The organism is Anaerovorax sp. IOR16 (genome assembly GCF_017168145.1).
In the GTDB taxonomy this organism is placed as follows: Bacteria; Bacillota; Clostridia; order Peptostreptococcales; family Anaerovoracaceae; genus IOR16.
This window is the reverse complement of record NZ_JADQTL010000011.1, coordinates 1-56,744: the sequence shown is the minus strand read 5'-3', so window position 1 is coordinate 56,744 and position 56,744 is coordinate 1. Positions and strand designations below refer to the sequence as shown.

General features: G+C 36.2%; 66 protein-coding genes, 1 tRNA gene, 2 pseudogenes and 2 riboswitches (1 of these 71 running past the window's edge). Of the genes and pseudogenes, 17 read left to right on the top strand and 52 right to left on the bottom strand.

Features of this window, described 5'->3' with window-relative positions:
• From I2490_RS14115 to I2490_RS14010, 23 genes are all read right to left on the bottom strand, one after another.
• Positions 1 to 171, bottom strand: partial view of a hypothetical protein gene (locus I2490_RS14115; RefSeq protein ID WP_206460415.1) — the 5' portion only. Its footprint begins 27 nt before the window's first position; the window shows 171 of its 198 coding nt (coding positions 1–171); its start codon is at positions 169 to 171; the stop codon falls past the left edge of the window.
• Between the two features lie 12 nt (positions 172 to 183).
• The gene (locus I2490_RS14110) at positions 184 to 1,560 is read right to left on the bottom strand and encodes a terminase large subunit domain-containing protein (protein WP_206460414.1); all 1,377 of its coding nucleotides are present in this window, start codon (positions 1,558 to 1,560) and stop codon (positions 184 to 186) included.
• A 2-nt stretch (positions 1,561 to 1,562) separates the two neighbouring features.
• A complete protein-coding gene (locus I2490_RS14105) occupies positions 1,563 to 2,051 on the bottom strand; it encodes a helix-turn-helix transcriptional regulator (protein ID WP_206460413.1) in 489 nt (162 codons plus the stop codon).
• Positions 2,052 to 2,230: 179 nt separating this feature from the next.
• Complete coding sequence (locus tag I2490_RS14100; RefSeq protein WP_206460412.1) at positions 2,231 to 2,533, bottom strand: hypothetical protein; 303 nt, start codon at positions 2,531 to 2,533, stop codon at positions 2,231 to 2,233.
• Positions 2,534 to 2,644: 111 nt separating this feature from the next.
• Positions 2,645 to 3,052: a hypothetical protein gene (locus I2490_RS14095; protein WP_206460411.1), complete on the bottom strand. Its 408-nt coding sequence runs from the start codon at positions 3,050 to 3,052 to the stop codon at positions 2,645 to 2,647.
• Between the two features lie 20 nt (positions 3,053 to 3,072).
• Positions 3,073 to 3,921: a rolling circle replication-associated protein gene (locus I2490_RS14090; protein WP_206460410.1), complete on the bottom strand. Its 849-nt coding sequence runs from the start codon at positions 3,919 to 3,921 to the stop codon at positions 3,073 to 3,075.
• A gap of 166 nt (positions 3,922 to 4,087) precedes the next feature.
• On the bottom strand, positions 4,088 to 4,312 hold the full coding sequence (locus I2490_RS14085) for a YdbC family protein (protein WP_206460409.1): 225 nt from the start codon (positions 4,310 to 4,312) through the stop codon (positions 4,088 to 4,090).
• Between the two features lie 11 nt (positions 4,313 to 4,323).
• Positions 4,324 to 4,536, bottom strand: coding sequence for a hypothetical protein (locus I2490_RS14080; protein ID WP_245157210.1), 213 nt, complete (start codon positions 4,534 to 4,536; stop codon positions 4,324 to 4,326).
• A complete protein-coding gene (locus I2490_RS14075) occupies positions 4,517 to 4,735 on the bottom strand; it encodes a hypothetical protein (RefSeq protein WP_206460408.1) in 219 nt (72 codons plus the stop codon). Before I2490_RS14075 ends, I2490_RS14080 begins: the two co-directional genes overlap by 20 nt.
• Positions 4,736 to 4,750: 15 nt before the next feature.
• Positions 4,751 to 4,891: a hypothetical protein gene (locus I2490_RS14070; RefSeq protein ID WP_206460407.1), complete on the bottom strand. Its 141-nt coding sequence runs from the start codon at positions 4,889 to 4,891 to the stop codon at positions 4,751 to 4,753.
• Complete coding sequence (locus I2490_RS14065) at positions 4,884 to 5,291, bottom strand: hypothetical protein (RefSeq protein ID WP_206460406.1); 408 nt, start codon at positions 5,289 to 5,291, stop codon at positions 4,884 to 4,886. Before I2490_RS14065 ends, I2490_RS14070 begins: the two co-directional genes overlap by 8 nt.
• A complete protein-coding gene (locus tag I2490_RS14060; protein WP_206460405.1) occupies positions 5,284 to 5,643 on the bottom strand; it encodes an HNH endonuclease in 360 nt (119 codons plus the stop codon). The genes I2490_RS14065 and I2490_RS14060 overlap by 8 nt, the downstream gene beginning before the upstream one ends.
• On the bottom strand, positions 5,636 to 6,094 hold the full coding sequence (locus I2490_RS14055; protein WP_206460404.1) for a hypothetical protein: 459 nt from the start codon (positions 6,092 to 6,094) through the stop codon (positions 5,636 to 5,638). The genes I2490_RS14060 and I2490_RS14055 overlap by 8 nt, the downstream gene beginning before the upstream one ends.
• 13 nt (positions 6,095 to 6,107) lie before the next feature.
• Entirely contained in the window at positions 6,108 to 6,995 is an 888-nt protein-coding gene (locus tag I2490_RS14050) for a radical SAM protein (protein ID WP_206460403.1), read from the bottom strand.
• A gap of 3 nt (positions 6,996 to 6,998) precedes the next feature.
• On the bottom strand, positions 6,999 to 7,748 hold the full coding sequence (locus tag I2490_RS14045) for a phosphoadenosine phosphosulfate reductase family protein (protein ID WP_206460402.1): 750 nt from the start codon (positions 7,746 to 7,748) through the stop codon (positions 6,999 to 7,001).
• A gap of 78 nt (positions 7,749 to 7,826) precedes the next feature.
• Positions 7,827 to 8,486 carry a hypothetical protein gene (locus tag I2490_RS17035; RefSeq protein WP_330634675.1) on the bottom strand — a complete coding sequence of 220 codons (660 nt, stop codon included), beginning with the start codon at positions 8,484 to 8,486 and terminating at the stop codon, positions 7,827 to 7,829.
• 59 nt (positions 8,487 to 8,545) lie between these two features.
• Positions 8,546 to 9,196: a DNA cytosine methyltransferase gene (locus I2490_RS17030; protein ID WP_330634674.1), complete on the bottom strand. Its 651-nt coding sequence runs from the start codon at positions 9,194 to 9,196 to the stop codon at positions 8,546 to 8,548.
• A 173-nt stretch (positions 9,197 to 9,369) separates the two neighbouring features.
• Positions 9,370 to 9,687: a DUF4406 domain-containing protein gene (locus tag I2490_RS14035; protein WP_206460401.1), complete on the bottom strand. Its 318-nt coding sequence runs from the start codon at positions 9,685 to 9,687 to the stop codon at positions 9,370 to 9,372.
• Positions 9,684 to 9,845: a hypothetical protein gene (locus I2490_RS14030; RefSeq protein ID WP_206460400.1), complete on the bottom strand. Its 162-nt coding sequence runs from the start codon at positions 9,843 to 9,845 to the stop codon at positions 9,684 to 9,686. The genes I2490_RS14035 and I2490_RS14030 overlap by 4 nt, the downstream gene beginning before the upstream one ends.
• The gene (locus I2490_RS14025) at positions 9,842 to 10,246 is read right to left on the bottom strand and encodes a hypothetical protein (protein ID WP_206460399.1); all 405 of its coding nucleotides are present in this window, start codon (positions 10,244 to 10,246) and stop codon (positions 9,842 to 9,844) included. Before I2490_RS14025 ends, I2490_RS14030 begins: the two co-directional genes overlap by 4 nt.
• A gap of 1 nt (position 10,247) precedes the next feature.
• The gene (locus I2490_RS14020; protein ID WP_206460398.1) at positions 10,248 to 10,619 is read right to left on the bottom strand and encodes a rolling circle replication-associated protein; all 372 of its coding nucleotides are present in this window, start codon (positions 10,617 to 10,619) and stop codon (positions 10,248 to 10,250) included.
• A 12-nt stretch (positions 10,620 to 10,631) separates the two neighbouring features.
• Complete coding sequence (locus I2490_RS14015; protein ID WP_206460397.1) at positions 10,632 to 11,012, bottom strand: hypothetical protein; 381 nt, start codon at positions 11,010 to 11,012, stop codon at positions 10,632 to 10,634.
• Positions 11,009 to 11,167, bottom strand: coding sequence for a DUF6906 family protein (locus I2490_RS14010; RefSeq protein ID WP_206460396.1), 159 nt, complete (start codon positions 11,165 to 11,167; stop codon positions 11,009 to 11,011). The genes I2490_RS14015 and I2490_RS14010 overlap by 4 nt, the downstream gene beginning before the upstream one ends.
• Before the next feature lie 85 nt (positions 11,168 to 11,252).
• Here I2490_RS14010 and I2490_RS14005 point away from each other — a divergent pair, with 85 nt between their 5' ends.
• On the top strand, positions 11,253 to 11,438 hold the full coding sequence (locus I2490_RS14005) for a hypothetical protein (protein WP_206460395.1): 186 nt from the start codon (positions 11,253 to 11,255) through the stop codon (positions 11,436 to 11,438).
• Positions 11,439 to 11,456: 18 nt separating this feature from the next.
• Here I2490_RS14005 and I2490_RS14000 read toward each other — a convergent pair whose 3' ends face one another.
• Genes I2490_RS14000 through I2490_RS13990 form a run of 3 tightly spaced genes read right to left on the bottom strand, consistent with a single transcriptional unit; the run spans position 11,457 to position 13,149 of the window.
• Positions 11,457 to 12,158, bottom strand: a complete 702-nt coding sequence (locus I2490_RS14000; protein WP_206460394.1) for a hypothetical protein — start codon at positions 12,156 to 12,158, stop codon at positions 11,457 to 11,459.
• Between the two features lie 19 nt (positions 12,159 to 12,177).
• Positions 12,178 to 12,417: a helix-turn-helix domain-containing protein gene (locus I2490_RS13995; protein WP_206460393.1), complete on the bottom strand. Its 240-nt coding sequence runs from the start codon at positions 12,415 to 12,417 to the stop codon at positions 12,178 to 12,180.
• Between the two features lie 12 nt (positions 12,418 to 12,429).
• Entirely contained in the window at positions 12,430 to 13,149 is a 720-nt protein-coding gene (locus tag I2490_RS13990; RefSeq protein ID WP_206460392.1) for an ORF6C domain-containing protein, read from the bottom strand.
• A 90-nt stretch (positions 13,150 to 13,239) separates the two neighbouring features.
• Here I2490_RS13990 and I2490_RS13985 point away from each other — a divergent pair, with 90 nt between their 5' ends.
• Positions 13,240 to 13,485, top strand: coding sequence for a hypothetical protein (locus tag I2490_RS13985; protein WP_206460391.1), 246 nt, complete (start codon positions 13,240 to 13,242; stop codon positions 13,483 to 13,485).
• Here the strand turns inward: I2490_RS13985 and I2490_RS13980 are convergent.
• Positions 13,463 to 13,636 carry a hypothetical protein gene (locus I2490_RS13980; protein WP_245157209.1) on the bottom strand — a complete coding sequence of 58 codons (174 nt, stop codon included), beginning with the start codon at positions 13,634 to 13,636 and terminating at the stop codon, positions 13,463 to 13,465. The genes I2490_RS13985 and I2490_RS13980 overlap by 23 nt on opposite strands.
• A gap of 16 nt (positions 13,637 to 13,652) precedes the next feature.
• On the bottom strand, positions 13,653 to 13,865 hold the full coding sequence (locus tag I2490_RS13975; RefSeq protein WP_206460389.1) for a helix-turn-helix domain-containing protein: 213 nt from the start codon (positions 13,863 to 13,865) through the stop codon (positions 13,653 to 13,655).
• A 230-nt stretch (positions 13,866 to 14,095) separates the two neighbouring features.
• Between I2490_RS13975 and I2490_RS13970 the strand changes: the two genes are divergently transcribed.
• The 5 genes and pseudogenes from I2490_RS13970 (at position 14,096) to I2490_RS16915 (ending at position 18,072) form a co-directional block, all read left to right on the top strand.
• Positions 14,096 to 14,512, top strand: a complete 417-nt coding sequence (locus I2490_RS13970; RefSeq protein WP_206460388.1) for a helix-turn-helix domain-containing protein — start codon at positions 14,096 to 14,098, stop codon at positions 14,510 to 14,512.
• 26 nt (positions 14,513 to 14,538) lie between these two features.
• A complete protein-coding gene (locus I2490_RS13965; protein ID WP_206460387.1) occupies positions 14,539 to 14,961 on the top strand; it encodes an ImmA/IrrE family metallo-endopeptidase in 423 nt (140 codons plus the stop codon).
• Between the two features lie 64 nt (positions 14,962 to 15,025).
• Complete coding sequence (locus tag I2490_RS13960) at positions 15,026 to 16,111, top strand: tyrosine-type recombinase/integrase (protein ID WP_206460386.1); 1,086 nt, start codon at positions 15,026 to 15,028, stop codon at positions 16,109 to 16,111.
• A 211-nt stretch (positions 16,112 to 16,322) separates the two neighbouring features.
• Positions 16,323 to 17,686: pseudogene (locus tag I2490_RS13955) on the top strand (IS1182 family transposase).
• A gap of 251 nt (positions 17,687 to 17,937) precedes the next feature.
• Positions 17,938 to 18,072 (top strand): hypothetical protein, encoded by a 135-nt coding sequence (locus I2490_RS16915; RefSeq protein WP_280634217.1) that lies wholly within the window; start codon positions 17,938 to 17,940, stop codon positions 18,070 to 18,072.
• Between the two features lie 611 nt (positions 18,073 to 18,683).
• Here the strand turns inward: I2490_RS16915 and I2490_RS13950 are convergent.
• Together I2490_RS13950 and I2490_RS13945 are read right to left on the bottom strand one after the other, a co-directional pair.
• Positions 18,684 to 18,869 carry a hypothetical protein gene (locus tag I2490_RS13950; RefSeq protein WP_206460385.1) on the bottom strand — a complete coding sequence of 62 codons (186 nt, stop codon included), beginning with the start codon at positions 18,867 to 18,869 and terminating at the stop codon, positions 18,684 to 18,686.
• A gap of 135 nt (positions 18,870 to 19,004) precedes the next feature.
• A complete protein-coding gene (locus I2490_RS13945; RefSeq protein WP_206460384.1) occupies positions 19,005 to 19,667 on the bottom strand; it encodes a hypothetical protein in 663 nt (220 codons plus the stop codon).
• A gap of 219 nt (positions 19,668 to 19,886) precedes the next feature.
• Here I2490_RS13945 and I2490_RS13940 point away from each other — a divergent pair, with 219 nt between their 5' ends.
• The 3 genes from I2490_RS13940 to uraA all read left to right on the top strand — a co-directional run bounded on the left by I2490_RS13940 (position 19,887) and on the right by uraA (position 22,848).
• On the top strand, positions 19,887 to 20,777 hold the full coding sequence (locus I2490_RS13940; protein WP_206460383.1) for a DUF5685 family protein: 891 nt from the start codon (positions 19,887 to 19,889) through the stop codon (positions 20,775 to 20,777).
• On the top strand, positions 20,761 to 21,303 hold the full coding sequence (locus I2490_RS13935; protein WP_245157208.1) for a J domain-containing protein: 543 nt from the start codon (positions 20,761 to 20,763) through the stop codon (positions 21,301 to 21,303). The genes I2490_RS13940 and I2490_RS13935 overlap by 17 nt, the downstream gene beginning before the upstream one ends.
• 216 nt (positions 21,304 to 21,519) lie before the next feature.
• The gene (gene uraA, locus I2490_RS13930) at positions 21,520 to 22,848 is read left to right on the top strand and encodes a uracil permease (RefSeq protein ID WP_206460382.1); all 1,329 of its coding nucleotides are present in this window, start codon (positions 21,520 to 21,522) and stop codon (positions 22,846 to 22,848) included.
• Between the two features lie 69 nt (positions 22,849 to 22,917).
• Here the strand turns inward: uraA and I2490_RS13925 are convergent, their stop codons facing one another.
• From I2490_RS13925 to dapA, 9 genes are all read right to left on the bottom strand, one after another.
• Positions 22,918 to 24,648 carry an ABC transporter ATP-binding protein gene (locus tag I2490_RS13925; RefSeq protein ID WP_206460381.1) on the bottom strand — a complete coding sequence of 577 codons (1,731 nt, stop codon included), beginning with the start codon at positions 24,646 to 24,648 and terminating at the stop codon, positions 22,918 to 22,920.
• Positions 24,641 to 26,425 (bottom strand): ABC transporter ATP-binding protein, encoded by a 1,785-nt coding sequence (locus tag I2490_RS13920; RefSeq protein WP_206460380.1) that lies wholly within the window; start codon positions 26,423 to 26,425, stop codon positions 24,641 to 24,643. Before I2490_RS13920 ends, I2490_RS13925 begins: the two co-directional genes overlap by 8 nt.
• Entirely contained in the window at positions 26,422 to 27,897 is a 1,476-nt protein-coding gene (locus I2490_RS13915) for an ABC transporter ATP-binding protein (RefSeq protein ID WP_206460379.1), read from the bottom strand. Before I2490_RS13915 ends, I2490_RS13920 begins: the two co-directional genes overlap by 4 nt.
• 7 nt (positions 27,898 to 27,904) lie before the next feature.
• Complete coding sequence (locus tag I2490_RS13910; RefSeq protein WP_206460378.1) at positions 27,905 to 28,642, bottom strand: energy-coupling factor transporter transmembrane component T; 738 nt, start codon at positions 28,640 to 28,642, stop codon at positions 27,905 to 27,907.
• Entirely contained in the window at positions 28,642 to 29,223 is a 582-nt protein-coding gene (locus I2490_RS13905) for an MptD family putative ECF transporter S component (RefSeq protein WP_245157207.1), read from the bottom strand. Before I2490_RS13905 ends, I2490_RS13910 begins: the two co-directional genes overlap by 1 nt.
• A 182-nt stretch (positions 29,224 to 29,405) precedes the next feature.
• A complete protein-coding gene (locus I2490_RS13900; RefSeq protein WP_206460376.1) occupies positions 29,406 to 30,026 on the bottom strand; it encodes a TetR/AcrR family transcriptional regulator in 621 nt (206 codons plus the stop codon).
• Positions 30,027 to 30,243: 217 nt separating this feature from the next.
• Positions 30,244 to 30,951, bottom strand: a complete 708-nt coding sequence (gene dapD / locus I2490_RS13895; protein ID WP_206460375.1) for a 2,3,4,5-tetrahydropyridine-2,6-dicarboxylate N-acetyltransferase — start codon at positions 30,949 to 30,951, stop codon at positions 30,244 to 30,246.
• Between the two features lie 3 nt (positions 30,952 to 30,954).
• On the bottom strand, positions 30,955 to 31,719 hold the full coding sequence (gene dapB, locus I2490_RS13890) for a 4-hydroxy-tetrahydrodipicolinate reductase (protein WP_206460374.1): 765 nt from the start codon (positions 31,717 to 31,719) through the stop codon (positions 30,955 to 30,957).
• Positions 31,716 to 32,609 carry a 4-hydroxy-tetrahydrodipicolinate synthase gene (dapA, locus tag I2490_RS13885; RefSeq protein ID WP_330634673.1) on the bottom strand — a complete coding sequence of 298 codons (894 nt, stop codon included), beginning with the start codon at positions 32,607 to 32,609 and terminating at the stop codon, positions 31,716 to 31,718. The genes dapB and dapA overlap by 4 nt, the downstream gene beginning before the upstream one ends.
• Before the next feature lie 144 nt (positions 32,610 to 32,753).
• A riboswitch (Lysine riboswitch) is annotated at positions 32,754 to 32,918 on the bottom strand.
• Positions 32,919 to 33,131: 213 nt separating this feature from the next.
• Between dapA and I2490_RS13880 the strand changes: the two genes are divergently transcribed.
• A complete protein-coding gene (locus I2490_RS13880) occupies positions 33,132 to 34,298 on the top strand; it encodes an aspartate aminotransferase family protein (RefSeq protein WP_206460373.1) in 1,167 nt (388 codons plus the stop codon).
• Between the two features lie 83 nt (positions 34,299 to 34,381).
• On the opposite strand, the gene thrC is transcribed toward I2490_RS13880, so the two are convergent.
• The gene (thrC, locus tag I2490_RS13875; protein WP_206460372.1) at positions 34,382 to 35,860 is read right to left on the bottom strand and encodes a threonine synthase; all 1,479 of its coding nucleotides are present in this window, start codon (positions 35,858 to 35,860) and stop codon (positions 34,382 to 34,384) included.
• 178 nt (positions 35,861 to 36,038) lie between these two features.
• Between thrC and I2490_RS13870 the strand changes: the two genes are divergently transcribed.
• From I2490_RS13870 to I2490_RS13860, 3 genes are all read left to right on the top strand, one after another.
• Positions 36,039 to 36,113 (top strand) — tRNA-Glu (locus tag I2490_RS13870).
• A 681-nt stretch (positions 36,114 to 36,794) separates the two neighbouring features.
• Positions 36,795 to 37,385: a copper amine oxidase N-terminal domain-containing protein gene (locus I2490_RS16745; RefSeq protein WP_245157206.1), complete on the top strand. Its 591-nt coding sequence runs from the start codon at positions 36,795 to 36,797 to the stop codon at positions 37,383 to 37,385.
• A 99-nt stretch (positions 37,386 to 37,484) separates the two neighbouring features.
• On the top strand, positions 37,485 to 38,096 hold the full coding sequence (locus I2490_RS13860) for a DUF4878 domain-containing protein (protein ID WP_206460371.1): 612 nt from the start codon (positions 37,485 to 37,487) through the stop codon (positions 38,094 to 38,096).
• Between the two features lie 171 nt (positions 38,097 to 38,267).
• Here I2490_RS13860 and I2490_RS13855 read toward each other — a convergent pair whose 3' ends face one another.
• Positions 38,268 to 39,203, bottom strand: a complete 936-nt coding sequence (locus tag I2490_RS13855; protein WP_206460370.1) for a cation diffusion facilitator family transporter — start codon at positions 39,201 to 39,203, stop codon at positions 38,268 to 38,270.
• 113 nt (positions 39,204 to 39,316) lie between these two features.
• A riboswitch (NiCo riboswitch) is annotated at positions 39,317 to 39,408 on the bottom strand.
• Positions 39,409 to 39,551: 143 nt separating this feature from the next.
• On the opposite strand from I2490_RS13855, the gene I2490_RS13850 reads away from it, so the two are divergent.
• Complete coding sequence (locus I2490_RS13850) at positions 39,552 to 39,716, top strand: hypothetical protein (protein WP_206460369.1); 165 nt, start codon at positions 39,552 to 39,554, stop codon at positions 39,714 to 39,716.
• 109 nt (positions 39,717 to 39,825) lie between these two features.
• Here the strand turns inward: I2490_RS13850 and I2490_RS13845 are convergent, their stop codons facing one another.
• The gene (locus I2490_RS13845) at positions 39,826 to 40,092 is read right to left on the bottom strand and encodes a hypothetical protein (protein ID WP_206460368.1); all 267 of its coding nucleotides are present in this window, start codon (positions 40,090 to 40,092) and stop codon (positions 39,826 to 39,828) included.
• A 307-nt stretch (positions 40,093 to 40,399) separates the two neighbouring features.
• Between I2490_RS13845 and gltX the strand changes: the two genes are divergently transcribed.
• Together gltX and I2490_RS13835 are read left to right on the top strand one after the other, a co-directional pair.
• A complete protein-coding gene (gltX, locus tag I2490_RS13840) occupies positions 40,400 to 42,049 on the top strand; it encodes a glutamate--tRNA ligase (protein ID WP_206460367.1) in 1,650 nt (549 codons plus the stop codon).
• 181 nt (positions 42,050 to 42,230) lie between these two features.
• A pseudogene (locus I2490_RS13835) lies at positions 42,231 to 43,594 on the top strand (IS1182 family transposase).
• 414 nt (positions 43,595 to 44,008) lie between these two features.
• Here the strand turns inward: I2490_RS13835 and I2490_RS13830 are convergent.
• From I2490_RS13830 to nifJ, 10 genes are all read right to left on the bottom strand, one after another.
• On the bottom strand, positions 44,009 to 45,259 hold the full coding sequence (locus I2490_RS13830) for an adenosylhomocysteinase (RefSeq protein ID WP_206460366.1): 1,251 nt from the start codon (positions 45,257 to 45,259) through the stop codon (positions 44,009 to 44,011).
• Between the two features lie 134 nt (positions 45,260 to 45,393).
• Complete coding sequence (locus tag I2490_RS13825; RefSeq protein ID WP_206460365.1) at positions 45,394 to 46,563, bottom strand: iron-containing alcohol dehydrogenase; 1,170 nt, start codon at positions 46,561 to 46,563, stop codon at positions 45,394 to 45,396.
• A gap of 109 nt (positions 46,564 to 46,672) precedes the next feature.
• Positions 46,673 to 47,734, bottom strand: a complete 1,062-nt coding sequence (locus I2490_RS13820) for an ADP-ribosylglycohydrolase family protein (protein ID WP_206460364.1) — start codon at positions 47,732 to 47,734, stop codon at positions 46,673 to 46,675.
• 77 nt (positions 47,735 to 47,811) lie between these two features.
• Positions 47,812 to 48,372, bottom strand: coding sequence for a GerMN domain-containing protein (locus I2490_RS13815; protein WP_206460363.1), 561 nt, complete (start codon positions 48,370 to 48,372; stop codon positions 47,812 to 47,814).
• Positions 48,373 to 48,424: 52 nt separating this feature from the next.
• Positions 48,425 to 49,744 (bottom strand): hypothetical protein, encoded by a 1,320-nt coding sequence (locus tag I2490_RS13810; RefSeq protein WP_206460362.1) that lies wholly within the window; start codon positions 49,742 to 49,744, stop codon positions 48,425 to 48,427.
• Positions 49,745 to 49,799: 55 nt separating this feature from the next.
• On the bottom strand, positions 49,800 to 50,972 hold the full coding sequence (locus I2490_RS13805) for a DHHW family protein (RefSeq protein ID WP_206460361.1): 1,173 nt from the start codon (positions 50,970 to 50,972) through the stop codon (positions 49,800 to 49,802).
• A gap of 30 nt (positions 50,973 to 51,002) precedes the next feature.
• Positions 51,003 to 52,445: an MBOAT family O-acyltransferase gene (locus I2490_RS13800; protein ID WP_206460360.1), complete on the bottom strand. Its 1,443-nt coding sequence runs from the start codon at positions 52,443 to 52,445 to the stop codon at positions 51,003 to 51,005.
• Between the two features lie 6 nt (positions 52,446 to 52,451).
• A complete protein-coding gene (locus I2490_RS13795) occupies positions 52,452 to 52,925 on the bottom strand; it encodes a DUF4358 domain-containing protein (RefSeq protein WP_206460359.1) in 474 nt (157 codons plus the stop codon).
• Positions 52,922 to 53,770 (bottom strand): GDSL-type esterase/lipase family protein, encoded by an 849-nt coding sequence (locus tag I2490_RS13790; protein WP_206460358.1) that lies wholly within the window; start codon positions 53,768 to 53,770, stop codon positions 52,922 to 52,924. Before I2490_RS13790 ends, I2490_RS13795 begins: the two co-directional genes overlap by 4 nt.
• A gap of 102 nt (positions 53,771 to 53,872) precedes the next feature.
• A partial coding sequence (gene nifJ, locus I2490_RS13785; protein WP_206460357.1) for a pyruvate:ferredoxin (flavodoxin) oxidoreductase occupies positions 53,873 to 56,744 on the bottom strand: 2,872 nt, incomplete at its 5' end.

Below are 56,744 nucleotides of genomic sequence, written 5' to 3'. Positions count from 1 at the left end.
GTCTATGTTGTAGTTCATAATATTTTCAATGGCTTTTCTTTTTCGTTCTCTTTCAATCTCTGCCGCTTTGTCGACTTTGGGTTTTACTTTTATTTTTCGGTAATAAAAAACCACCATCGTTACGATAGTGGCCAAAAGGATTAAATTGGTTATTATGAGTATAATAATCACTGTTTTACCTCCTTAAAATAATTTATTTGGGAGCTTCCCTCCGAGACTCTTTATCATCTTGTCTCGTTTTTGTTCGGATAAAGGCTTTTCTTTCTTTGTGTTTGGATATCTTAACTTCATGCTGCAAAAATACCTTAGCGCATCGTTAATATGTGTTACTTCATGAGGTTGTAACGCACAGTCATTCGGGTTCTTTTCGTCTCTTTGTATCTGCGGAAGATACTTTATGAGATAAGTGCAATTAGAAAATATTCTTAGCTTTGAAGTCTTGATTTCTTCCCCTGTAATTTCATCCTTAGAATCAATTACTTTAATCCAGTCTTTCACCGCATACCATCCATTCACACGATTATTTTTAGACTTTGTTAAACGCACCCCATTTTTATTAAAGGTATCCGACGCTCTTAACCCTGTGTCTTGTCTTCTTCCCCACAAGTCAGGTGGTGCATATGTATATTTGATTTCATCCTTTAGGTTTAATTGTTTGATTCTTTTTGCAGCGGATGCAATAATGTGATCCGGTTCATGGAGTTCTCTGTAAACATAAACATTTTCTTGTGGATCAACTGCAAACCAAAGGCAGGCCAGCATATCCAGTCCATAATCTATGGAGCGGTATTTTATCCAGTGTTTCGGTATGACAAAAGGTTCGACCACATGAATATCTCGTTTATACTCTCCGAAGTATTGGCCGGTGAATATATCCCAATCGCCATCGAGGAATGCTTTTCTTTCCGCTTCCGGTAGATTCTCTAGTCTTCTGACGTATTTTGGATCATTTTTCATCAATATGTCGTTATCGTAAACTTTTGCCGGAATGAATGCACGTTTATTTCCCGTTACCGGATCAGTTATAATCTTTTTTCCGTATCCTGTCGGCTCAATGTAGTCTTCTTTTACCCAAGTGTGACCAATTCCACCCGGATTACACGTGCCTCTGAATGTTGGCTTAAATCCTTTCGGAGAACGTAAGCAAGAAAGAAGTATCTGAATGCTGCGTTTTTCATGTTTTGTTAGCTCGTCAACTCCGATCCAATCCATAGAGCGCCCTTGGTATCCCTCTGCATCTTGAAAGTTTCTAATATACCGGAATTTCATAACGGTGCCGTTTTTTAGCGTTGCGGTATGTTTTCCCTCGTTGTACTTGTATAATTCTTTCGGGACCTTCTCTTTCCACTCTCTTATGATATTTGCCTCTAAATCGTCGTATGTCTCTCTAAAAAGATACATTTCGGCACCAGCATTTTCTAACCCGTACGCCAGCCCTTCCATAACTAAGCCGCAAGATTTTCCTCCGCCTTTTGCACCACCATAAACCGCTTCATCGGCGGAACATTTATGGAATTCACCCTGTCTTGCGTTTGGTGTGTACTTTATGTTAATTTCCATGACTATTCCTTTTCCGGCCTTGGAATTCCAAAGTTAACAGAAAGCGGCTCTCCGTCTTTTCCTCCCATTTCGACGTCTCTTTTATCTTTCCATATGTCCGGTTTTCTGTTTTTAAGCCAAAAGATAATTGATGTTGTATCCGCCGGAACATGAACCTCATCAAAACCTTCTTTTAGTTCCTCGATTTCTTCAACTTTTCGGCCGGTATTTTTATCAAAAATGGTTTTTTTACACTTGAACGTCTTTTTTATCGGCACATTGTACCCTTGTGTCTTTTTAAAAAGAGAGCTCTCCACCTTTGCGTCTGCTTGCTCCTTATTTGTTTTTAAGGCTGCCGAAAGTGCCGAATGCTTTTTAACGTATTCTCGGAATGTGGAATAGGCTATATTTAATTTGCTCGCAATGTCTTTATCTATCATTCCTTCTCTTGCCCATGATGATATTTCATCAATCTTTGGTTCTACTTGTGTTTCGTATTTTGTTTTCGCCACTTCGGTTCCTCCTTTCTTTTTTCCACAAGTCCCCGCCTCTGCCTCTCATTATGGATTATTTAACCCGTTGGCATCCACCAACCCTTTGTAAGTGATGAAACAACGATATAAAAAAACAGCAAGCCGTATTGCTTACTGTTTCTATGCTATTACTTTATCAAATTATTACTACCCCGTGGTCACCCTTTTTTATTTGGATGAATCAATTGGCTGTAATCCGTCCAGTTATCGTCACAGAATCGGCAATCAAGGATTCGTGGTTCAATTTCGTCATAATCCTTTTTATTGAAAAGTCCCTTTACCTTAACGACAACATGGTTATCCGTTGCGTTGACTATCAAAACATGGGTTTCACAGAAATGATAGTTTGGGATATGTTTTATTGTTTCTCCGAAAGCAATCATTCCGTTTGATACAGTTCTTTCCTCCATAATAGGCGCTGTCCTTATCGCTTCTTTTCCGATTAATTCCTTTGCATTCATTTATTTTTCTCCTTTCAATTTTGAGTATTAACTCCAAATACCACAATTTATATTAAATATCTTTACTTTAACCCGAATCACCAAATACCACAGGGAATGCGCAAACCTTTTTTATGCGTCTTTCTTTATATCTAACAGGCTAAAGAAATTGCGCCTTGCTTTATAGAATTTCTTTTTTCCCGCTGGCATCCTCATAATGTCTCTTAGGTAATAGTACCCAACGTCTTGTGTTACGTTTGTTATGAGGTATTGATAAATTTCTGCATCCGCTTCAATTGCTGTCTGTTCTATTATTTCACATTTCCTCTGCAATTCCGCTCTCCTAATCGCAATGTTACCAGTCGAGTCTGATTTCTTACCGCCTCTTGGCATTCCATCCATACTGCCGCCACGAAGAGCGTCAGTATTATATTTTAACTCGTCCCGCCATTCGGGGTATTGTCTGCAAAAATTATGCAGCTCTCTATAGCGGTATTTGCTTATGCTAAATTGCTCTAGCTTTAGATCCCATCTTCTCATTGTTTTTATCCTCCCCTCTTTTAGCAACACAAATAATCCGATTCGTTGATCGGTATCTCTATTTGTTTTTCTCTGTTCTTTCGCAACCAACCGTCGAAGCATATCCCTTGTTTAATCTTTTTGCCTCTGCCCCATTTCTTAATTCGCGGCTCTTCTTCCATCGACACCATCACATACTCCAAATAAGGTCTTCCCGTGAAAATTTGTTCCCCTCTGTAAATAGAGTCTTGGTCTATGTAATATCCTTTAAGCGGGCTTGGATCATTCCAAAGCATTCTTCCGGAAACTTCTTCCTTGTTCGTTATCGGACGTTCAATGCTCCGGCTGCAATTATATCTTCTCTTGCTTACTGCGTCTGTTTTTCTAAAAGTCTTAGACGTTTCTTTGATGAGATAGTTGGCTAGCTTACGATAGTCTCCCGTATCATCAAGATATGTTGGTCTAATAAACCCATACTTCCAAAGCTTAGCGATTTCAAAAATTTCCACGCCGCCGGTACATACCATGTGATGGTGAATTCTTTTATTTTCGTATTCTGTAGCCGTCACCCATTTTAAAATGATTCCGTATTTCTTGTATAGCTTGGCCAGGTCCCGCTTAAATTTCTCTAGGTGTTTTTTTGCATCTTCTTTTGATGGTTCTTTTCCGGCATATGTAAGGACGATATGTAAATCTCCGTTTTTAAAATTATGATTAATTATGATACCTAGCTTTTGAGCTGCATATTTTTCATTTAGCTTTTCCACTTCTTCCGTGGTTGGATTTTTCCTCTCACTTCTCGTTTCTCCTGGAGCTCTCTTTGCTCTTTTACCGGATACCTTTACGAAGATGGTATTTCCAGCCACTGTTAGATATCTCATTACACCCATTTTAAAAATCTCCTTACGCATTATTAATATCTCTACCAAGATTTAACTGCTCTCAATCGAGCTCGTCCACTTGCCATATATAATAGTAGATAAAATTTCTTTCCCGATAGGTATGCCTGCATGGTTTTTCATGCAGGCTTTTCCTTCTTATATATAATGTAGGGTTTTAATTTAAATTTATTTCATTTAGTGCTTTCTTAAGAGCAACAGCTTCTTCTTTTGTTAAGGTGATTCCCTTGCTCATTTTGGAGTGATCTTCCGACCATTCCCGGATATCAAGTTTTTGTTCTCCGTCGTTCCAGCTTACAAGGTTTAATTCCTTTTTCCATCCGGATTTTTCGTTTCGGCTTAATGTCCCGAATGAGTCGATTATTTTATATGTTACTGCCATTGTTGGCCTCCTTACTTAAATTCTCTTCCCGACTTTTTATCCTTTAGTTTGATCCTTCCGGCAAGCTCAAAACCAGCTAGGTTAATGATGTACTTTATGTTTTCGATTAGTTTATGCACTTTCTTTTCAACCGCAGCGTCGCTTTTAATCATTGGTTTTAATGCTTTATACGCTGTAAGATCTTTGCATCCGCTGGCGTTGAGTTTAACGTTTTCCATCTTCATATTCTCGCCCTTCCGCTTTCCCGTAAGCAACTCCTAATCTAGCGCACCTTTCTTTTGCATATTTTTCCATGGCTTGTCTTTGTTCTTCCGTTTTATAGAAAGAGCATTCCTTCCCCTTGCACACTTTAACTTTTTTATTATCTAGCGCTATACAAATATCGCCTTTGGCCGCAAAGCACGTTTTATCTAAATTTTTCATATGTAATCTTCCTTTCTATAAGATTTTCCATATTGCCTTTATTGTTGATCTGTACATTCTTGATAACCAATTTGCTTCTCTTTCGGCTATTATTTTTTCTAACCGGTCAATTCTTCGCTCTAGCTTCCGGATCTGTTTTGCTCTTCGTTCACTCATTTCGTTCACCCTCCTTTGGTTCGTGGTCGTATGCAATCCACCCTCGGCAATAATACATTGCGTTTAACCTTTCCCCCTCGAAGACAACGAATGGATAATCTACTGTTGGATTACATAACTTTAATACAAGCCATTCACTTGGTTTTTTAATCGAACATGAGCTCGAAAAATATACAACATACACCGGCTTGCCCTCACGTTCCCTTAGCTGCTCCAATGTTAATGCCTTCGGATTCTCTCGTTCTGATTTTTCTTGTAATGCTTCAATCGCCAAATCTAATGAATTAATATCATTTTCTAAAACATTTCTTTGTTCTTCTGTGGCCGCGGTTCCGAACCAACTTAAACTTACGCTAGATAACACTTTTAAAGCATCTATTGCTTTCTTAATATCATTCATTCTTCTCACACCTTTCAAAGTAAAACACCCCATCAAACGGTATCAATTTTACAATCCCAAAATCTAAACCGACCTTTGTGATATAATCCTTCGCTATCCGCTCATGCAAAGTTTTTATGTAGTCACGGAAACCCTCCAAATCAAGCGAACGTTTATAATGATTGCACCGCCTACAACTTGGATTCAAGTTGTCTAAATCATCTAAGTTTTTTCCTTCAATCAGTGCTTCCATGTATTCGCGCTGTGGTCTAATATGATCCACCTGCATATCTTCATATGCTATTTCTTTTCCGCAATAGGCACAATGACCGCCGTACTTCTCATAAACTAAGAGCCTGTCTTTTTTATTCATTCTCGCCCTCCTTCAACGCCGCTTCGGCAGCTTCGTACGAAAGGAATACGGTTTTGCCGAAATCAGATGCGTTACACCAAATGTCATATTGTCTTGTTGGCTCAGAAAAATAAAATTCTTCTCCCGTTCTTGTTATGGCGTATTGTAGCATTACACCCTCAACAATTAACGTCTCTCCGTTCATGAGCGTAATGATTTTATACACCGTATCCCCAACCTTACACGGCAGCAGAGGGCGAAGACCGCTGTCTACTTCTTGTTTGAGTTGCGATAACTCTTCCGGCGTTCCGATGCCCGTGTACCTTTTTAGTATTCGAAAGAATTTTAATATTTCTTTCATTTCGTCATACGCTTCCATGTTGATGTCTTTCGAACCATACTCTCTCATGTAATTCCATGCTTCTTCTTGATTCCTATATAACTTATCGTAGAATTTATTTAATCTTTCCATTACTCTATCCTCCTTAACCGATCCGATGGTCGTAATCCTCAAATCGGTCTATCGTCTTAAAAATGATTTTATTATTAACCCATCGTTGCAAGTACCTTGTACGCTTTGGCGCATGAGGTTTGTCATAGATCATTACATATGGATCAAAGCCTAAGTCTCTTAAGGTGTATATCCGGTGTAAATCTTGATCATGTGTACTGCCGAAATTAGCTAGGACATATACACCCTTTTTACGGCTATCTTTAATTTTCGAAAATTTATTAAATCTCTGAAAATCGTCTGTCAAATCATCTTTTGGATTATCCCACGCAAAATGCAGTATTTTGGTTTTGATTTTATTGAGTAGGCTCACATTATCCTTGGTTATGAGACGTATATCTAAGCCTTGTGTAAAATCTACCCATGCGCCACTTTTAGAGAGCTGCTTTAATAAGTTTTCGTGGTCTTGGCAAGCGAGTAAATTTGGATCAAGCAGTTTGATTTCTTTTTGGTTTGTCCAAAACTCTGATAAGTCAGCAAGTTTTATCGAGCGTAACCCCTCTTTTTTACCTACGATACAAAACTTACACCCTCTAGGGCATCCCCTTGTTAAAAATCCATATGCCGTATCTGTAATGCCATATAAAGAGTAATCCGGATATATATTCTCTATCTCATCCGGTAAGTGATTGTTCAAACCGTATCCGGTGCCGCCCCTTATAATCTGATCCGCATTTATACAAAACTCATTATCTTTGGTATATGTACTATCAAATACTTTGCTTTGGTAAACAACGTCGTAGTGTTTTAAGCCGTTCCACCACTCTACATGGTCGCCTTTTGCTTTGTGATATGCTGATATTTTCATAAGTGCGAGATTCGGGAAGTTATGACTATCAACATCAATCAATGCTATATTCATTGGTTACCTCCCTAACCACCAATTCATTACTTCTTCCGGTGTTTTCCAATCTGTTTTTAAGCCTGCTTCCATTCTTATTTTCAGCATTCTATCGAACGCTCTTAAATAGGCTTGTTTAAATTTAGGGTACCTTTCTAGCTCTTCCGCTGCTTTGGCACTCATAGGGCAACCAATACAGCCTAGCCTTGTGTATCCTTGGTCGTAAAGTTCGCAGTACGGAAGATGGTATGTATAGATAAATTCCCAAACGTCTTCATCTTCCCAGTCAATGATTGGATTCAATATGTGTTTGCCCTTCGTTGGACAAACGTGTGCCATTTCTTCATGTGCCGGGTTATCCGGATCATCTATTATTCTGTTGCCTCTACCTTTATAGGCGTTAAGTTCAAGACCAGCTCTGTCATTTTTTCTTCTTACACTTTCCGCCCATCTTACGCCAGTGACTACAAATCTACCGTTTCCGCCACCCTCTTTTAATGATTCACAGCAATATCTTACAATCCTCGTTGGTGGCATTTTCTTTTTTGGTATTAAGTTCCACATTGTAATCTGTGTACCGTCTTTATGCCTTGCTTTTTCGAATACAACGTCTTTATGATGCACTCGGATGAAGTTTATTAATTCCGGCGGATCGACCGTAGTTACATTGTAATGAGCGTCATATTTAGCGCCCGCCATATCTGCTAATGCTTTTATTACAATGCTGTCTTTCCCACCGCTAAAGGCGAGGTAATACCCCCCCCTCGGGCTCAAACGTTCGAAGTCTATCTATTGCGACTTCTACTTTGTTTTTGCCATATATGTTTAATTGGTTTAACATTGGTTGCCTCCCTAAATTGCTATATCACTCTGCAGATCGCTCATTTTCTTGTATTCCTTTCCACAGAGTTCCGGTTGGTTTGCTTTTACAAGTGCCTCTGACATTATAGGGGAGACGCTATTACCTATTTTCGCAACCTGCTCTTTTACCGGATATTTTTTCATCTCCGAATCATGATCGATAATGTAACTCTTAGAAAAACCTTGCGCAAGTTTTAATTCCTCAGGCTTTAACATCCGCATCCAAATATCGACAATCCTATACGGTTCTCCTGCAATCATCACAGTAATCAGTCCAAATCTATCTTTTGTAACAATCGTTCCGAGAGGTTTGTTCACTTCCTGTCCAGTTCCGGCTCCATAATATTTTATAAGAAACGCTGATACTAACCCGAAATGTCCAGGACTTGTTGTAATCGTGTGCAACGGTTCATTGACCAGTTGTCCGGTTCCACTTTTATAAAATTTTGTAATGAACGCTGTTACAAGACCGTACCTATTGCTTGTATCGAGTGTTTTAATTGGCTCGTCCACTGTCTGTCCTCTAACTTCATGTTTTTGCCTTTCGCTATGATATTGAATTAAGAATGGTGCTGCAATTGTATCATCAAGGAAAAATGGTTTAGGATTCCGAATGATAAATTTTTCAATTCCTCTTGCAATCCGATTCATGGTGTTCTCTACCAAAGGTTTCTTTCTTCTAAAAATTGATTTTCCCAAATCACTCCAATCTAAGACACTCGAAACCGGAACCCATTCTCTAACCCATTTTTACCATCCCGATCATGTGTAATCTTTGGCCATACAATTGGTTTTTTATCTGATCTAAAGATTGCATACCATCGTTTTCTAGTAGTTGGAGCTCCGTAATCTGCTGCAACAAGTTCCCTACTCTCAAACTGAAATCCAAGACTGCACATACTCCGAATAAATTTTCTATAATCTTCTCCCTGTCGTTCTTTGATTGGATACCCGTTCTTATCTAACGGACCCCAAGACTGTATTTCTTCCACATTTTCCATCATTAAAATTTCTGGCGGTTTTCCTGTAATATCAATAATCTGTTTGCAAAGTCTATATACAGCCCAAGGCAATATCCTTAGTCCTGATTTTCTAGGTTGACTACCTTTAGCCTTACTATGGCTTGTACAGTCCGGCGATGCCCACATAAATGCTACAGTATCATTTGATTTTAAGTATTTATGTAAATCAACCTTGAATATATCCTCAGTTAAATGCAATGTATTCGGATGATTGATCTTGTGCATTCGGATCGCTTGAGGATCATGGTTTATAGCAATATCTACTTTTTGTTTTAAAGCTTTCTCAATTCCTTCACTCGCTCCGCCACCTCCGGCAAAGCAATCTATAATGTATTTCATATTACCTCCGTCGTCACGAAGGCCCCTAGGGTTTAAAGCGCTACCTTTTATTTTTTACATTGACATTTGTAAAATTTTAGTGATATAATTTAAACGAGCTTTATAATAAGCTCCGAATTTAAGACATTGAGTTAGATTTTTTTCAACGAACCGCCTGTTGCAGCAGGCGGTTTTTACTTTTGTTTGGTGTAGTTTCCGTCTTTGTAAAAGTAAATGTCCTTATTGTTTTTAAAAGCATGTCCATATTCAACCTGTGCTCCTTTACTGCTTGTCCAGTTGTCCAGCATAACTACTGTGTCACATCTATTTACTGCTGATAGACATATTTCCATGTAATCTTCCCACGCGAAGCCCTCGGGTAAGCAAAGAGGGTTGAATGGTGTTGCTTGTTTTTCTTCTAGGTCCTTTTCAACTTCTCCAAACTTTTTAATAGCTTCGATTCTCGAAATCCCTGTTATCCGTCCTGCTATGTATACTTTTTTACCTTTCATTTGTCCTCCTTTTGTTGAAACTCGAAATATCCTCCGAGATATGTAAACGTTATCATTACAATTCCAGCTCCTAGGCTGTAGAGTGGTTTTTCTTCCGCAAAACAGAAGAAGAGAAAAGCTGCCATTCCGGCTATGTATCCATATATTTTTCTTTTCACAGCTTGTCCTCCTTTAACTTCTTTTTTAGTTCCATGACTTCTTTTGTTAGCTTGTCGCCTATTCGTTCCCTGCCCATTTTATAGGCACGTGTGGCTTGCATTTGCTTGTCTTGGATCAGAACGGCCAATGTGTGTTGCTGTGTTTCTTTGATTCTCTTATTGTCCGGTATTCTAACTTCTACCCTTGGAATCTCTTCTTTTTTTCTTTGTATAGCTTCAGCTCTACGTCTTTTTATTTCCGCTTCTTTTTCCTCTTCTCTTTTCTTCCACTCCGGAGAACCTACGTCACATGGAACGTTTTTATTACACTCTCCGGAACTTAAGTCTGTATGTACGCACCATATGTCTTTTTTGGCGCAATATATAGCTCCTTCCTTGCGCATTATTTCTTTTCTGTCCATGTCAAACCTCCGCTTCGTGTTTAAGCAAATAGTTTGCCATTCTGTTACTGCAATCTGCTCCGTCAATAATGGTCGTCATGGCAAATCCATTCTTCCAAAGTTTTTTGATTTCAAAATCTTCCGCCCCAACCGTACATAAAACATGATGATGAATTCTTTTATTTTCAAAACTATCTTTAGCAAGCCATTTCAAATTAATTTCTTTTGTTTTATACAGCTTTCTTAAATCTTTGATGAATTTTTCAATGTGTTTTTTCGCTTCTTCTCCGGAAGGTTCTTTTTCGTATGTTAGTGTGATATGAAGAATACCATTTTTAAAATTCTTCTCGATGGCGACTGCTAACCTTTCCGCTGCATTATGCTTGATTTTCAATTTCTTACCTCCTTACACGATTTCATCGGTATGGTTCTTACCGATCATTGATTTCCATATTTCCCGCGCTTGCTTTTTGCTTACTCCGGATTCTATTAGCTTTGCTTCGTATTCAAGCTGATACTTTAGTTGCCACTCTTTTTTTCGTTCAATCCATATCTGTTCCTTTTGTGCATGCCATCCTCCGTGGCAATTTTTGCAAAGATTTACTTGGAACCCCATATCTATAGATATCTGCCTACTTGATCCGCCGAACACCTCATGGCACTCTGCGTTATTTGTTTTGCAGTAATAACAATATCTATATGGTTTGTTTTTATATCCGTTCTGCTTCTTGTGCTTCTTTTTTGTTATTGGCTTTGGGATTCCGCAGCTCTTATAGTAGTCATTCACTTTACGCCCTCCGGAATAGTTCTTTTCCGTCCTGTGTGTCTATGTGAAATAGTCAGCTTGTCCGATTCATTTTTTAATACTAACCAATTCAAAGGATTAAGTTTCCACTTTGCAATAAGTTTCTTCTGTTTTAAGGTTGGTTTCTTTCCGTGCATCTAACTCTCCTTTCTCCTTGTTAGAGCCTAACAATTGTGCTAGTATTTCTTTGTAAAGGGGCTTGTACATAAAGGAGCAAATTTTATGGAAAAAATCAATAACCCTGATATAGTTGCCGCTCTGTTAGCCGCTAGTGTAACCAGTAAGGTGGATTACACAGCAGGCAAAAAGGACGACTCCGGAAATTGTGATCTTATCGCTCACAACTCAGTAGAAATATTTAAAAGTATCTTTAGGGAAATTAATAACCTTAACCATGATTTAAAATAATTTAAAGCCCCTTTACGTTTACGAATCTATATTTTTCAAAGTTGTCAAAACCCCAGCAAACATTTCTTTGAGATTTGACAGAGTGTGCAATGGCGCTTCGTCCAAGTTTTCGTGATTTTTAATTTTATTAAATTCTTTTTCCAATTCATCCATGATCTGAGCATTAATGCTTTTGTTATTTCCCATTGACGTTTCCCGACTATGAATTTCGTCCCATGCTTTTTTTCTCATTGATAAAAATTCAAGTTCTTCTAAATTAGCTTTTTGCCGCTCTGCTAGCCCCACTATAAGGGCGGCAATTTCGCTTGGATTTTCTGTAATTTTAATTTCCATTCTCTCTTTCGCCTTATCTTCAAAAACCATTTCGCCGTTAATAATTTCTGGAGCATGTTCTTCGCAATAGAAAGTAGTTCCAAACAGTTCTCCCTCGTTTTCAAAGAGTTCTTGCAAATCCGCTTGGATTTCTTTCCCACAAACAGGGCATTTCGTAAATACATTTTCGTCTGTAATGCTTATTACAATCTCAGAACCGTTATTTAATTTACGTCTGACGAAAAAATTAGAACCTTCATCTAAACATTCCTCGTAAGACAATGCCTGTCCGCAATGTTGACAGTGGTTTTGATATCTTTGGAGAAGTGTATTACCACAAGACGGGCAAACACTACTACTACAATCCACCGTTATAGATTTATTTCTTTCTTCTAAAACTTTTTTCATTGATATCCTCCTTTTTTAACTACACGACTGCGCTTTTTTCTTCGTCTGAAAACTTCAAAATCTGAAATAATCGTCTTAATTCTCTCCGGCTGAATTTATCGGGGTCAGCTAGCTTGTAATAAAATGTTCTCGGATTAATCCCTAATCTTTCGGCCACATCTGCTTTATTGTCATAACCTAAAACAGACATCTTTTCCGCAACCTTCCCTCGAAGCTGCTTGTCTTGCATGATTTCAGGATGTTCTTTTAGTTTTGGCATATACAGCCCCCCTTACATAGCCACCTGTTGGTTTAACTGTTCAACCCGTTGCATTAATACCAACGGCATCTTGTAATTTCTGATAATGTTTATGGCTACATCGGCTTGATTCCGTTTAATCGCCTTATAAGACGTTACATCGAACTCTCTTTTGAGTTGGTGGTAAATATCCGAATAAACTCTGCCACGAAGCGACTTGTCATTGTACGCACCGGATTTCTTACCACCCATGCAAGCAACACCTTTTGTCTTGACCGCATTCGTGATTCGGTCGCATTCGACCCCGAAAATCGGCATTTCTGTTTTAAACTTTTGAAGGTCCTCGTTGACAGCTTCGATTTTTTCATCTTGCTCTTCTAAGGCTCCCAAGAACAAAGCAACTTCTTCTCTTTTGGTCTGCGGGATTTTATACGAACCTTGTTTTCTAACAGATGGTAAAACTTCATCAAATACCCAACTTTCAAATTTTTCCGCGGTCGGTAACTTACTATTTACGATGAGCCGGTACAGGTCGCCCTCGGTGATAAAATTAACAGCTTGCTCTCTTCCAAGGCTATCTATGATACCCTGTTTTAGGGTAGCACCCTTGCAATGTGCGTTTACTGCATTGTGTGGCTTTGCATAACCTAATGCCTTAGCAACATCACTTCCACAAAATAACGGTTTCCCATCTTCTTCTAAAGTTCTAACTTGTCCAAATTCTTGGTTCTCGAAAATTTTTAAGTTATTCATATGTACTCCTTTCTTTTTATTTTCCAAATTGTGTTATAATCTCCTTAATCAGCTACGCCATGCTGAAATGTGATGAAAGGAGATATACAAATGATTAAAGTATATGCTTGTTTAATTGGTAAATGGGTTTGCTTGAATGACGATCCTGAATGTGTAGTAAGCGATAACCATCAAAAACCTTATTTTTGGTGGGAAGAAGGCGCTCCTATTTATTCTCCGACAATCCGTGATAAAGAACTCGAACATAGTTTTTATGGACTTGACTACGTCAATTTGCATTACAAAGGAAAAGACTACCGAATCAATCCTATGTTTATCCAAATTGTGACCGAATAAGTTCTTTTACTTTTTCTTTATCAGTGAGCTGGATATCATTTTCTAGCTCACGCTTTTTCATCTCAAAAGCTCTATCAACAGAGGTTTTTACTTTTACCCAATCTCTATAAGAAATCCCTTGCAATTTCTCAATTGCCTCATATGCATCCATAACTTTCACTCCCTCCTTATGTATTTGCGTTTTCTTCATCTGCATCTATACCGAGATAGTTGCATATTTTTTGCTTAGATTGTACGCTGTACATACGTCCAGAAAGAATATTCCTAACATATTGATAAGAAAGTCCTATAGCATTAGCTAGCTCTTTTTGGGTTATTCCTAATGAAATCATTTTCTTTCTAGAAGCTATAATCCAATCTGGAAATATTTTTTTTCTCACTTTTTCACCTCCACATCTGTATTTTACTTGACAATTGTAGAGTAGTTATATATTATGAAATTGTCGGAAATCAAAATATGTAAACACTCTACAATCGCTTTCTTTCAAGGTTAACATTTTAGCCGTGATTGGTTTTTTGTTGCCTTGAATAACTACATGATAACTCTACATTTGTAGATTGTCAATGCTTTTTCTAAACTTTTTGTAGAGTATTTAGAAAGGGTATAACTATGGGTGACTTAAATACTAGAATTTTCAACACTTTGGTGAATAAAAAATTAAAAGCTAAAGATATGGCAGCATTTATAGGAACAACGGAAGGTGTTGTAAGCGCTTGGAAAAAACGTGGCACGGATCCAAAGGCTATTTATGTAAAAAAAATAGCCGAATTTTTAGAGGTGTCAGAAGACTATTTATTAACTGGAAAAGAAAACACAAGAACAATTTCAGGAAAAGAAAAAATTGATATCGCAAAAGAAGTATCATTACTTTTAGATGGACTTAACGCGGACAATTCGCTTATGTTTGATGGAGAAGAAATTGATGATACAACAAGAGTTTTATTAGAGAAGTCGCTTCAAAGCACATTAGAAACTGCAAGAATCATTGCAAAAGAAAAATATACGCCGAAAAAATTTAAAAAATAGTTTTTTAACAGAATTGAGGGATCGAATTGGAATTACAAAAGGTAAAGTCTCTTGTAAAGGCTTATAAAACAGCTGACCCTTTCGAACTTTGCGATTATTTGAATATTAACGTGACATATCATGATCTTGGCAATATTAGAGGTTATTATACAAAGCAAAGACGAAGTAAATTTATTGTTTTAAATCTATCGTTAGAGGATTATTTGAAGAAAATAGTATGCGCTCACGAACTAGGGCATGCAGTTATGCACCCTGGTTTAAATACTCCATTTAATTTATCGAACACATTTTTTTCAAAGGATAAATACGAAGTGCAGGCAAATAAGTTTTCTGCTTATCTAATACTGGAGCAATTCGATAAAAATGAATTTAACAATGAAAGCTTATGCCATATTTCTTGCGTTACTGGTATACCAATTTATTATCTTGGTATTCTCCACTTAAATTAAATATAAAAAAACAAAACGCCCCGGCAGCCACCAGAGCGAATGTTCTAGAAAGGAGGTATTAAAAATGGCAAAAGCTAAAAAATTGCCGTCAGGCTCATGGCGCGTACAAGTATATAGCCATACCGAAAACGGTAAAAGAATATATGAATCATTTACTGCTGACGAAAAGAAAGAAGCGGAATATTTAGCTGCTGAGTTTGCACGAAATAAGCAACGTAGATCAAAACCTGCCGATTGGACCGTTGGTGAAGCGATTGATAAGTATATTGCTAGCATAGATGGAATTAGATCACCTACCACTATGCAAGGGTATAAAGCGATTAGAAAAAATAATCTACAAGAATTTATGAATGTTAAGTTAAAAGATGTAACTCAAGAGAAACTCCAAGAGCACATCAATCAAGAGTCTAAAAAAATATCACCAAGGACTAAAAAAAAATTATCCCCAAAAACAATATCAAATATCCACGGTCTTATCTCTGCGGCATTAACAATGTATCATCCTTCGTTGAACATTAAAACATCATTACCAGCAAAACAAAAGAAATTAATTGAACTTCCAACAGCGGAAGAAATGATTGATATAATTATAGGAACAAACATTGAATTGCCTTGTCTATTGGCTATGTGGATGAGTTATAGCATGTCAGAAATACGCGGAATCAAAACATCTGCTATATCTAAAGACGGAATGATATCGATAAAAGAAGTGATAGTCGATGTGAACGGTAAGGCAATTTCTAAAAACGAAACAAAAGCATATAACAGAACTAGAAAATCTCGGCTTCATAGATATTTATTTGATTTAATAAAAAAACAAGAATCGTACATTGCCTATCAAAATACAGGGATTGATGATTATTTAATAAAAATGAGCAGGCAACAAATATACGATCGGTTCATCTTACTGCAAGAGAAAGCCAGAATTAATCCGACAATTAGTTTCCATAAATTAAGACACTTAAATGCATCGGTTATGCTTATGCTTGGAGTGCCAGATAAATACGCTATGGAACGTGGCGGCTGGGCTACTGATTACACTATGAAAAATGTATATCAACATACTTTCTCAAAAGAAAGACAAGCTGTAGATAACAAAATAGATAACTATTTCAACGAAATAATGCAACGCAAAATGCAACACGAATAATTTATAACGTTTAAATTTCAATATATTTGTTATTTTTATTATGGGTTCGAGTCCCATGTCCTCCGCCAAAATGAGAACCGTTATTAATAACGGTTCCAGACTGTAGACAAGGATATCTCTATCTTTGCCTACAGTTTTTTTTACATAATGCAATACATTTTATTGTATTTATGGTAAAATATATGTATAAATACATGGAGGTATTTGCTTTATGATGGGTAAGAAAGATTTATTAGGTCGTGATCAATTTCAAATGGTAACCTTGAATTCTCTTGTTCCACAAGATCATATTATTCGTAAGATAGATACTGCGATTAATCTCTCTTTCATTTATGACCTTGTAAAAGATTTGTATTCTGATGTGGGAAAAGAAAGCATCGATCCTGTTGTCTTAATTAAAATTACCCTCATTCAATATACCTTTGGTATTCGATCCATGAGACAGACCATTAAAGAAATTCAAACGAATGTAGCTTATCGATGGTATCTTGGTTATAGTTTAGAGGAAGAAATTCCTCACTTTTCTACCTTTGGTAAAAACTACTCTCGTCGGTTTCAAAATACTGACTTATTCGAACAAATCTTTCAAAGAGTCATTGCTGAAATTATGGAATATGAATTCATTAATTCAGAAAGCATTTTCATTGACGGTACACATATTAAAGCAAGTGCAAATAACCATAACAGTGAAAAAGAAACCGTTTTGGAATCCGTTAAATACTATGAAAAAGAACTAATGAAAGAAATTAACGAAGATCGCATTGAACGAGGAAAACAAGCTTGTAAAAAAAAACGGAAGCCAAAGAAAAGACAAAAGTAATCAAGAAAAGTACCGTAGATCCGGATTGCGGCGTATTTCATAAAGGAAAGCATAAGGTAGTATTTGCTTATGCTGCAAATGTAGCTTGCGATCGAAACAATTACATACTTGCTTTTCATACAAATCCAGGAAATGTACATGACTCAGTTGCATTCCCAAAGATTTATGAAAAAGTAAAAAGATATAAAGGTGTAAAAAATATTGTAATGGATTCCGGATATAAAACACCTGCAATTGCTAGAGAAATACTCAAAGATAAACGAATTCCTATCCTACCATACAAACGACCTATGACAAAAAATGGTTATTTTAAAAAACACGAATATGCTTATGATGAATACTATGATTGCTTTGTATGCCCAGAAAACCAAGTGTTAAACTATACTACAACAAATAGAGAAGGGTATCGGGAATATAAGAGTAAAGGAGAAATTTGCAAGAGTTGCCCTTCCTTATCAGAATGCACAGCAAGTAAAGACCATGTAAAAGTAGTCACACGTCATATATGGGAAAACTACATAGAGCAATGTGAGGACATTCGTCATACTCCAAAGTATCGAGATCTTTACAAACTACGGAGTCAAACCATTGAGCGAGTCTTTGCAGATGCAAAAGAAAAACATAATATGCGTTATACACAATATCGAGGGATTCAGAAGATAGAAATGGAACTGAATCTTCTTTTTGCGTCCATGAATCTAAAAAAACTAGCAACATGGATTCATAAATCTGAAAGAAGGAATCAAATGGCATAGAGATATCCTTTTATTTTTTCTTTTTTTAAAAGCTTTATAGAAAAAATAGAAAATACCTTGCAGAAATTATAAGAATATAAATTTAGCAAGGTATTTTGTCTACAGTCTGGAACCGTTATTAATAACGGTTCTTTTTTATTAATCATTTTCTTTTCCTCTTTTTAATTCACACTAATATTAAATATTCTATCACTTGTGAAATAATTTCTTTTTTCTTGGTTATCCTAATTCTGAGGTGATAAAAAATGGATTTGAAAAACCGATCTATCTTGGATGGAGATATTGATAAACCCATTCCAGAGGACGTCTATCCGGTGATTGACACCGATCTTGCACGGGACAACATTGAAAATGATATTCCTGAATCTGATCTGCAAGACTTATGATTCCACGCCGCCTATTCAGGCGGCCTATTTCTTCATCTGTTCAAACACCCCTTCAAAGGTAATTGACAACATGGAGAATGCTCTACAACTCAAACAGGGAAAACTGTGTATCAATATACTTTTTCAAAATGAAAATAGATGTCAGAATGATGTCTATTTTATTTTTTGTTGATATAAGACAAGAACCAAGAATCTTCAAGCTCCTCGTAACATATTTCATAGTTTCTTAATACTATATAGGGACCAAAGGAGGTCTAATTATATGTGTTGTAATTCAAACAATAATGTCCTTGGAGTAACGAATAATGAATGCAGTAATAGTACTGTATTAGGAACTACCACTAATAACCTTTGTAGCAATAACAATAATGTATTAGGGACTACTACTAATAATAACCGCCGCTGCTGTAGATGTTGCTGCTGTTGTTGTTGCCGCTGCTGTTGCTGTAGATGCCGCTAAAACTAAATAATTATGCGTCTGCCTAAAAGGTAGGCGCTTTTTGTATGCTTATTAATTATTTTATTACTAAAATAAAAGCATCATTTTCTCCACAAAAAATAAAATAGACGCTGCAACAGCGTCTATTTATTTTTTATTATGCGGGGGACTATCACTGGTTAAATTCAATGTATTCTTGGAGCTTTCGAGCATGTTCTGCTTCCGTCAAAGCATATTGACGAAAGAATTCTTTCATTTCATTATTATTCATTTCATCTGAGAAATGCATAAAGTCACGTACCCTTTCCTGGGTATCCAATAAAGTTTTCTTTAAACGATCTTGAGTATTTATTTCCATCTGCTTACCTCCAATATAGAACTCTTACGCTTGTAAGTATTCCCAATTCGAGTTATTTCTATTCTGCACTCATAAAAGTATCCTATTCATTGATAATAAAACACAAAATAAACATGTTCATTTACTTAATATTAATTATGAGATAGTAATTATCTCTCCTTTGTAATCATTACCAAATGGAGGAATCAATAAATACACCTTTTTAGCAGAATATTTAATTGCTCTTAAATCATTTGCAAGTTCTTCTATTTTTTTAAAAGAATATTTTCTGAAAGTATGATTCTTTGATGTAAAAAGAACATCACAAAACTCAAAAGAAAAGACAATTGTAACATCTGTATAATTACTCTTACTTTTTTTAATGGCTGTAGTTACAATAATTTGTCTTATTTCTTCCCACTTCTGATTGATATCGCATACAATGGGTCTCGTATATTCGATATCGTCTAAATCCATAGTATCCTTTTTTTCCTTCTCCCCTTCCCTTGGGACAGAAATCTCAATTTTTTCAAGCCTTCCATTCGGAAATAAAACTTCTCCATTATATTTTATTTTTTGCGACTGCATCAATCTACCAACATAACGACATTTCACATCATGCCTGCTATATGCAATTTCTGCATAATGTAATAATGGAAGATATTCTTCAAATAATTCTTTATAAGCAAATCTCTTATCTTTTAATCTGGCTTCTTTTACAAATTTATCGTCATTTTCTATGAATTCATATATCATTTTATAAAAACAGTTCATTTCTTCAATGGTTCTGAATTTCTCTAATTCTTCTAATTCAAACATATAAAATCCTCTAAAATAGCACTTTTCATCTATTTGAAGCTTTCATAAGCAATATATCTTCCTCTTTTCAATGTTAAATCTAAATAAATTTAACATTAATCTTTTTAATTGTCTATTTTAAATGCTTATTTCTCTATCAGATTCTCACAATTTTATCACAAAATCCAGTAATTTTTATGGTATAATAAAATCTACTAATTTTTTATAAGGGAGAATCGGATGCAAGGCTATGTCGTTGCGGAAAAAGCAGAACTAAAAATGTACGAATATGAAATTTATAGTGCCTACTATTGTGGAATCTGTAAATCCATTGGACGACGTTACGGGCAGATTCCAAGGCTCGCTTTGGATTACGATGCAGTTTTTCTTGCCTTACTTCTATCCGCAATCATGGATGAAGAACTAACGATTCAAAAAGAACATTGTTTTGTTCACCCTATGAAAAAAAAGAATATTATGCGTAACAGCGCCGCTATTGACTATGCTGCTGATGCGATGCTGCTTTTGGCATATTATAAATTAAAGGATGATTATTCTGATGAAGGAAATCTCTTCGCCGGTTTCGGTCAAGTTATAGCAAAACCTATGCTTCATAATCTCTTTCAATCAGAATCAAAACGCTGCCAAAAAATTGAAACACTTTTAGCACTACTTTCCGACCTAGAAAAGCAAAATTGTGCTAATTACGATCAAGCAGCAGAACCATTTGCAAAGTTAATGGAGAATATTTTCTCTGAAAACAAGCTGGTTGCAAAAGAATCCGATCGTTTGGTTCTTAAGCAAATTGGGTATCATCTCGGAAAATGGATTTATCTCATTGATGCCTTAGATGACTTAGAAAAAGATGAAAAAAATGGTACCTATAATCCACTTTTTCTTCGGTTTTCTTTTGAAAAAGAGAATGAAAGTTTATTAGAATTTAAAAACCGTATTAGCAAACAAGTGGAGTTTAATTTGTTGCAATATTTATCAGAAATCAGTAAAGCCTTTGCACTTTTAGAAATCAAACAAAACAAAGGAATATTGGAAAATATTATATACTTGGGTTTGCTTCGTCAAACGGACAAAGTGTTGCAGAAAGGAAATAACAATCATGAAGAACCCCTATGAAGTACTGGGAGTACGTCAAAACGCCTCTCAAGATGAAATTAGAGCTGCTTACAAGGAACTCGTGAAAAAATATCATCCCGATCGATATCAAAACAATCCTTTAGCTGATTTAGCGCAAGAAAAGCTTCAAGAAATTAACGAAGCTTATGATACTTTAACAAAAAATGGAAATGGTAACTATAGCAATTTTAATAATAATGCTTCTTACCAAAGCACTGGAACTCATCAAAATGCTCCAACACAAGAGTTTATGGAGATTCGGCGATACCTTGATTTGGGAAATTTATCAGCAGCAGAACAAATGCTTGCACAAATTTCAAATCGAAATGCCGAGTGGTTTTTTTTAAGTGGTATCCTTTCTTATCGCAAAGGCTGGTATGACGATGCTTCGTCAAAAATTAAAACTGCTGTATCTATGGATCCGAGTAATTTTGAATACCAACGTGCGCTGAATTCAATAATGAATGCCGGACAGGCTTACCGAAATGTTTCTTATGGAAAAGGTTATAGCAGTAATGATGGATGATTTGCTTTGTAAATTATTTCAATGTTATGTATGTACCGACTGTCTCTGTCCTTGTTTTTAATAAATATTAAAATGAATAAAAGCAAACTTTTCTTTAAAGTTTGCTTTTTGTTTTACATTTTTTGATATTTTTTTGTATTTTCCCTCTTGCATTTTTATTTATCCGGTGGTATCATATTTCAAGTTTGAGTTAATGAGAGAAAAAAGGAGAAAACTATGAGCGAAGTAAGAAAAGTCATACAAGTTGAAGAGCGAGTGCCGTTAGCACAAGGTATTCCTCTAAGCATCCAGCATTTATTTGCAATGTTCAGTGCATCTGTATTAGTACCGGCAATATTTCAAATTAATCCCGCTATTGTATTATTGATGAATGGTATCGGTACTCTATTATTTATAACAATCACCCAAGGCAAAGCGCCCGCCTATTTAGGTTCCAGCTTTGCTTTTATTTCGCCAACTTTACTAATTATGGCAAACCCAGACCTCGGATTTAAATACGCATTAGGCGGTTTTATCATTTCCGGAGGCCTTTTTTGTATCGCTGCAATTATAATAAAATTCTTTGGAACAAAATGGATCAACATACTTTTGCCACCTGCTGCAATGGGTCCAGTCATTGCACTCATTGGCTTAGAGTTGGCTGGTACTGCTGCAGGTATGGGTGGTCTTATATTAGATCCTGCAAATGGTTATGCAGCAATTAACCCTAAATATGTAACCGTATTTATTATAACCTTAGCGACTGCTGTCTTTGGTTCTGTACTGTTTCGCAAATTCTTTGCAGCCATTCCTATTCTGATTGCCATTGTAGTTGGTTATATATCCTCCTACTTCCTCGGCATCATCGATTTTGCACCAATTAAAACTGCATCTATGTTTGCATTGCCTAATTTTCAGGCTCCGGCATTTAATTTGAGCGCAATTATGATTATTTTACCTGCGACCTTGGTTGTTGTTTCCGAACACATCGGTCACCAGCTTGTAACCGGTAAAATCGTTGGAAGAGACTTAATCAAAGAACCGGGTTTACACAGAACATTACTGGGAGACGGACTTTCTACTATGCTATCCGGCTTCTGTGGTTCGGTTCCAACAACCACTTACGGTGAAAACATTGGTGTTATGGCGATGACAAAGGTTTATAGTGTCTATGTGATTGGCGGAGCAGGCATTTTCTCTATTTGCTTAGCCTTTATTGGTAAGGTTGCCGGTGCGATACAAACGATACCAACCCCTGTTATGGGTGGTATCAGCTTCCTTCTTTACGGAATGATTGCAGCTTCCGGACTTCGTCTTTTGGTTGATGAAAGAGTCAACTATGACCGTTCCAGAAATCTGGCTCTATCTTCCGTTGTATTTGTTACCGGTCTTTCCGGTGCCTTCATCCAAATCGGAGAAGTACAGCTTAAAGGTATGGCATTGGCTACCATTGTTGGTATGGTACTCAGCTTAATCTTCTATGTCATTGACCGTTTGCACCTTGCAAATGATATGGAAGTACCGGATGGACAACCTCAAACCTTTGGTCCGGAAAATTTAAAATAAATATAGTATTTTATAAAATGAGGTGACTCGGATAGAGTCACCTCATTTACATAATGATATTAAAGGACTTCAAAATGTCCAGCATTGTGCTTTTGTTTGTAATTGTACCATTCTTTTATAAGTACCTTCCTGATTAACCAAATCCTCATGTGAACCCTGTTGTGCAACAAAACCATCTTTAAGTACAACAATTTTATCCGCACCTGAAACCGTTCTCATCCTATGTGCAATAACAATCACTGTTTTATTCTGAATTAATCTTGTAAGCGCTTCTTGTATCATCGTTTCGTTTTCCACATCCAAGGACGCTGTAGCTTCATCTAGCAATATTATTGGAGCATTTTTTAAAAATGCACGAGCAATGGAAATACGCTGCCGTTCACCTCCGGATAATTCAGATCCGTTTTCACCTATTTGTGTGTTCCAGCCATGTGGTAATTTTTCAGCAAATTCATCGCAATGCGCAAGACAAGCAGCCTCTAAAACTTCTTCGTCAGATGCATCTTTACGACCTATACGTATATTCTCCATAATTGTATTATTAAACAGTGTTACATCCTGAAAAACAATAGAATACAATGAAAGCAATGCTTCAGGATTAACTTTAGAAATATCCATTCCACCTACGGTTATCTTACCTTTATTAATATCCCAAAACCTAGCTGCCAAACGTGATACCGTTGTTTTACCACCTCCTGAAGGGCCTATAAGCGCTGTTACTTCACCCTGTTTTGCAGTAAATGATATGTCCTGTAAAACATGTTTTGAACGGTTATATGCAAAACCTACATGATCAAATTTAATGTCGCATCCTTTATTGTTTAGCTGCAATGCTCCATTTTGTACAGGATAATCAAGAATTTCGTTCATGCGTTCTATTTGTACTTTTGCAGCGATAATGGCAGCTAAATTTATTAAAGCCGCCTGCATAGGGTCATACATACGGGAAACAACGAGTAAAAACATAAAAAAGGTAAGAATATCAAGGTTCCCTTGTGACAATAAAACGCCTCCAGTCAACGCTACTGTTGCTATTCCAAGCTTTAAAATCATCTGTCCGGATACAACAAATACAGCCGTTCCCAGTTCAGAAATAATCGCTCTTTTCTCTACTGCTTTAATTTTCTTATCCAAACTATAAAGGTATTTTCCCTCTGCATTATTCGATTTTAAATCTCGCACCGATTCCAAGCATTCTTGTATTCCATCGGCACATGCCATTTTCACTGACATTTGTCTGCGTCCTAAAGCATTTTGTACCTTAGACGAAAAAAGAACAATACAAAAAGCAACGGGTAACACCCATAAAGCTGCAAATGCCATTTTCCAATGAAAGAAAAACAGACTGACAGATATAATTGCAGTCGAAATAATCGAACCTGCTAATTCAGGAATATAGTGGGAAAAAGCCTGCTCAAGCGATGTGCAATCTGTCATAATGGTACTGGTAAGATCCGACAAATCTTTTTTTCCAAAATAAGACAGAGGTAACTTTCTAAGCTTTTCCGCCAATGTAATTCTCCGAATTCCACTTTCAACATATGTAGCAAGAAAAGTAGCATTATACTGTAGCCACGTCGACATAAATATAAGTACTAAGCATACAACAACCCCCACGCAATAAAATAAAATTCTATTTTGAGAAACTCCTCCGTTCATGATGTCACTTACAAGGAAATACAGTAAGCTAACAGGAAGCATAAGAACAAGATAAGCAAACGTACACGCAAAGCAGGCCTTGATTAAATCTTTTGCGCCTTGATGAGAAAGCGCGTATTTATGTTGAAGTTTATTAAGCATATTTGCACACTCCTTTTTTTACCTTCCATTTTACTGAGTTTTGATATTCTCTCCACATAGAAGCATATATCCCCTTTTGTTGCAGCAGTTCCTCATGACTTCCGTTTTCACAAATACTACCATCTTTGAGAACAAATATTTCATCTGCATCAACTACGGTTGAAAGTCTATGTGCAATCATAAGAACCGTTTTTTCTTTGGACAATTCATTAAATGCAGCCTGAACTTTATGTTCATTGTCAGGATCAGCAAATGCGGTAGCTTCATCCAAAATCAAAATCGGTGCATTCTTAAGCATAACTCTGGCTATTGCAATTCTTTGCTGTTCTCCGCCAGAAAGATAAACCCCCTTTGTTCCAATAATAGTATCCATACCATTCGGAAGCTTGGATATAATATCACCACACTGTGCAGCTTCAAGTACAGCATTTACTTCCTCACGAGTTGCATTTGGTTTAGCCATACGCACATTTTCAAATACAGAGGTTTTTAAAAGCTTGCTGTCTTGGAATACAAAAGATACGGTGTTCATCAAATCCTCTTTTGATATATCTTTTACATTTATGCCTCCAATTTTAACTTCTCCGTTTATCACATCCCAAAAACGTGCAATAATACTGGCCAGTGTAGTTTTTCCGCTACCTGACGGGCCTATGAAAGCAATCTTTTTGCCTGCCTCAATATGAATAGAAACATTATGAAGCGCATCCGTTTGTGCCTTCTTATATCGAAAAGACGCATTGAGCAAGTCTATTGAGTTGTTCATAGGTAAAACAGGTTTCTTTGTTTCTTTCATAGATTCTAAAGTCATAATACTGTCAATACGACTTAATGCATCTTGAACAATCATCGTGTTCTCACTGGAGAACATAATTTTTGTTAATGTTACACTAATTATTGGTGTAAAAATAATATAAAAAAGTAAGTTAATTAAAAATGCGTTAGTTACCCCATCTTGGGTCATTATTAACGCCGCAGCAATCAATACAACAAAGACTGCATTAATTACTGTTGTATAAAATAACATAGGAATACGCAAATCCTTTGTATATGCAATTACCCATTTCGAGTAACTATCTATAGAGTTCTTAAATCTTTTAAAAGAATATACTGATTGCCCAAAGGTTTTTACTACCGGAATACCTCGTACATATTCTACTGCTTCATTTGACATTCGTTCAAGAGAATCCTGATACTCCTTCATTTTTCGTTTCATTCGTACACCTGTCATTGTCATCATAATTAAAAATGCCAAAGCTACAGGAATAAGACTGAGAAATCCAAGCCGCCAATCAAACACAAACAGCAAAACAATCATGCCAATTGGTGTAGCAATTGCTCCAGCACGATCTGGAAGCTGATGAGCCAGATAAGTTTCTGTTGCACCACTTGATTCGTTTACAATTTTTCGGAGTTTTCCGCTTCCGAAATCATCCATAAATCCCATAGGTAAAGTAACAATATGATGCATAGCACGGCTTCGGATATTGGAAGCGATACGAAATGCTCCGATATGTGAACACATAAGAGCTCCGACATAGATTAACATTGACAAAACTGAAAATCCAACTGCCATCCAGCCATAGTGAGCAAGATTATTGCCCTCCGTAAAATTAGGTGCAACATCCAACACTTCTTTTATTATCCTCCAGATATATATGTAAGGTAAAAGAGCTATAATTGCACTAATACACGAAAGTATCCATGACAGTATTGTCAGATACTTAAAATTTCCTGCATACTCAAATAAACGTGATAAATTTGATTGTTTTTTCATAAAATAGTGACCTCCTTTTTAATTTCATCAAAATATATTTCCAAACGTTGTTCTCCAATTTCATCAAATGGATATGATTCCTTCACACACCCATTTTCAAGATGGAGAATATGGGTACAGCATGAGCTGATCAAATCAGGATCATGTGTAACAATGAAAATGCTGCGTTTACCTTTTAAATTTAAAAGAAGCTCCGCAGTTTCTTTCATATGACGATAACCCAAGCCACTCGTCGGCTCATCAAATATCAATAGTTCCTTATCCGCTAACAAAGCACTTGCTATAGCAACCCTTTGCTTCTGTCCGCCAGACAACGACATTGGATGCCGCTCAGCAACTGCAGTTAAGTCCAACATGGTTAATACTTCTTCTACCTTATCTTTATTTTCTTCTGACATTCCTAGCCGAACTTCTTCCAAAACACTTTCACAAAACAACTGATGATTAACATCCTGCATGACCATATAACACTTTTTTAAAAGCTTCTGTTTTTTAATTTTTAGTCCATTCAGAGTAACACTACCATTAAACTTTCTTTCCAAACCGCAAAGACATTTGGAAAAGGTAGATTTACCAGCTCCATTATGTCCAATAACAGCAATAATGCCGTTACGTGGCAAAGAAAGATTGCTAATATTTAATGCATTATTTTTTTCTTTATAAGAATATCTAAAATTGTGAAAATCAATAGTGTCTTGTAATCTGGATGTCTTTTTAATGTACTGATGATAATTTAAAGTTAAAGGACGTAATCCCATTTTTTGAATCGTTTCAGGTTTCAATCGTGAAAATTCTTCCATAGGACAATCCATTTGAATTGCACCAGCTTGCATATAAATAACACGGTCACAAATATCTAATAGCCAGTGTATTCTATGCTCTGAAATAATTACTGTTTTGCCTTGCCTCTTCCATTCATGTACAATTTCACGAAGATTATAAATAGCATGAATATCGAGATTAGAAGTCGGCTCATCAAGAACCAGCACGGAAGGATACACAGCAGAAACAGAAGCGCAGGCAACCTTTTGCTTTTCACCTCCTGACAAATTAAAAATACTACGTTCCAGCAAATGATTTATGTTTTGCTCATTAGCGACTTTTTTAATCCGTTTTCTCACTTCATTTTCTGGTAATCCCATATTTTCGCACCCAAAAGCAATTCCACTAGTTGTATCAACACAGAAAAACTGACTTCGTGGATTCTGAAATACACTCCCTACCAACTTTGCTGTTTCATATAACTCTGATCTAGAAACATCTAAATTATTTACCGTCACTTCACCTACCATCGTTCCTTCATAATAGTGTGGGATTAGACCATTAATGAGACGAGTAACTGAAGTCTTCCCGCACCCGGATTCTCCGCAAATCAATACCACTTCTCCATCATAGATCTTGGTAGATATATCATTTAATACACTGCTTTCAGAGTTTTCATATCGAAAAGATATATTTTTAATCTCAATCATAAATACCTCACAGTATCCCACAGCGTGACAGAAGCATTAGTGCAAAAGGAACAAAGCACAAAAAAATAATAACCATATCCTGTAAATGAAACCCAATTTCACATACATTTGTCCGCTTTACATTGCCGCCAAGACCTCTTGTCAATGCCGCTGCAGACAGTTCCTCACCTATTTTTACAGAACAAGTCAAAAGAGGAACCAACCGATATTCCAGCATTTTTGTCACGTTTTTTCCTCCCAGACTTATCCCTCGCATGCGCATCGCAGCGTTGATGGATGAAAACTCATCTAAAACCGTGGGAAAAAAGCGGAACATAACTGACAATGGGATAATAATCTTTTCGCTCACATTGAGACGCAACATTGCGGCATTAAATTCGCTGACAGTAGTTGTGGATAATACATACATGCCTACCATTATACTTGGCATAAAACGTGTTACAATTCCCGCAGTACCTAATATCAAGAAATTAACTACCCCGTTTGTAATAGGTCTCAGCAAAATAAGCATCATTATGGCAGTTAGATATATAATCGCGTATAAAATGGTACTTTTAAACTTTTTTGATGTTAAAAGTAATACAAACGGGACTATACACAGACAAGGTGCGAGAAATTCCAATCCCTTGCCTCCTGCGCTGCTGAGCACAAACACCGACATAGTTACCAAAAGAAGAAGCTTTGTCCTTGGGTCTAAAACAAGACCTCGTTTTATCGATTCTGCCTGAAAAACATTATTATTCATCAAGCTATCCCTGCCTTTTTAAAGTGTTTTTTTAAGATTGCTTTACCAAGTAAGCCACCAAATATACCGCTTATAAATGCCGAACCCAAAAGTACCGGACACATCCATGCAGGCATTAAGCTGGTTAAAGCGCTGATATATTCTTGACCATAACCTTGTCTAGTTGAAAAATAGCCTTCAATATTCAAAAATAACGGTATGTAATTTCCCCAAACCCATATACTAAATACTCCTGATGTTATAACTGCTCTTGTCGCATTTTTATAACTTCCGCTTTTGAATATTAGTTCTGCAATAATACCGGATATTGCACCCACAACGATGGAATAGTAACCCATACCGGTGAGAAGCATTAGAATACCCATGATGATGCTCATAATAAAAATCATACCGCTCTTTTTAACTTTAGTAAGAAATAACATAAACGGTATTCCTCCTAAAACAGGAACAATGACACATAAAAGCGGCATAAATATTGGTATATAGCCAAGCATTGAAACAGCAAAAACAATTACAAAATATATGGCTGTAAAAATACCAACATTAATTAAATCTTTTCCTTTAAGTCTTTCATTCTTCATATACATTCTCCTTAATAAATGCTTTTACGTAATTTTAATAAAGGGAAATCAATAATTTAAATGGACTCCATTAGCAATTTTGTTCTTGCATCCATAACTTTTCCCATAATATTTTCCTCCTTTCGTTAGCCATTGCTAACTCCATTGTTTAAAGGTAGGCGGTTACATAACCGCCTTTAAATTTAAGAAGTTGCCGAAAAAATATCTTTCCACCCACACCGAAAGAATCGTTTAAGCTGGCAGATGTATTGATATGCATCCTTTTTACTCATATTATGCACTACTATTTCAAAAAAACCTGACCAATAAGAACTACATAGGATATGTAATAGCTCCGGCGTAAGACGTTTTGAAGTGATTGCATCATTCCCAATAGACTCAATATATTTAATCGTATATTCGACGTGAAATTCTACTATATTATGTATAAACTCTGAAAATATAGTCCCCTCTGCACAACAGACTAATAATTTGAATGAATCAAAATCATCATAAATTTTATCAATCATCTTAAACTGTTGATTATCCGTATATTCAAGCATTTCTTCCCAAGGCATTTGAGGCATTTTATCAAAAATGGCAATTTCCTCTCGAAATTTATTTTCAAACCCATCTGCCGTTGATTTTACAATCTCATTAAATAATCCTGCTTTATCTTTAAATCTTGTATAGATAGATCCTGTGCTTGTATTTGCATTTTCAGCAATTGTACGTAACGAAGCATCTTTATATCCTTTTTCTAAAAATTCTTTTTTTGCAAATAATAATAATCTATCTCCAACACCTTCAATTTGTTTAGCCAAATTTTCACCTCTTATTATTCATAACACTGTTTCATAACAACGTTATGAATATATCATCATAATTCTTTTTTGTCAATAGAATATATTATATAATTCTGAATTAAAAAATTTTTATTTTCCTAAATAAAAAACCGTAGAAAATAAAATTTCCTACGGAGAATCTTAAAAATTAAAACTATCCTTATAAAAGTCACCCGTTAACGCCCTTTCCTTATTATTATAGATTCCTTAAAGCATGAACAATCTCTGTCTTTTTAATAGATTTTTCATCCTTACTTTTTAGTATTTTACCAGGTACTCCTGCAACAATCATATTTTCAGGTACGTCTTCAATGACTACCGCACCTGCAGCCACAACGGCTCCCCTACCAATATGAACTCCCTCCAGCACAACTGCATTGGCACCAATTACAACATCATCCTCAATAACAACTGGAATTGCACTTGGTGGTTCAATCACACCAGCAATTACTGTACCCGCTCCAATATGACAATTTTTCCCGATAACAGCACGTCCACCAAGAACCGCATTCATATCAACCATAGTACCCGATCCAATGATTGTTCCAATGTTTATAACTGCCCCCATCATGATAACCGCATTGTCTCCAATCTCTACCTGATCACGGATAATTGCACCCGGTTCAATACGTGCGTTTATACTTCTTTTATCCAATAAAGGAATGGCTGAATTACGAGAATCATTTTCCACAATCATATCCTCAATCTGATCTTTGTTTTTTTCTATAATAAGGGAGATTTCTTCCCAGTCTCCAAAAATGATGCGATTCTCAAGTCCGAATACTTGACAACCAGGAAATGCGATTGCTTGACAACCCTCTCGTTTTTTTTCTTTTAAAAACACCTTAACTGGCGTTTTCTTTTTCGATTCTTGGATAAATTTAATGATTTCACGTGCTTCCATTTATCATTCATTCCTTTCAAATAAAACATCATTCATATCGTACAACCCTGACTGTTTTGATAAAATAAACCTTGCTGCTTTTAAAGCTCCTTTTGCAAAAATTGAATTAGAATGTGCTTGATGAGAAAATTCTAATATCTCATCCTCTCCTGCGTAAATAATATTATGTTGTCCGGCAATCGACCCGCCCCTTATCGAATGCACACCAATTTCATTACCCCGTCTTACGTTCCCACTTCTGCCATAAACCAATTTATACGTCTGGCTTTCATTTAATGTTTCTAAAAGCATTTTAGCAGTTCCACTCGGAGAATCCAGCTTTGTATTGTGATGCATTTCTACCAGCTCTATATCAAACTCTTCCTTCAGAATCGGAGTAATCTGCTTTAGTACCCTCTGCAAAACAGTAATTCCTAAAGAAAAATTGGATGTATAAACAATTGGGATCTTCTGTGCCCATTTTATAATCTTTTCCTTTTGTTCTTCACGATAGCCGGTCGTTCCTAAAACCAATGGAATACAACGAGGAGCTGCATACTCAATAATAGAATCGAGGCGATCTGGATGGCTAAAGTCTATAATAACAGATGGTGTTTCAGTAATTTCATCAAACGAATCAAAGCATTTTTCATTCTCTCTTTGCTTCGTTACAACTCCTATCAAAGTCATATCCTCAGCCTGTTCAATTTTCATACTGACCATTTTTCCTGTTTTCCCCGCACCAACCAATACCACTTTAATACGACTTTCATTATTTTTATTTTTCATGATGCCTCCTTACTGATATCTAAAACCGACATTGTTTTTTGTAACTTTTCTCTTGATTGTTCTTCCATACTACAAAGAGGTAGACGATATCCCCCGACGTTCATTCCAAAATAATTCATAGCTTCTTTAATCGGAATAGGATTTGTTTCAATAAACAAAGCATTAATAAAGTCAAGGTACTTTAATTGCATCTGTCTGGCTAATTCAACATTACCCTTTAAGTATTCATCCACAATCTGATGCGTCTCTGTCGGCAGAATATTTGCCAGCACCGAAATTACACCTGACCCTCCAAGGGATAAAATCGGAACAATCATGTCATCATTTCCTGAGTATACCGTAAAATCAGGATTAATTAATTTTGAAATACAGCTTACAAATCCAATATCGCCGCTCGCTTCTTTAATTCCTATAATGTTTTTATGTCTGCTTAATAGCTCTACTGCTTCTACTGTTAAAGAGCATCCGGTTCTCCCTGGTACATTATAAAGAATCATCGGAATCGAAACCGCATCTGCAATCTCCGTAAAATGCGATATCATGCCAGCTTTATTGGTTTTATTGTAATATGGTGTAATTACAAGAAGTCCATCTGCCCCCATCGCCTCATACTTGAGACTATCTTCTTTTGCTTGCAACGTGTTATTTGATCCACTTCCTGCAATAACTGGTATGCGATGGTCGGCTACTCCAATCACAGTTTTTAGAATTTTATCTTTTTCCCTTATGGTCAACGACGGCGATTCTGCCGTTGTCCCTAATACGACGATTCCATCCGTTTTCTTCGTAATATGCCATTCTACCAATTCAATCAATTTTGTGTAATTTACACTTCCATCCTCATAAAAAGGTGTAATTAAAGCAACCATTGATCCACGAAACATTCTCATAATCTCACTCCTAATCTTTATCGTTTCACCATTGTTATCCCCCTAAACCATAAATGTAAAAAAAAAATCAACAAGGTATCCCTTGTTGACGTAAAATTTTTTTGAATGAACCTTTAAAAATTAAAGTACATCAAAATTACGGTCATTAAGGATAGCACAACTACTTTCGTAGACAGTCTTATAGCTATTGACTATAAGCCCACCATAGATTTACGCCTAAATCTACAGTTCGGCGAAGGATACCTCCAACATAAATCATTGCCCGCCGGCGATTTACATCTTCTTTTACTCCGCACCTCTATCAACATTAATGTTGCTAGTTTACTTGGTATTAAGAAAAAAAGCAAGCATTTTTTTAATATTTTTAATTTTTCTTCTTTCTTTCATAAAATGATTTATTTTTTTATAATTTTATAAAAGAAATGATTGACGAATCGTTTTATCTGCTTTATAGTGTCTCTTAATATTTATCAATATATAGGAATCATTGAACGAAAAATTAATGGAAATGGAGGATATAATATGAAAAATGACTATTTAATTCCTTTTTATTCCAAATATGATTTGACCTTTAACTATGGTCAAGGTTCTTGGCTTTACGACGACAATGGCAATGCCTATCTGGATTTCATTTCCGGAATAGCTGTAAACGCTCTTGGCCATTGTCATCCATCTTTAGTTGAAACCATTCAAAAACAAAGTAACACTTTAATGAATATCTCAAATTATTTTTGGAATGATACTGTTTTAAATTTAGCAAAACGTCTTTGTGAACTTACTGACCTCTCAAAAGTATTTTTCTGTAATAGTGGTACAGAAGCAAATGAAGCGATAATTAAAATTGCTCGAAAATACGGAAGCAATATTTCACCAAATAAAAAGAAAATTATTTACATGAAAAACTCTTTTCATGGACGTACATTGGGTTCCCTTTCGATTACAGGTCAAGAAAAATATCAGAAGAAATTCCGTCCGCTCTTAGAAGATGTACAAGAGGCTATTTTCAACGATTTAAAAAGTGTAGAGGCACTCATGGATGATTCTGTGTCTGCTGTCATATTAGAACCAATCCAAGGAGAATGCGGTGTCATATCCGCAACCAAAGAATTTATAACCGGCATACGAAAGCTGTGCGATCATTATAATGCACTACTTATTCTTGACGAGGTACAAAGCGGAATGGGAAGAAGCGGGCACCTTTTTGCTTACCAATATTTTAATGTAAAGCCAGATCTGATTTCCATTGCAAAAGGACTCGGTGGCGGGTTCCCTATTGGTGCTGTTGTTGCGTCTGATAAAGCAGCAAATTGCATTGAACCGGGTGATCACGGGAGTACATTTGGAGGAAATCCCTTAGCCTGTGCATGCGGACTTACAATCTTAGAAGAGCTAATTGATAATCACATTCTTGCTCAAGTTAATAAAAAAAGCAACCAACTGGTTGCAAAATTAAAGGAATTGCAAGAATCATATCCCCTTATCCAAGAAGTTCGCGGAAAAGGATTACTTCTTGGGGTGCACATGAAACATTCCTCGAAAGAAATCATAAAAAAATGTATGGAGCAAAAGCTTCTGCTTGCCGGAAGCAGCAATGAAACGATTCGCATTCTTCCACCTTTAACCGTTTCCGAAGAGGAAATCAATTTAGCCATGAATCGTTTTGAAACTGTACTGAAACAATTTAAATAAAATGGCAAATAAAACAGGAGCAGAACAAACTGCAATACAGCAATTTGTCTACTCCTTTTTTGTCGCCTTCGCTATAGAGGGAATTACTTCAAAGATTCCCGTACAGCATCAGCAAGTGCATCCTTGTTTACAACGCCTGTATGTCGCACTTTTTTATTCTCTAGGCCTGCAAGTCCCTTTGGCACACGAACTCCTGTTTTTGCATTCAAAGCACTAATGTAAGCAAATCCATCTGCAAACTTTGGTAAGCCAATGGCATCTGCTACACTATCTGCAAACTTGTATGCACTCGCCGTCGATGCAATGACCGTTGGAGTCGTATCTCCGGTTTCCTGACGATAATCTTCATACACTTTATATGCCACTGCAGTATGGGTATCCATTAAATAATTATCTTTTGCATATAAATCACCAATGGCTTTTTTTGTTTCTTCTTCGGTAGCAAATCCCGCATAAAAATCAGCCAAGCCATTTTTTATAGTACTGCTTACCTCATATTTTTTATTCTTTTCCAAGTTTTCCATTAAATTCGCAATCTCAGCACCGTTTCCACCGGACAAATGATAAAGCAATCGTTCTAAATTACTGGAAATAAGGATGTCCATCGAAGGTGAATTTGTAATATGAAACTCTCTATGAATATCATAAATACCTGTATTGATAAAATCAGTAAGAACCTTGTTTTCATTGGATGCACATAGGAATTTATTGATTGGAATTCCCATCTGCTTTGCATAGTAAGCAGCCAAAATGTTTCCGAAGTTTCCGGTCGGTACAACCACGTTCATCTTTTCGCCTGCTTGCAGCACCCCCTGCTTAATTAACTGTGCATATGACCAAACATAATACGCTACCTGTGGTACTAATCTTCCAATATTTATGGAATTTGCAGAAGAGAATTTGCAACCCTTGTTGGCTAATTCTTCCGCAAACGCTTTATCGCTAAAAATTTTCTTTACACCTGTTTGTGCATCGTCAAAATTTCCATGGATAGCATATACATGAGTATTCTCTCCCTCTTGCGTCACCATCTGTCTTTCCTGCACCTGACTTACGCCTTCGCTCGGATAGAAAACGATGATTTCCGTACCGTCAACGTCTGCAAATCCCTCCAAAGCAGCTTTTCCCGTATCACCTGAAGTTGCAGTCAAGATAACAATTTTATTGTCTTCTTTTTCTTTTTTCATTGCAGTGGTTAAAAGATAAGGAAGAATCGATAATGCCATATCCTTAAAGGCTGCGGTTTTTCCATGATAAAGCTCAAGGAAATACGCATTTCCACCTTTCTTTAAAGGTACTACTTCTTCCGCTTCAAATTTATTGTCATAAGCAGAATTGATACAATGTCTCAATTCTTCTTCTGTATAATCATCTAAAAATTTAGATAGCACACGATAAGCGACTTCTCTATAGTCTAAAGAAACTAAATCCTCCGGTCTTTCCATAAGCTTAGGAAGAGTTTCCGGAACAAACAATCCTTTATCTTCTGCAATGCCTTTTATGATTGCCTGTGCTGCTGTTTTCATTTCCGCACTGCCTCTTGTACTTTTATAATGATTCATATATTTTATCTCCTTTATCAAGTAATTCCCCTGTCATTTCCGCCCGAAAAAAGTAAGTACGGAAAGGATGTTACTACACATTTTATCAAAAAACTTATCAGAATACCATAGACAAATAAAAGAAAAACGATTATAATAATTAAAGTCTGATAGAGCTATTAGATCTTAAAAAGAATATGTCCTGTTGGTCAAGTGGTCAAGACGCCACCCTCTCACGGTGGAATCAGGGGTTCGACTCCCCTACGGGATACCAAGTAGACAACCGCTAGTAATAGCGGTTTTTCTTTTGTCGAAGGAGTCGAACCCGAAAGGACACGAACCTACATAAAATACTACTGTGTAGTATTTTATAGTGAAGTGGTTCAAGTATGCTGTACGGGCATACGCAGAACGGAAGGCGTGTTCATGAACAACGACTTTGAACTCCCCTACGGGATACCAAGTAGACAACCGCTAGTAATAGCGGTTTTTCTTTTGTCAAGGGAGTCGAACCCGAAAGGGCACGAACGTACATAAAATACTACTGTGTAGTATTTTATAGTGAAGTGGTTCAAGTATGCTGTACGGGCATACACAGAACGGAAGGCGTGTTCATGAACAGCGACTTCGAACTCCTCTACGGGATACCAAGTAGACAACCGCTAGTAATAGCGGTTTTTCTTTTGTCTAGGGAGTCGATACCAAGTAGAAATAACGGATTGCTTTTATGTGATACGTTATTTTTTTTAATAAATTTACATATTTATTTCTTGATGTAAGACAATACAGACATTGAATTTGGGAACTCATGACAAATGAATTCATCGTAAAACGTTTTATTGACTTATGTATAATTTTGTCATAAAATCATATTGTAAATATTATTTTGTAAAAATTTTTAATTTTTTAATTTTTATGATTTAATTTATTTTTTAAAGGGATTGGGGAGGAAAAAATGAATAAAGACAAAATAAAGGGATTTTTGTCAGGAATGATTGTCACAACATTAGTATTAGGACTTTCATTAACATCATTCGCAGAAACCGGAACAAAAAATCTTTCTGTTGGCTATAGTAATATTAAAATCTACATTAATGAGAAACTCACAGCAATGAAAGACCCTAAGGGAAATACAGTAGAACCATTTATTTACAATGGAACTACTTATGTTCCACTGAGAGCCGTAAGCGAAGCTCTAGGACAAGAAGTATCTTGGAACAATTCTACAAAATCAATTTACATAGGAACTCAACCAGCAGATATATCAAATTCAAAAGAAGAATATGAGTTTGCTAACGGAAACTATACCTCTGGGATAGACTTCTCCGCTGGAACATATACCATAACAGCCATAAAAGGAGGAGGTAATGTTAGCTCTAGCAACTTACTTTCGGGGGGAATCAATGCAATCATGGGGACACCGGATAAAAACTCCGAAATTGGACTGGACAATTTTTATAAGCAAGAATATAAAAATATTTCTTTGCCTTCAGGAACCATTCTTAAAATTGATGGAGTGACAATTAAATTAACAAAAGTAAAATAAAAACAAACGACCCTGCTGAAGCAAGTCGTATGTTATAATTGACAACTTTGTAAAGCACAAAACGAACCAAAACTATTTATAAGTAAATCGGAGGAAAAAATGAAAAAAATAATTACAATTTTATTAGCAATAATTATGTGCTTATCTGTTGTTTCATGTCGTAATGAACCATCACCAAGTGATGTCGTCAATTCCTATATGAAAGCTCTAAAAGAAAATGATACAACAACGATATCTAAAATATACTCTGGAGATACGGAAGCTGCAAGTTTTTTAGATGTTGCTGGTGTCGACACAGAATCATACAGTGAAGAATTTGTTACCACATTGAAAGAAAAATTATTATCGTTTGAATATACATTGTCTAACGAAAAAGTTGACGGTGATACTGCAACGGTTGATGTAACAATAAAAACATATAATTTTGGGGAAACCTTTAAAGCAGCAGTAGCAGATTATTTTCAAAAAGCACTTTCCATGATTTTTTCAGATGTATCCGACGAAGAAATGGATGAGCTTATGGAAAGTACTGTTATTGAACATTTAAACAATGCAACTTTTGACTATGAAAAGACAGCTGTGATTAAATTAACCAAGACTGATGAAGGATGGAAAATTGATGATTTCGAAGATAACGCGGATATTATTAATGCATTAACCGGTGGTTTAATCGATTTTGTAACAGAAATGTCGGATGCATTTAATGAATAAGTATAAAATTATTTCTTAAGTAAAAAACCTTTATATAAAAAACATTCTATGGTAAAAAAATCTTTATTTTGCCATAGAATGTTTTACATTTACGTTAATTAACTATCACTTTCCCACATCCAAACTAAAACAGCACTGCACTTTTCAGACACTATTATCAGTTTCTATATGCTACTCTTCTCCAGACACTTTTTCTCTCTCTTCTTTATCCTTTTCCTTATTTTCAAAACAAACTGGATTTACATGTACCATGCAATGTTTTACCTTCGGAAAGTCATTTTCAATTGCATCATGTATTTTATGTGCAATTTCATGAGTATAATTTAATGTTTCATTCCCATTTGCTTGAATCTCAATATCTACATAAATTTTTTCCCCAAATAATCGGGTTTTTATTTGATCAATTCCCAACACCCCTTCTTGCTCCATTATTACAGCTTTAATTCCTTCAATAAATACGTCATCACAAGCTTTATCCATCATTTTTTCTATGGAATCAATAAAAATATCATATGCTGCTTTTATAATAAAAAGGCAAATAATGATACTTGCTACCGGATCAAGAATTGGCAGACCAAGTCTCGCCCCAAATATACCAGCAAAGCTTCCTACAGAAGAAAGTGCATCAGAACGATGATGCCAGGCATCTGCCATTAAAGCTCCCGATTGAATCTTTTTTGCTGCATATCTTGTATACCAAAACATGCCTTCTTTAATTATCATTGAACTCACAGCCGCAATCAATGCCAAAGGACCGGGAATGATTAAATTTTCTTCATGAGCTAAAATAATTTTCATCAATCCAGAATATCCTATACCCATTCCGACAAAACCAAGAGTAGCTGCTAGTAAGATGGCAGCAACACACTCGATTCGTTCATGTCCGTAAGGATGTTCCTTATCCGATTCTTTTGTTGCCATTCTCACTCCAATGATAACAACAAAGGTACTAAAGACATCTGAAGCCGAATGAACCGCATCGGATACCATTGCTCCAGATTTAGCAAGAATTCCAGCAAAAAGTTTAAATAATGATAATAATATGTTTACTAAAATGCTGATTAGGGAGACTTTCATTACAACTTTTCGGGTCATAGATTGTTCCATAAGAATTTCCTCCAAGGCATTAATCTTATCTTTTTCCTCTTAAAAGAAACGAATAATTTATTTTATGTTGCTTGAACTAATTATTTTGTTAAAAAAAAATCTATGGAACATTTTACTGTCCCACAGATGCATTTCATCTGCTGCCGCTCTTTTTCGCAGCCCGGAGTAAAAACTTATCGTTCATCCCCTGATCAGTTTCGCTTTAAATTTTTCTTTCTTTTTAAAGAATGAACTCGAATGCAAAAAGATTTAGATTATTATAATATATTACAATGAATTTATGAATGTGAAAGAAAATTCACTTTTTTTATTTGTTTTACATATTATATATAAACCCAGCGAAGGGAGGTGCGATTATGTGTTGCTCTCGTTACTGGTGTTGCTACACTCGTTGCTGCAGATGCGGTTGTAGATGCTGTTGCAGATGTTGCTGTAGATGCTGCTGTAGATGCTGCTGTAGATGCTGTTGTAGCTGCTGCAGATGCTGTTGCCGTAGATGTGAAGATTAAATAAATACACGCCTGCCGAAAGGCAGGCGTTTCTAATAAAAAAGGGAACAGGATTTCCTATAATATAAAAAAACGCCTCAACTGAGGCGAAATAAATTACATAAAAATTTAATTTAGCGTTCTCGAATTCCTTTACTACAAAAATCATGATAATTCATGAACCCATTTTTTTGACATCGTATGTCCCATAAAATACAGACAGGTCTTCTTTTGCATTCTCCACATCGAACAGGCTGTATACTTTCTTTGATTTCTTCAATTTCTATTGCTTGCTTTTCCAATGCTTCTGCTGCTTTGAAAGCAAAATATTTTGTGATCCACGATGGCGTTTCAAACTGAGCAATGATGCGCAGCCCTTTTGCTAGTTTTTGTGCCTTCATTTTTCCCTTCCTTTCCAACTCTCTCCTATTCTACCCAAAAAGTTTTTTCTTATTTGCGTATCATTAAATTAAACGCAATACTATTTCTACATAATTCGTTTTTTGTTGAAACACGAATACGCTCAGTATATAATAAGAATGGTATGTCCAAAATTTATATTAAAATTAAAGAAATGAATCTCTCTTTACGTTTTAAAGTATATTTTTTGTTTTCTTAAAATTACAAAGTGACATTATCCATCATAAAAAATGTCTATTTATGTGACTTATTTGCAAGCAGATTTAAAATATAGAATGGAGTGAAAAAATGGATTATAACAAATTAGCTAACTTACTATTTCCTCAAATTAAAAAAACACCGGAAGATTACGAGGCGATTTATCCTCCAAGAAATTTACCGGAAGGTGCAAAAGTGACCAGACTTGGTCCAAGCCCAACCGGTTTCATTCATCTTGGAAATCTATATGGAGCCTTTGCAGACGAACGTTTGGCACATCAAAGTAATGGTGTATTTTTTCTTCGTATCGAAGATACCGATGATAAACGTGAAGTACAAGGCGCTGTCCCTATGCTGATCAATGCACTGCATCACTTTGGTGTTCATTTTGACGAAGGAGCTACCATTGAAGGCGAAACTGGAAATTATGGCCCATATTATCAAAGCAAACGAGGAGATATTTATCAATGCTTTGCAAAACATCTCGTTTCCAAAGGCATGGCATACCCTTGTTTTCTAACAGAAGAAGAAATTGCAGAAATAAGAAATGAGCAAGAAAGTAAAAAATTAAATCCCGGAATCTACGGAACATGGGCAAACCATAGAGACCTTACCTTCGAAGAAGTTGTTGAGCGAATCTCTTCCGGTCAGCCATACGTGATTCGTTTCCGTTCCAATGGAAGCTTGGAAAATCACTTTACCGTAATTGACGGTATTCGCGGTGAATTAACGATGCCGGAAAACGATCAGGATGTTGTAATTTTGAAAAAGACAGGAATTCCGACTTACCATTTTGCACATGTGGTTGATGATCATCTAATGCGAACGACACACGTTATTCGCGGTGAAGAATGGCTCTCATCACTCCCAATTCATGTAGCTCTGTTTCATGCCTTAGAATGGCCTTTACCAACCTACTGTCATTCCACAGTTCTTATGAAAATGGATGGGGAAACAAAGAGAAAACTTTCTAAGAGAAAAGACCCTGAATTATCCTTAGAATATTACAAACAAGAAGGTTATCATCCTTATGCTGTACGTGAATATCTGCTTACGATATTAAACTCAAATTTTGAAGAGTTCCGACTTGCAAACCCAACTGCGTCCATTGATGAATTCGAATTTACTACTGATAAAATGAGTAACTCCGGAACACTTTTTGATTTAGATAAGTTGAATGACATAAGCAAAGAAGTACTGGCAAAATTAAGTGCAGAAGAAATCTTCTTCTTCTTACTGCAATGGGCTAAGGTATATCAACCGGGTCTTGCAGAATTAATGGCTGGAAAAGAAGAGCAAATGCTTCGAATTCTTTCGATAGACAGAGGAGGCAATAAGCCACGTAAAGATTTAATCTATTGCCGTCAGATCTTCCACTTTATCAGTTATTTCTTTGATGACCATTTTATGGTTGAAGACGATTATCCAAAAGAAGTCTCCTTAAAAGATACAAAAGAAATTTTAAATCGATATATCCAGGTGTATGATGAAGCGGACAATCAAGAAGCATGGTTTGAAAAAATTCGAACCATCACAGCAGATTTAGGCTATGCAGTGAAACCAAAAGACTTCAAGAAAAATCCAGATCAATATAAAGGACATGTTGGTCATGTGAGCAATGTAATTCGCTTGGCAATTACAGGACGTACAAATTCTCCCGATCTATGGGAAATCCAACAGATCATGGGATTGCAGCAGGTTCGTGGTCGTATTGCACAAGCCTTCCAAGATATTGGTTAAAAACTAAAATTTAAATTAATATAAAAATTTATCGAAAAAAAAGGTTTTATTTTTCATAAAACCTTTCAGACTGTAGACAAGGATATCTCTATCTTTGCCTACAGTTTTTTTTACATAATGTAATACATTTTATTGTATTTATGGTAAAATATATGTATAAATACATGGAGGTATTTGCTTTATGATGGGTAAGAAAGATTTATTAGGTCGTGATCAATTTCAAATGGTAACCTTGAATTCTCTTGTTCCACAAGATCATATTATTCGTAAGATAGATACTGCGATTAATCTCTCTTTCATTTATGACCTTGTAAAAGATTTGTATTCTGATGTGGGAAAAGAAAGCATCGACCCTGTCGTCTTAATTAAAATTACCCTCATTCAATATACCTTTGGTATTCGATCCATGAGGCAGACCATTAAAGAAATTCAAACGAATGTAGCTTATCGATGGTATCTTGGTTATAGTTTAGAGGAAGAAATTCCTCACTTTTCTACCTTTGGTAAAAACTACTCTCGTCGGTTTCAAAATACTGACTTATTCGAACAAATCTTTCAAAGAGTCATTGCTGAAATTATGGAATATGAATTCATTAATTCAGAAAGCATTTTCATTGACGGTACACATATTAAAGCAAGTGCAAATAACCATAACAGTGAAAAAGAAACCGTTTTGGAATCCGTTAAATACTATGAAAAAGAACTAATGAAAGAAATTAACGAAGATCGCATTGAACGAGGAAAACAAGCTTGTAAAAAAAAACGGAAGCCAAAGAAAAGACAAAAGTAATCAAGAAAAGTACCGTAGATCCGGATTGCGGTGTATTTCATAAAGGAAAGCATAAGGTAGTATTTGCTTATGCTGCAAATGTAGCTTGCGATCGAAACAATTACATACTTGCTTTTCATACAAATCCAGGAAATGTACATGACTCAGTTGCATTCCCAAAGATTTATGAAAAAGTAAAAAGATATAAAGGTGTAAAAAATATTGTAATGGATTCCGGATATAAAACACCTGCAATTGCTAGAGAAATACTCAAAGATAAACGAATTCCTATCCTACCATACAAACGACCTATGACAAAAAATGGTTATTTTAAAAAACACGAATATGCTTATGATGAATACTATGATTGCTTTGTATGCCCAGAAAACCAAGTGTTAAACTATACTACAACAAATAGAGAAGGGTATCGGGAATATAAGAGTAAAGGAGAAATTTGCAAGAGTTGCCCTTCCTTATCAGAATGCACAGCAAGTAAAGACCATGTAAAAGTAGTCACACGTCATATATGGGAAAACTACATAGAGCAATGTGAGGACATTCGTCATACTCCAAAGTATCGAGATCTTTACAAACTACGGAGTCAAACCATTGAGCGAGTCTTTGCCGATGCAAAAGAAAAACATAATATGCGTTATACACAATATCGAGGGATTCAGAAGATAGAAATGGAACTGAATCTTCTTTTTGCGTCCATGAATCTAAAAAAACTAGCAACATGGATTCATAAATCTGAAAGAAGGAATCAAATGGCATAGAGATATCCTTTTATTTTTTCTTTTTTTAAAAGCTTTATAGAAAAAATAGAAAATACCTTGCAGAAATTATAAGAATATAAATTTAGCAAGGTATTTTGTCTACAGTCTGAAAGGTTTTATTTTTCATAAAACCTTTTTTTATTTTAAGTCACACATTTACCTCCCTGCGAATACCTTATACTACACACATATAAAATATTAAAAAAAGCAGGTGATTAATAATGTCAGACGGATGTGGTCTCCTACATGGAGAAGGTATTGATACCAGTTTGTTATTTTTCTTCTTGTTACTGGTTATCATTTTCTGCAATTGCTATACAAGATAGTCTTACATCGCGTATCAGGTAATTTGCAAAAAAAGGGCATTGCGAAACGCAATGCCCTACTTCCTTTTTTGGTACTTTGATCAATTTATTATAAATTCCAGCTTGTTAAATATTTTTTTTGCTCTGGCGTTAGATTATCAATTTGAATGCCCCATGCATCTAATTTACGCTGTGCCACCAAGTTATCAATCTCTGCAGACACATCGATAACCTTATTTTCCAATTTTCCTCGATTTTGTAAAATATACATCGCACTTAAACATTGAACTGCAAAGCTCATGTCCATAATTTCAGCAGGATGCCCATCCGCTGCCGCGATATTTACCAAACGGCCTTCCGCAATCACATTGACCCATTTTCCATTCTCTAATTTATAACCCATAATATTTGGACGTGTTTCTTTCTTTTCAACGGCATTTTTTTCCAGGTCATCCATATCAATTTCCACATTAAAATGACCTGCATTTGCCAAAATAGCACGATCTTTCATAGTAAGCATATGCGCTACCGTAATAACTTGATTACATCCCGTAGCCGACACAAAAACATCGCCGCGCGGTGCCGCCTGTTCCATTGTCATTACTTCATAACCATCCATAACTGCTTCCACAGCAGAAACTGCATCAACTTCAGTAACGATAACTCTTGCGCCCAAAGCCTTTGCCCGCATTGCAATTCCCTTTGAACACCATCCGTAACCACCAACCACAACTTCTTTTCCTGCAACGATTAAATTAGTATTTCGCATAATGCTATCCCATACAGATTGTCCCGTTCCATAGCGGTTATCAAACATATGCTTACATTTCGCATCATTTACTGCAACCATAGGTACTTTTAATGCACCATCGTTTTCCATTGCCTTTAGTCGAATAACGCCGGTAGTCGTTTCTTCACAACCACCCCAAACATCTTTTAATAAATCAGTTCTTTTATTATGAAGCATATTAATCAAATCACTTCCATCATCAATGACGATATTGGGTCCATGCTCTAACGCCATTTCAATATGACGGTTATATTCCTCGGCAGTAGCGCCATGATAAGCGTAAACCTTCATGCCAGTCACTGCTAAAGCAGCAGCGATATCATCTTGCGTAGATAGCACGTTACTTCCGGTCACAGACATTTCCGCTCCACCAGCTGCAAGTACTTCACAAAGATAAGCTGTCTTTGCTTCCAAATGAACCGACAAAGAAATTTTAACTCCGGCAAAAGGTTTTTCCTTTTTAAACTGTTCTTCAAGTCCGTTTAAAAGAGGCATATTGTTTCGAACCCATTCAATTTTTTGACGTCCTAATGGGGCTAAGTTGATATCTCTAATTTCATTTTGTTTCATAAAATAAATCTCCTAACATATAAAAGCAATTAACATCTCTTTGATAATCGAATGTACGATTTTTCTATAATGAGCGTTTGTCTATATTATACCAGTTTGTCAAACTGCTTTTCAACAGGAGAACCAAATTCACTTTAGAATTTAACAGCCTTACCTTCATAAATACACTGAAACAATGCTTTAATGTCCTCTTTCTCCGTTTTTCTTGGATTCGAGAACGTACATGGATCTTTCGCAGCATTTTCTGAAATAGCATCAACCTTTTCCTGAAATTCCGCTTCACTGATACCATATTCTTTTAATGTGCTTGGTAGATGCATTGCGTTCCCTAAATCTAAAATAAGTTCAATAAGCTTATTCACCAAAATATCTTCATTCTCTTCTTCAATACCAATTGCTTTTGCAATCTGCGCATATTTATAACGTGCATTTTCATTTTTCGCATTATAAGAAATGACATATGGCATATAGATTGCATTAGCAAGGCCATGTGGAATATGAAAAATATGTCCTGTCTTATGAGCCATACTATGCGTAATCCCTAATAGGGCATTTGAAAAAGCCATACCAGCCAAACATTGCGCATTATGCATACTCTCTTTTGCCTCTTTATCCCCCTCATAAGACTTGAGCAAATTCAAAAAGATAAGTTGAATGGCATGAAGCGCCAAAGGATCCGTGAATGCAGTTGCAGCAGTTGCAACATAAGCCTCAACGGCATGTGTCAATGCATCCATTCCCGTATGTGCAATCAATTCCTGAGGCATTTTTTCTGCTAAGTCCACATCTAGAATTGCAACATCCGGAGTTAAATTAAAATCTGCAAGCGGATACTTTATTCCGGTTACTTCATCTGTAATAACAGAAAATGCGGTTACCTCTGTTGCAGTTCCGGAAGTCGATGGAATTGCTGCAAACAATGCCTTCTGTCTTAGTGGAGGTAAGGTAAAGGGTTCTTTTATATCATCAAACGTTTTCTCTGGATATTCATAAAAGATCCACATTGCCTTTGCTGCATCAATCGCAGAACCACCACCCATCGCCACAATTAAATCCGGCATATTCTCCCGCATAAATGCGGCTCCACGATTTACGGTATCAATACTTGGGTCTGGTTCCACCCCTTCAAAAACAAATACTTCTGTACCTTTATCCTCTAAAATATTTTTTGCTTTTTGCAAAAAACCGTATTTCTGCATTGATTTCCCACCTGTTACAATAACGGCTTTTTGGCTTACTAACTCACCCAAACTAGAAATACTGCCTCTTCCATAGTAAATATCTCTTGGAATTGTAAATCTCATAAAAAAACTACCTCCTAATACTATATTGTAATAAGTGGTAGTCTTTCTAAATTCTTTTAAATTATTTATTTATTATGATAATATTTATTTAATAATCCGGGAATTATTTTTATGTAACAGCTTCCAACATTTTATCTGCTCCATGAACCATCAAATCGGAAAGCTCAACTTTTTCTATCCAAGAAAAAGGGATTTCTAAACTTCCCAAATAAGCACCCAAAATATTTCCGCAGATTGCTCCAATTGTATCGCTGTTTCCATCATTATTCACTGCCAGCCATAATGCCTTCTTAAGATCATTAGGATGCTTCAATGCACAATATACAGCCATAGAAAGGGCTTCTTCTCCCGTCCATCCGCTACCCAAAGAATGCAAATCAGCAAGTTCTGCTTCTCGAAGTTCACTGCTTCCAATTCCATCCTTCGAAGATTTTGCCAGTGTAACTGCCTGTTTTAATGCTTCATAGGTTTCCTCGTAATTCTCGTACTCCCTTAATTCAGTAAATACATCCAAAACGCACTGTTCCAATTCTTTTCCCTGAATAATTTCTGCAATAATAAATGCTAAACACCCTGCAGGCAAATATCCACTCGGGTTTCCATGTGTAATGGCACCACTTTCACAACCTATTTTAAAAGCCGTCTTTGAATCATTATAGAAATATAACCCAACAGGAGCTGCACGCATCACCGCACCGGATCCTTTACTGTTATTAATTCTATTTTTTATCGTTCCATATTTTCCATTAATGCAATTAGCCAAGGTTACTAAACTGGTTGTGCCGGGTCCTCTTCTTGCAAAGAGATCTTCCCAGTTAAGAACCTCCCCTTCCAGTAAAAATTTATATTTTTCGTCTGCAAAGCTTCCAGTCTGTGTATAAAGCCATTTTTGATAGGCATAAAAGATACAAGAAGTATATGCATAAATGCCTTTATTTTTTGCTCGTGAATCTGCCCAAAGTAGCCCATCTACGGTAAAAGTCGTTAACTGTGTATCATCTGAGAATAAAGCCTTTTTTGATTCTTCATTGCACACAAGCTCTGTAATTCCGTTCATCCCATATTCTTCTCGAATTTCCCCTAATTTCAAAAATTCAACCGGATATCCATAGGCATCTCCAATCGCACCTCCAAGCAAACACCCTCTGAAATACGCCTTACTGTTTTTCATGGAACTCTTCCTTTCGTCTTTTAAAACTATGATTCTGCTTCTTAAATCATTTAAAAGCGCAGTGACATTTGCTTTGGCTATTCCGCAATAACCACAGCCTTATTTTCCCCTTCTGTATTACTTAAGGTAAAAGGTTTGCTTACATCTAAATGTCCCATTAAGGATTCAGCTTCTTCTCCATCTAAGGTAAACTGTACTTTTTGAATGTCATCAAAGGAATTTAGCAAGGTTAAAACAATTTGATTTACCAAAAGCCCTTCCTCCATAGATCCACCGCTCAAATCCTTACTTGAAAAATCAACGACTGCAATACCTTCGTCCGTTTTAATGCTATGAATGACAAACTCCTCACGCAACATTGTATCATACCCATCTAAAGGTACTTCCTTTAATTCTAAAACTGCCTGCAAATATGCTTCCTCAGGCTTAGATTGAATCGTAACTTCATATGGATTCATCATTTGATCCAATTCTTCATTTCCTGTAGCAACGTATTCATCATTTACATAATACAGTTTTAAATCATAGCTGTTTAATTCTTCTGCATTCGTATTTGCTCCCTTGCATCCAGCAATAAGACAAACTCCTAGCATTAAAATTACACAAAGACATAACATTAAAACTTTTTTACTTCTCATATTCCATTCCCCCCTACTGTTTTCACAGTCTTTCATCATTTCGTAAAAACCATTAAAGATTTAAAGGCGGCCTTTCCGGACTTAAAACCATATCAACATCAAAATAATAAGTTTTTACTTCTTCAGGCCTCATATTCATAGTATACCCGTCCAAATTGACTCTTGGCATTACGATATTGTCGCCATTTATTTTGAATTTACGACTATTACCAACAGGACAAAATAAATTGTATCCTCCGTTTTCAATGATGTAACGGAATCTTGGATCATTGTTATCCCACAAAAACCCAAACGGAGATATGTAAATATTTGTTTTTCCTACAAATGGTTCAATTTTTTCCTTCCAACGATCTGTATCATAAATAACCTGCTTTAACGTAGCTTTTCCTTCACGGAACCATTTACTGTTATGCGTATAACTATGGCAAGCAAAGGACCATCCATTATCTTTCATAACATCAGCAATTGCCTTCACTTCCTGCTGCCATTTTGCTTCATCTGGAAGATCATCCGTGATGCGATAGCCAAGAGCACCCTCATACCCTGTAAGAGCCATGATTCCTTTTGCACCTCGCCAAGAAAAACCTGGATTTTCAGCTACAAAATCATCAAGAATCGGCATAACATCTCCATCCCTTGTGCAAATTGTTTCTCCTTCCGGAGTAATCACCTCAGTCCAAACTCTTCCATCCTTACCAAGAACTAATCGGTTTGCAAAGCCATCTGGCTTCATATAATCATAATAATTTACATCATCAATTGATACAACCAAAGGAATCCGACCAGGCGGCAAATAAATATCCTTTAAGCGGACATTTCCTTCTTTTTCAGGGTCCGGTTCTATGCATTCTTCCAACGGATATAATATATATCCACGTTCATATAAAAGCGGCAGCATTTGCTTAAACTCACTGACCGTCGTCATCCACATATTATAACCTTTTGCAGAATGCCCAATATTATCAAATGCTAATTGCGGATAAACTATTAAACTATGAAAAAAGACATGATGTGCCGGTCCTTCATATTTCACTAAGGAATTCTTTGCATTCTGAATTTCTGTAATCTTTGCCGCAATGGGATCTGATTCCTCGTCTGTAATCAGCTCCGGCTCCTGCTGTAATCGTTCTAAAGCTTCATCGTAATAAAATCCCTGATACAGATGCTCTGCTTCTTCCAATGCTAACGCTATCTTTGCCTGAATCCGCTCCTTTTCTCCTCCTGCTACGGAAGAAATCGGAAATCGAATACTAATTGCAGCAAGCAAAATTATAAGTACAATAAGAGTTGCAGATGCAATTAAATATTGTTTCTTTTGCCAATGACTTTTTTCTTTATTTACTTCAACTTCATTCCCCTTATTAAATGTCATTTTAATATCCCCCATTCTCCTTCATTATATCATACTACATATTATTATTGAAGAATTAACGCACCCCATAAACAAAATTACGATCATTCGAAAATTGAACAATATTATATAAAAATAATACATCTGTAATCCCATTCTGTTGCATCGTATTATAAATATTCCCTCGAAAGTATCGAGGATCAATAACGGTAATGCTTTCATAATGACCACAGACAAACGGAATAAAACAATTAGCATAAGAATCTTTTATGATAAGTAAATGTCTATCATTTTTTAATGGTGTATGGATCACCATTTCTCCATAATTACCTCCTAAAAAATAAGCATATTTATCTTTTTTCGAAAGAAACTCTTTTTCATAAATAGAGTCTTTCACTTGATTTTTTGCAGGTATTTCCATAGAATACTGAGGTTCATTTTTAAATGACCATGAGTAAATTTCATCTGGCATCGTTTCAGCCCCAAGTGCCTTTGCTTGATTGGTTCCATAAAAGCTGTTACTTACCAAACGTATTTGAAAATCCTCCTTACCAAAAGGAACGAAGCCATTTTCTTCTGCCCAATATTTATAAACCTCATAAGCGCCGAAAGTTGTCCAATGGTGATCAGTTCGATAATATAACTGTGTTGCTTCCTCTGTTTTCTTCGCCAGTAAAAGTGGCTTCGTACCGTCCACAAAAACAGTTTTATGACTGATACGTTCTATTTGCGCCTGTAAATTCGAAATCCCTTTTTCTTCCTCTAAAACCGGCGCGTATTGAGGCAATTTATCTTGTTCGATCGAGCTTGCTGTAGGTACAATTAAGACAGAAGTCTGGATTTTATTTTTATTTATCTCCATCTGATTTATCCGTTCTAAAAAAGAACAAAGTAAAACACGATTAGCTGCTTGCTGTCTTACATCCAACTGATCCTTACTAATTAAATACCCATCTTTTCCAAAATAAACTTTTCCATTATCCATTTTACCAATTATTAGATCTGCTTTTGTCTTTAATCTCATAAAGTCATCACGTAATAAAAATTGATCTGTTGTATACTGTTCAAATTCTTGCATCCAACGTCCATTTTTTATCTCTTTTGCATTCAGCTTTGGAAATAAAGAAAGTGCTCGGTTCTCGGTTTCTGAAAATGCTGTTTGTGGCAAAAACAGATTCCATATAGAAAATCCGAATATAAGAAACAAAAACACCAAAGTCATTATTCTATTTATATTCTTTTCATGCATAAGTTTACTCCCCAATCAGAATATAACACTTTAAAATCGAAAATATAAAAATGGATTGTACGAAGACGATACTAAATATGCAATTACAAGGAAAAATAATGCAATAATTATAATCGTTTGCAAAAGACAATAAAAAATCAATCTATACCCTTTACCTTTAAAAAATGCTCTTATTTTAAATGTCATTTTTTGAGGTAGTGTTGTAACCCCGAAACTCATAACAATCAGCAATATAAAATTACTTTTTAGTAAATACTGTCCTTGGGAATCAATCGCAATATTTCCATTGAAAGCAAACAAGGATTGAAAATACCAAGAGATTTGCTCAATGGAATCAAAGGAAAAAATCACCCAACTCATCATAACAAGAAAAAATGTAATTCCATGCTGAATAATAAGAGGCATTTTCTTTAACCAATTTAATAAAAATAATTTTTCTAATACTAAAAGAACCCCAAAATATAGACCCCAAATCACAAAATTCCAGCTTGCACCATGCCAAATACCTGTAAGAGTCCAAACAACAAACAAGTTAAATATCTGACGTTTTAGACCATTTCGATTTCCTCCAAGAGGGATATATACATATTCCCGAAACCATGTCCCTAGGGTCATATGCCAACGTCGCCAAAACTCAGTAATGCTTTTGGAGGTATAGGGATGATCAAAGTTCTCAGGAAAAGAAAACCCAAACATCTTTCCTAGCCCAATTGCCGTATCCGAATAACCGGAAAAATCAAAATATATTTGAAATGTAAACATTAAAATTCCAATCCAAACAGAAAGAACCGAAGCACTGCTTCCCTGCATCTGTGCAACCTGATCAAAAACGATCCCTGCATTGTTTGCTAAAAGAACCTTTTTTGATAGTCCTATCATAAAACGTACAACACCGTTTGCAAATAAATCCCATGATTCTTTACGTTCACGCAACTGAAAGGCAATGTCAGAAAATCGAACGATTGGTCCTGCAATCAATTGCGGAAACAACGCTACATAAGTTCCAAAGTCAATAAAGTTTTTTTGTACGTTAACTTTCCTCCGATAAAGATCAATCAAATACGACATTGCTTGAAATGTATAAAATGAAATGCCTAGCGGTAAAGGCAAAAGCAGTGGTTTTATTTGTGTATTCAATAAAAGATTACTATTCTGAATCAAAAAATCTGCATATTTAAAAAATGCCAATAATCCAATGTTTAATGCAACGGCAAAAAAGAGCCACATTTTTGGCTCTTTATAACCTTTCCCGTTTTCTGCTTTTTTTATAGAACGATCCAATAGCAAGCCTAATGAAAAATTACATACAATAGAAAAAAGCATTAAAAATAAATATACTGGTTCACCCCATGCATAAAAAACAAGACTGCATAGGAAAAGGACCCCATTTTTCCCCTTTCGAGGAACCACATAATATAAAAGTAATATTATCGGTAAAAAATAAAATAAAAATACTATGCTGGAAAATACCATGCTTCTTTACTCCGTTATAAATTCGTTAATGATTTCTTGTGCTTTCGTATCATCATTGGATACACATAATATTACATAGTTTCCTCTTATTTCAATGACCGGATCAGATAGCTTTTCCAGCTCCTTCGGTACATAATTTTCAAAACCGCTTTTTTGAAACTCAATACGTTCTAAAACAGCTGTATTTATTTTATCTACCATCTCCGGAGAGGCTGCTTGAATCACTGCAATTTCCTCTGCTGTAGCCCCTGTACTTCCAATCATTACAGCATCGCCTACTTCTTCTTCCGATAAATTATACAAAGCATAGAATACCGGAAGATCAACGCGATTCATTTGATCTTCAAATGAAATGCCCGATTGTAATGCATCTGCTAATTCGTCGATATCTAAAACAACTTCTTTTTTTCCTCCGCAAGCACACAATCCTGCTACTACTAAAATCAAAATAACTATTAACTTCCAACTTCTTTTTATCATTTCTTACCTTCTTCCAGTGTGTTTTGGTCTATATGTTTTTTTAAATATTCCAACCACTTCACACAGTATTCTTTATTCAAGTGGACACCATCCGTTGTTGCCTCTTCCTGTAAGGCGCCATCTTCTTTTTGAACTGCCTCGTTTACAGTTAAGTAAATAACACTCTTTTCCTGCGCTAAAACCTTAAGTAGCTCGTTAAAACGTACAATATTTGTATTATTGTAAATTGCGTCGGATTGTGATTTTTCATCCGTTACCGGTAAAATAGACTGTACATATATGGTTGCATTTGGATTAACCTCACGGATCAGGTCAATGATTTGTCCATATTTATCCGTAAAAATATCAGTATAAACCCAGCCCAGCTCATTTGCTCCCAGCATAATATAATATTTCTGATAGGTTCTTTCCCGTAATGCCTGTGCTATAGTCTTTGTCCCATTATTTTCCTTAATTAAAGGTTTTTCAAATACATCCTTTACATTTAAACCTTTTGCTGTAAGGTATCCTGCCTCTGTCAGCCCTGCATGTAAACGAAACCCTTCTGTTCTGGAATCTCCTATAAATACTGCATCACTGAAATAAGTATTCTCCACTGCATCCAACTCTACTTTTGATGATGGTTCTTCTTGTTTCATCGCCGGTATGGTCTCTGATTTTTCTTTTGGTACTACTTTCTCAGGAGGTTTCTTAGTTTCCATTTCTTCTGATTTCTTTTCTTTTTCTACCTCAGCTGGTTTATTTTCTACTTCTGGCAGCATCGGTTTTTTTTCTATCCCCATTGCAAAAACAGACAATCCGCATAGTAACACCGCTACAACGCCAATGATTATTGATCTTTTCAAGTTCTCTCTCCCCTTTTTTCCCTTATCTTTGTAAACCTTAAAAAACCGGCAGATGGCAAATGCCATCTCCCGGTAAAAAACATTATATTAAATTATATTTTTTTATTTTTCTGTTGCCAACTTCTTGTAAGTTTCCAATCTTTCCATTGCATTCTTTTCTGCAAGTTCAAATAACTCTTCTGCAGTATCAGGGAATTCTTTAGCCAAGGAGTTGTATCTTACCTGATCCATAATGAAGTCACGGAAGCTTTCCTTTGGTTCCTTAGAATCCAAAGTAAACGGATTCTTTCCTTCTTCTTTCAAAGTAGGATTGAATCTGTAAAGCTGCCAATAACCGCAATTTACAGCATCCTTAGTATTTTCCTGAGTCTTACCCATGCCCTTCTTCATACCATGGTTGATACATGGAGCATAGCAAATGATTAAGGATGGACCATGATAATTTTCTGCTTCTTTTACAGCCTTAATGAATTGGTTCTTGTCTGCACCCATACCAACCTGAGCAACATAAACATAACCATAGCTCATTGCCATCATACCGAGGTCTTTTTTCTTAATCTTCTTACCGGAAGCTGCAAACTTAGCAATTGCACCGGTAGGAGTAGCCTTTGAAGATTGACCGCCTGTATTGGAATATACTTCAGTATCAAATACCAAGATATTGATATCTTCACCGGAAGCAAGTACGTGGTCTACACCGCCGTAGCCGATGTCATAAGACCAGCCGTCACCGCCAAGGCACCATACAGATTTCTTAACCAAGAAATCTTTCTTAGCAACGATTTCATCTGCAATTGCTTTCGCTTCTGCATCCAAAGATGCAGCTTCGATTGCAGCCATAACACGATCACTGATTTCTCTGGAACGTGCACCATCATTCATAGTTTCAAGCCATTCTTCGCAAGCAGCCTTTAGTTCTGCAGGAATGTTCTTTTCAAGCAATGCTTCCATGCTTACCTGAATTTTTTCTCTCATCTGCTTAACACCGGTAGCCATACCAAGTCCGTACTCTGCATTGTCTTCAAACAAGGAGTTTGCCCAAGATGGACCTCTTCCATTTTCATCCTTACAATAAGGCATAGAAGGAGCAGAAGCACCCCAAATGGAAGAACAACCTGTAGCATTTGCAATCATCATACGATCACCAAATAATTGGGTAACCAACTTAATGTAAGGTGTTTCTCCACAACCTGCACAAGCACCGGAGAATTCAATGTATGGTTTTGCAAACTGGCTTCCCTTTACAGTATCTTTAGCCATTAAATTATCTCTAATTGGCATCTTCATTGCATAATCCCAGTTTTCAGCTTCATTTTCCTGAGTCGCAAATGGCTTCATAACCAAAGCTTTGTTTGGAGCAGGACAAATGTCTGCACAGTTACCGCAGCCTAAGCAATCCATAGGAGATACCTGGATTTTGTATTCATATCCTTCAAGTCCCTTGCCCTTTGCAGCAACGGTCTTAAAGTTTGCAGGAGCAGCTTCTTTTTCGTCTTTATTTACTAGAACCGGACGAATGGTAGCATGTGGACATACGAAAGAACACTGGTTACATTGGATACAATTATCCGGAATCCATTCAGGAAGATGTACTGCAACACCTCTCTTTTCAAACGCAGCAGTTCCGGATGGGAATGTTCCATCTTCAATGCCTTCAAATGCACTAACCGGAAGATCATCGCCTTCCTGACGATTCATTGGAACAAGAATTTCAGCGATGAACTCAGGAAGTTCTTTCTTTGTACCATCTGCATCTGTTGCATCTGCCCAAGAAGCAGGAACTTCTACCTTAACAAGTCCATTTACACCCAGATCAACGGCATCTTGGTTCATCTTAACAATCTTTTCACCCTTTTTACCGTAAGTCTTAACGATAGATTCCTTTAAATAACCAATTGCCTCTTCTACCGCAATTACATCAGCAAGCTTAAAGAATGCAGACTGCATGATCATATTGATTCTATTTCCCAATCCAATCTTTTCAGCCATTGCAACTGCATCAATGGTGTAGAAGTTAATGTTATTTTTTGCAAGATATTGTTTCATGCTTGCAGGTAAATTTGCTTCCAAACCAGCCATATCCCAATTACAGTTTAGTACAAAGTTACCATTCTTCTTTAATCCCTTTAGTACGTTGTATTGGTGTACATAAGCTTGATTGTGACAAGCTACAAAGTCTGCTTCATTGATTAAATAAGTTGACTGAATCTTATTCTTACCAAAACGTAAGTGAGAAATGGTTACGCCACCCGATTTTTTGGAGTCATAAGCAAAATATCCTTGTGCATATAAATCAGTTTTATCACCGATAATTTTAATTGCCTGCTTGTTCGCACCAACGGTACCGTCGGAACCAAGTCCCCAGAATTTACATCTTACTGTACCAGCCGGTTCCGTTGTAATATCAACAGTAGGAAGAGAAGAATTTGTCAAATCATCAACAATACCAATTGTAAACTGATCCTTTGGCTGTGCTTCCTTTAAATTGTTGAATACTGCAACAATCTGTCCAGGAACGGTATCCTTGGAACCAAGTCCATATCTTCCGCCATAAACTTCAGGAGCATTTTCTTCACCATAGTACATTGTCTTAAGATCCATATAAAGCGGATCACCCATAGCACCAGGCTCTTTTGTTCTATCAAGAGCTGCGATTCTCTTTACTGTTTTTGGCATAACTGCCTTCAAATATTCTGGAGCCCATGGTCTATATAATCGAACCTTAACAAGTCCAATCTTTTCGCCTTTTTCTAATAGAGCGTTCATAGTTTCTTCAATAGTTTCACAAACAGAACCCATTGCTACAATTACATTTTCTGCATCCGGCGCACCAACATAATCAAATAAGTGGTATTCTCTTCCGGTTAATGTAGAAATTTTCTTCATGTAATCATCCACGATAGCAGGAAGTGCTGTATAGAATTTGTTAGCAGATTCTCTTGCTTGGAAGAAGATATCTGGGTTTTGAGCGGTA

What these genes read in the sequence shown, in the direction of transcription:
- I2490_RS13830 (WP_206460366.1), bottom strand. Translation starts at nt 45,259, where the DNA reads ATGAAACAAAATGAAATTAGAGATATCAACTTAGCCCCATTAGGACGT.
- I2490_RS14010 (WP_206460396.1), bottom strand. Translation starts at nt 11,167, where the DNA reads ATGCACGGAAAGAAACCAACCTTAAAACAGAAGAAACTTATTGCAAAG.
- I2490_RS14025 (WP_206460399.1), bottom strand. Translation starts at nt 10,246, where the DNA reads ATGGACAGAAAAGAAATAATGCGCAAGGAAGGAGCTATATATTGCGCC.
- I2490_RS13980 (WP_245157209.1), bottom strand. Translation starts at nt 13,636, where the DNA reads ATGGATGCATATGAGGCAATTGAGAAATTGCAAGGGATTTCTTATAGA.
- I2490_RS14035 (WP_206460401.1), bottom strand. Translation starts at nt 9,687, where the DNA reads ATGAAAGGTAAAAAAGTATACATAGCAGGACGGATAACAGGGATTTCG.
- I2490_RS13855 (WP_206460370.1), bottom strand. Translation starts at nt 39,203, where the DNA reads ATGGAACAATCTATGACCCGAAAAGTTGTAATGAAAGTCTCCCTAATC.
- I2490_RS14110 (WP_206460414.1), bottom strand. Translation starts at nt 1,560, where the DNA reads ATGGAAATTAACATAAAGTACACACCAAACGCAAGACAGGGTGAATTC.
- I2490_RS14085 (WP_206460409.1), bottom strand. Translation starts at nt 4,312, where the DNA reads ATGGCAGTAACATATAAAATAATCGACTCATTCGGGACATTAAGCCGA.
- I2490_RS17030 (WP_330634674.1), bottom strand. Translation starts at nt 9,196, where the DNA reads ATGAAATACATTATAGATTGCTTTGCCGGAGGTGGCGGAGCGAGTGAA.
- gltX (WP_206460367.1), top strand. Translation starts at nt 40,400, where the DNA reads ATGGATTATAACAAATTAGCTAACTTACTATTTCCTCAAATTAAAAAA.
- I2490_RS14050 (WP_206460403.1), bottom strand. Translation starts at nt 6,995, where the DNA reads ATGAATATAGCATTGATTGATGTTGATAGTCATAACTTCCCGAATCTC.
- dapD (WP_206460375.1), bottom strand. Translation starts at nt 30,951, where the DNA reads ATGGAAGCACGTGAAATCATTAAATTTATCCAAGAATCGAAAAAGAAA.
- I2490_RS13905 (WP_245157207.1), bottom strand. Translation starts at nt 29,223, where the DNA reads ATGAAGAATGAAAGACTTAAAGGAAAAGATTTAATTAATGTTGGTATT.
- I2490_RS13990 (WP_206460392.1), bottom strand. Translation starts at nt 13,149, where the DNA reads ATGAATAACTTAAAAATTTTCGAGAACCAAGAATTTGGACAAGTTAGA.
- I2490_RS13935 (WP_245157208.1), top strand. Translation starts at nt 20,761, where the DNA reads ATGAAGAACCCCTATGAAGTACTGGGAGTACGTCAAAACGCCTCTCAA.
- uraA (WP_206460382.1), top strand. Translation starts at nt 21,520, where the DNA reads ATGAGCGAAGTAAGAAAAGTCATACAAGTTGAAGAGCGAGTGCCGTTA.
- I2490_RS13920 (WP_206460380.1), bottom strand. Translation starts at nt 26,425, where the DNA reads ATGAAAAAACAATCAAATTTATCACGTTTATTTGAGTATGCAGGAAAT.
- I2490_RS13925 (WP_206460381.1), bottom strand. Translation starts at nt 24,648, where the DNA reads ATGCTTAATAAACTTCAACATAAATACGCGCTTTCTCATCAAGGCGCA.
- I2490_RS13985 (WP_206460391.1), top strand. Translation starts at nt 13,240, where the DNA reads ATGATTAAAGTATATGCTTGTTTAATTGGTAAATGGGTTTGCTTGAAT.
- I2490_RS13815 (WP_206460363.1), bottom strand. Translation starts at nt 48,372, where the DNA reads ATGAGAAGTAAAAAAGTTTTAATGTTATGTCTTTGTGTAATTTTAATG.
- I2490_RS13880 (WP_206460373.1), top strand. Translation starts at nt 33,132, where the DNA reads ATGAAAAATGACTATTTAATTCCTTTTTATTCCAAATATGATTTGACC.
- I2490_RS14100 (WP_206460412.1), bottom strand. Translation starts at nt 2,533, where the DNA reads ATGAATGCAAAGGAATTAATCGGAAAAGAAGCGATAAGGACAGCGCCT.
- I2490_RS13945 (WP_206460384.1), bottom strand. Translation starts at nt 19,667, where the DNA reads ATGTTTGAATTAGAAGAATTAGAGAAATTCAGAACCATTGAAGAAATG.
- I2490_RS14095 (WP_206460411.1), bottom strand. Translation starts at nt 3,052, where the DNA reads ATGAGAAGATGGGATCTAAAGCTAGAGCAATTTAGCATAAGCAAATAC.
- I2490_RS13915 (WP_206460379.1), bottom strand. Translation starts at nt 27,897, where the DNA reads ATGATTGAGATTAAAAATATATCTTTTCGATATGAAAACTCTGAAAGC.
- I2490_RS13795 (WP_206460359.1), bottom strand. Translation starts at nt 52,925, where the DNA reads ATGATAAAAAGAAGTTGGAAGTTAATAGTTATTTTGATTTTAGTAGTA.
- I2490_RS13995 (WP_206460393.1), bottom strand. Translation starts at nt 12,417, where the DNA reads ATGCCAAAACTAAAAGAACATCCTGAAATCATGCAAGACAAGCAGCTT.
- I2490_RS14000 (WP_206460394.1), bottom strand. Translation starts at nt 12,158, where the DNA reads ATGAAAAAAGTTTTAGAAGAAAGAAATAAATCTATAACGGTGGATTGT.
- I2490_RS14075 (WP_206460408.1), bottom strand. Translation starts at nt 4,735, where the DNA reads ATGAAAAATTTAGATAAAACGTGCTTTGCGGCCAAAGGCGATATTTGT.
- I2490_RS13810 (WP_206460362.1), bottom strand. Translation starts at nt 49,744, where the DNA reads ATGACATTTAATAAGGGGAATGAAGTTGAAGTAAATAAAGAAAAAAGT.
- I2490_RS14065 (WP_206460406.1), bottom strand. Translation starts at nt 5,291, where the DNA reads ATGAATGATATTAAGAAAGCAATAGATGCTTTAAAAGTGTTATCTAGC.
- I2490_RS13960 (WP_206460386.1), top strand. Translation starts at nt 15,026, where the DNA reads ATGGCAAAAGCTAAAAAATTGCCGTCAGGCTCATGGCGCGTACAAGTA.
- I2490_RS14005 (WP_206460395.1), top strand. Translation starts at nt 11,253, where the DNA reads ATGGAAAAAATCAATAACCCTGATATAGTTGCCGCTCTGTTAGCCGCT.
- I2490_RS14060 (WP_206460405.1), bottom strand. Translation starts at nt 5,643, where the DNA reads ATGAATAAAAAAGACAGGCTCTTAGTTTATGAGAAGTACGGCGGTCAT.
- I2490_RS13910 (WP_206460378.1), bottom strand. Translation starts at nt 28,642, where the DNA reads ATGAATAATAATGTTTTTCAGGCAGAATCGATAAAACGAGGTCTTGTT.
- I2490_RS14070 (WP_206460407.1), bottom strand. Translation starts at nt 4,891, where the DNA reads ATGAGTGAACGAAGAGCAAAACAGATCCGGAAGCTAGAGCGAAGAATT.
- I2490_RS13800 (WP_206460360.1), bottom strand. Translation starts at nt 52,445, where the DNA reads ATGGTATTTTCCAGCATAGTATTTTTATTTTATTTTTTACCGATAATA.
- I2490_RS16745 (WP_245157206.1), top strand. Translation starts at nt 36,795, where the DNA reads ATGAATAAAGACAAAATAAAGGGATTTTTGTCAGGAATGATTGTCACA.
- dapA (WP_330634673.1), bottom strand. Translation starts at nt 32,609, where the DNA reads ATGAGAATGTTTCGTGGATCAATGGTTGCTTTAATTACACCTTTTTAT.
- I2490_RS13940 (WP_206460383.1), top strand. Translation starts at nt 19,887, where the DNA reads ATGCAAGGCTATGTCGTTGCGGAAAAAGCAGAACTAAAAATGTACGAA.
- I2490_RS13950 (WP_206460385.1), bottom strand. Translation starts at nt 18,869, where the DNA reads ATGGAAATAAATACTCAAGATCGTTTAAAGAAAACTTTATTGGATACC.
- I2490_RS13825 (WP_206460365.1), bottom strand. Translation starts at nt 46,563, where the DNA reads ATGAGATTTACAATTCCAAGAGATATTTACTATGGAAGAGGCAGTATT.
- dapB (WP_206460374.1), bottom strand. Translation starts at nt 31,719, where the DNA reads ATGAAAAATAAAAATAATGAAAGTCGTATTAAAGTGGTATTGGTTGGT.
- I2490_RS13805 (WP_206460361.1), bottom strand. Translation starts at nt 50,972, where the DNA reads ATGCATGAAAAGAATATAAATAGAATAATGACTTTGGTGTTTTTGTTT.
- thrC (WP_206460372.1), bottom strand. Translation starts at nt 35,860, where the DNA reads ATGAATCATTATAAAAGTACAAGAGGCAGTGCGGAAATGAAAACAGCA.
- I2490_RS14055 (WP_206460404.1), bottom strand. Translation starts at nt 6,094, where the DNA reads ATGGAAAGATTAAATAAATTCTACGATAAGTTATATAGGAATCAAGAA.
- I2490_RS14090 (WP_206460410.1), bottom strand. Translation starts at nt 3,921, where the DNA reads ATGGGTGTAATGAGATATCTAACAGTGGCTGGAAATACCATCTTCGTA.
- I2490_RS13820 (WP_206460364.1), bottom strand. Translation starts at nt 47,734, where the DNA reads ATGAAAAACAGTAAGGCGTATTTCAGAGGGTGTTTGCTTGGAGGTGCG.
- I2490_RS13845 (WP_206460368.1), bottom strand. Translation starts at nt 40,092, where the DNA reads ATGAAGGCACAAAAACTAGCAAAAGGGCTGCGCATCATTGCTCAGTTT.
- I2490_RS14080 (WP_245157210.1), bottom strand. Translation starts at nt 4,536, where the DNA reads ATGAAGATGGAAAACGTTAAACTCAACGCCAGCGGATGCAAAGATCTT.
- I2490_RS13970 (WP_206460388.1), top strand. Translation starts at nt 14,096, where the DNA reads ATGGGTGACTTAAATACTAGAATTTTCAACACTTTGGTGAATAAAAAA.
- I2490_RS13860 (WP_206460371.1), top strand. Translation starts at nt 37,485, where the DNA reads ATGAAAAAAATAATTACAATTTTATTAGCAATAATTATGTGCTTATCT.
- I2490_RS17035 (WP_330634675.1), bottom strand. Translation starts at nt 8,486, where the DNA reads ATGAATCGGATTGCAAGAGGAATTGAAAAATTTATCATTCGGAATCCT.